The following is a 57,671-nucleotide window of genomic DNA, read 5'->3' as shown; positions in this document are numbered from 1 at the left end:
AGGTGAAGCCATATACGCTTGGCTGGTCGCAGCGTGTATTGTTTACGCCATGGGCAGACCGTGATGAGAAGCTGGCAAGGAAGCAGTTCGGTGAAGCTTCGTGGAGTAGACTCGATGTGGAGCGACAACAGGCTGTCAGCATGATGATGGCGTATCTTGGCGAAACGCAGAAGCGTTCTCTAGGTCAGTTGACGACAATTCGAGAAATAGAGCCGGATCAGTATTTGGTGCTGGATCCATTCACAAGGCGCAATCTTGAGTTGACGGAGACGGTAAGGGAGCGGGCGAAGAAGGGCTCGCTGCTATGGCTGCTTGATCGAACGGAGACCTCAATGGGCGGCCGCTGCCTGCGTCGCTGGATCGATAAGCCACTTCTAAGCCAATCTGCTATTGATGCCCGTCTGGAAGCCGTAGATACGCTGTATCATCAACTGATCTGGCGTGAAGAGCTTCGTGAGCAGTTATCCGCCATCTATGATTTAGAGCGTCTTGTGGCCCGGGTTGCTTTTGGAACGGCGAATGGCCGTGATCTTATTGCCATGAAGCAGTCGCTTCATAAGGTTCCTGCACTGAAGTCGCTATGCTTGAGTATGAGCTCCAACACGCTTCAGCAGCTTGCAGAACAAATGGACACCTGTGAGGACATTGCGTCCTGGATTGAGCAGGCCATTGTGGATGAGCCTCCCATCTCTGTCCGCGACGGCAATCTGATCAAGCAAGGCTATCATGAATATTTGGATCAGTTAAAGGAAGCAAGCACAAACGGCAAGCGCTGGATTGCGGATCTGGAGCGCCGTGAGCGTGAAGCCACCGGCATCCGTTCCCTAAAAATCGGCTATAACAAAGTGTTTGGCTATTATATCGAAGTGACGAAGTCGAACTTATCTTCGTTACCAGAAGGGCGATATGAGCGCAAGCAGACGCTAGCGAATGCAGAACGCTTCGTGACCCCTGAGCTAAAGGAAAAAGAAGCATTGATTCTTGAAGCTGAGGATAAAATGACAGGCCTTGAGTATGAGCTGTTTGCAGAGCTTAGACAAAAGATCAACGAGCATATTAAGCGGCTCCAAGCGCTGGCAGAGTGTATCGCCGAGCTGGATGTGTATCAGTCCTTGGCTGCTGTCAGTGCGAAGCAGCGCTTCGTTAAGCCAACCATTCATGCCGGCTTTAACCTGGATATTCAACATGGCCGCCACCCTGTCGTAGAGGCGGTTATGCAGAGCGGCAGCTTCATGCCGAACGATACGCTGCTTCAAGAAGAGCAGTCGGCTATGCTCTTGATTACTGGCCCTAACATGGCGGGTAAAAGCACATATATGCGCCAAGTTGCCTTGATCTGCATCATGGCACAGATCGGATGCTTTGTTCCGGCAGAACATGCTTTCATCCCGCTTATCGATCGCATTTTCACTCGAATAGGCGCTGCCGATGATCTCATTGGCGGACAGAGTACGTTCATGGTAGAGATGATGGACATTCAAGTGATGACGGAAAAAGCCACACGCCGCAGCCTTGTCATTATTGACGAGCTTGGACGGGGGACATCAACAAGCGAAGGCATGTCCATCGCTCAAGCGGTTATTGAATATGTCCATGATCATATCGGCTGTAAAGCACTCGTCTCGACGCATTTCCATGAGCTCGCGCATTTAGATCAGCATCTTCCAAGACTTCTCAATGTATGTATGGCGGTACAGGAGAGTGGAAATGATATCACATTCCTCCGCAAGCTTGTTCCAGGTGCTGCGAGCACGAGCTATGGCATCTATGTTGCCCGTCTTGCAGGTTTGCCGAATTCCATCATAGATCGTTCCTATGATCTTCTTACGCGCTACGAGCATATGGTCGCCAAGAATGATAGTCATGAGGATGATCATGATGATAGGGCAGTGGCCTATCAGAGACAGGCCTCGGCAGCGGATATGCTGAAGGAAAGCCCTGTTCAGCTGGACTTGTTCGGTATGGACAGTGGTACAAAAGAATCTGCAGCGGCCAGTGAGGACCCTGCCGCGAAGAACGATCTCACGAATGACAAAAATCAACTAGACGCCGCCTCTAACTCTCAATCCTTAGCATCTCCCGTTCAAGATGCAATGAGTGGTTCCTTCCCATCATTAGAGATGGAAAGACTGATCAAGGAACTGAGCGAGGTGGATGTCATGGGGATGACACCGCTTGATGCGATGAATCGCCTTCATGAATTGATGAGAAGCGCGCGGTCTATTAAAGGTTAAGGTTAATTGCCCTACATTAGACGAAATGAGGTGGAGAGCAGATGGCCGTCATACATGTGCTGGATGATCAGCTAGCAAACCAGATTGCGGCCGGTGAGGTTGTTGAACGACCGGCCTCTGTCGTAAAGGAGCTTGTCGAGAACGCCATTGATGCCGGAAGCAGCCGGATCGACGTTACTGTCGAGGAAGGCGGGCTTCAGCTTATACAAGTCAAGGATAATGGAGCAGGCATTGCTGAGGATGATGTAGAGACTGCCTTTCTGCGTCATTCGACCAGCAAGATTCAAACGAATCGTGACCTCTTTTCGATTCGAAGCCTTGGCTTTCGCGGCGAAGCGCTGCCGAGTATTGCGGCAGTATCGAAGCTTGAGATGCTCACTGCAACTGACAATAGCGGTCTTGGCCGCGTGATTCAAATGGAAGGCGGACAGCTTATTAAACATGATTCCGCTCCTTCCATGCAGGGAACGATGTTTACCGTGCGTGAGCTGTTCTATAATACGCCAGCACGACTTAAATATATGAAATCAATTCAGACGGAGCTCGGTCATATATCCGATCTGATCTATCGATTGGCGCTGTCCTATCCAGAGATTGGTTTCACCCTGAAGCATAATGACCATACCTTGCTTCAGACGCTTGGAAACGGTGATTTGAAGCAGGTCGTTGCGGCCATTTACGGCGTGCACACTGCGAAGCAAATGATACCTATCGAAGTGGAACAGCTAGACTACAGCATCTCAGGCTATATTGGCAAGCCAGAGCTTACGCGCTCCAATCGAAATGCGATGTCTTGGTTTGTAAACGGAAGATATGTGCGAAGCTATTCTTTGAATCAAGCAGCACTGAGAGCATACCATACCCTGCTTCCGATCAACCGCTTTCCAGTCATAGTCATGCAGGTGAAGATGCATCCAACGCTGGTTGATGTGAACGTGCATCCTTCCAAGATGGAAGTTCGATTCAGCAAGGAAGCAGAGCTCGCTGAATTTATCGAGAAGAGCTTCCGTCATGAGCTGGTGAGCGAGCCCTTGATCCCGAGTGCGGCCCCGAATCCTAAGGCGAAGGTGAAGACCTTCGTCGAGCAGGAGCAGTGGAGCTGGGCGGCAGTAACAGATGAACGAGGCGTGCCTGTCATTTCAAGAGGTGCTCTCGTTCCCAGTGAGCCTGCTCCTTCTGATCAAGAAGAGCAGAACAAGCAGAATGCCGTATCCAACCAAGGAGCGGTTGTAAGCGAGCGGCTAACGCAAGCAAGTTCAACATTTGAAGTGCCTGAAGTGCAGGATAAGGCTGCTTCTTCTGAAGTAAAGCATTCATCATCCGGCTTTAAGGCTGCGGAACAAGTTCCAGATCAATTTGTTTCTCAAGATGAACGAACAGCATCTACATCAACATCGCTCCGAGAGAGCCGAAGCGATTACCTAACGCAGAATGAGGCGCTTAAAGATCAGGCAGGATTCAACCCAGTCTCTGATTCTAAAGAATATGGAAAGGATCGAGATCGTTCTCCATCTCGCGTTTCTGAGACGTCGACACAGCAGCGTGAAGCAGAACGGAACATTTCGCATGCTGGTGCAGCCCCTCATCGCAACGACAGGCAGGGTGTGGGGGTCTCAACGAGAGCCGAAGCGGAGAAAGCGCGCGCAAATCTATCTTCATGGAATCGAGTGCTGGAGAAGCCGCCTGCTGACGTAAGCTTGCCTCCGTTTCCTTCGCTTTCCTTGATAGGCCAGCTGCATGGGACCTATCTCATATGCGGAAACGAGGAGGGGCTCTACTTAATCGACCAGCATGCGGCCCATGAACGGGTTAATTACGAATATTATGTAGAAGCCTTCGGAAAGCCTGCCGAGGCATCGCAGGAGCTGTTTATTCCGATTACGATTGAATATACGCCGAATGAGGCAGATCGGATACGTGAGCGTATGCATTTGCTGGAGCAGGTTGGAATCATTCTGGAGCCGTTTGGATCGCAGACATTTTTGATCCGTGCCCATCCATACTGGTTCCCTTCAGGAGAAGAAGAGGCACTTATCCATGAAATGATGGATTGGGTTCTAAAGGAGAAGTCTCCAGATATCCGTACGATGCGAGAAGCGTCAGCAATCATGTGCTCTTGTAAGGCTTCTATTAAGGCGAATCAGCGCATCACGGACGCAGAGGCAGAGACATTAATCGCTCGCCTTGCGGCCTGCCATCAGCCTTATACTTGTCCGCATGGCCGACCTATCGTAGTGAAGTTTACCACTTATGATCTGGAGAAGATGTTTAAGCGCGTCATGTAACATTTGATCACTAACATGTGAAGTCGATTCAAAGGACTTCTGACATTTGTAATTGTTTTTGAAACCTGGTTATAATGAGGAGGCACCTATGATCGTAACAACGGGGGATTCTACCTCAGCGGAATGGATCGATCACGCTCAGAAGTTAGCAAAGGAATTAGGTGCTCGATATGTTGTTAGGGAAGGGCAATCTGTGCCGCGCATGGTGAAAAAGTATAGGGATGAAGACTTTCTCATCATTATGAACCATAGTGTCAGATTTGTACGTGTGGGTCAGACGGATATGACCTATCATCCTAGCATGGCGTTTATTCGAGCTAAGCGACTGCTTGCTGGCCGATCGGATGGCATGATACGGGCTTCTCGCGTGGAAGCGGATGACATCGTTCTCGACTGCACGGCTGGACTTGGCAGTGACTCGCTTGTCTTCTCTATTGCGGTTGGGGATAAAGGCCATGTCATCGCATGCGAGAGTGAGCTTTCTCTCTATGCCTTGGTCAAGGCTGGACTTCGCCATTATGAGTCACAAGTGCCTGAGATCAATGAAGCGATGAGACGCATTGAGATGCGTCATGGCGAGCACTTGGATCAGCTTAAGCAAATGGAGGACAAGTCCGTCGATATTGTATACTTTGATCCGATGTTCCGTGAACCGGTGGAGGAATCAGCTTCCATTGTTCCCTTGCGTCAAGTTGCAAACCATGCCTCGCTTCGTATGGAATCCATACAAGAGGCAAGACGAGTCGCTCGTAAGACCGTCGTCCTAAAGGAGCTTCGAAATAGCGGCGAATTCGAACGGCTCGGATTTGATCGTGTGGAGCTTTCCGGATCTAAATTAGCTTATGGAGTGATAGATATTGCCGATAACAACTAATGCCAAGCGTCCACTTCTCGTGCTTGTCGGTCCTACGGCAGTCGGCAAAACGAAGCTGAGCCTGCAGCTTGCGAAGCATGTTAACGCAGAGATTATTTCAGGCGACAGCATGCAGGTGTATCGGAAAATGGACATCGGCACTGCGAAGCTGCCTGCTTCAGAGCAAGAAGGAATTGTGCACCACATGATGGATATTCATGAGCCGGATGAACCATTTTCAGTGGCGGAATTTCAAGAGCGCTGCTCGGTTCTAATTGAGGAAATATGTGATCGCGGCAGCATTCCATTTATCGTCGGTGGTACAGGCCTTTACGTAGAGTCCGTTTGCTACGGATTCGAATTCAGTGAAGAGGGGTCCGATGAGGCATTCCGCAGCGAGATGGCTGAGTATGCCTCGAAGCATGGGAACGAAGCCCTACATGCCAAGCTGAATGAAGTGGATCCTGAGTCCGCGGCTCGCCTGCATCCGAATGATGTGCGCAGAATCATCCGTGCGCTGGAAATTTACCATCTCACTGGCAGCAAGATGTCTGATCAGCTGGCTGGGCAAAAGCGCGAGCCCAAGTACGACTTATTCATGATTGGTTTGACAATGGATAGGCAATTGCTATATAAACGAATAGAGGATCGAATTGATCTTATGCTTGAGGAAGGTCTAGTTCAAGAGGTTCAACACCTGCTTGATCTGGGCTATACCCGGCAAATGACTTCCATGCAAGGACTCGGTTACAAGGAGATTGCGGCCTACCTAGAAGGCGAGATGTCATATGAAGCTGCTGTCTCATTGCTGAAGCGAGATACACGCAGATTTGCCAAGCGTCAGCTGTCCTGGTTCCGTCATATGAAGGATATTCAATGGTTGGATGTAACGGACAGTTCGAAGTACGAACAACAATTGTTAGAAATTTGCGAGCTTACAGCAGGAAAGTTTCGGTAAGAGGTTGAATATATTTCAACACAATCTGAATGATGATGGGGGTTACGGACGATGAACAAGCCTATTAATATCCAAGATACGTTTTTGAACCAATTGCGCAAGGAAAGCATTCCAGTAACCGTATATTTGACGAATGGTTTCCAAATCAGAGGCATTATTCGTGCCTTTGATAACTACACGATCGTCATCGACAGTGACGGACGTCAACAGATGGTATTTAAGCATGCCATCTCTACCTTTACGCCAATGCGCAATGTATCCTTGATGCAGGACAACTCTGCAGAATCGTAAGAAGAAACGAGATGCTATCCTGTCCGTTTCATACTGGTTGAGCCTTGAAAGCAGAAGAGTTTTTGAAACTTTATTGAAAATGAAACGTCTAATAGGATAGAACTCTGATGAGAACAACCCCAACAGGGTTGTTCTTTTCATTCATGTAACCTTTTGACGGTGATGAAGGGTTATACTTACCCTAGTCCGTCAGATAGGCATGAATCTGTCATTCATGGTTCAACGCGGAGGGACTTGTTACAAAGTCATGGTTATTGGGTATCCACGTATAGAAAGATAGAGCATTTTAAGGGAAAAGGGAGTCGGAAAGAATGTCTAGAGAAGATTATCGATCACGTTCTCATCCACAACGTCCCAGTCGATCGCAGGCTTCTAATCAGCGCAAGCAAGCGCCGAAGCCTAAGAAGCGCTGGACTTGGAAGAAGACTTGGTGGCTAATGTTTTTCACCACTACGTTTGCTGTTTTTTGTGCGGTAGGCGGTTATTTATTTATATTACTAAATGGCGAACGATTAATGAATGAATATCGGGAACAGGATATGTTCGAGCTGGCTGTCGCCTCTACGATCTATGATCGGAAGGGAGTCGAGCTAGGTAAGATTGGCGCCGCAGAGAGCAATCGTGAGATTGCTGAACCAGGAGAAATTCCGAAGAAGGTCGAAGATGCTTTCGTGGCGACAGAAGACCGTCGATTCTATGAGCACGCAGGTGTGGATTTATGGTCCATCGGCCGTGCGATGGTAAAGGACGTTATGGCTGGCGGATTGGTTGAGGGTGGTAGTACCATTACGCAGCAGCTTGCCAAAAATATGTTCTTGTCTTCGGATAAAACATTTTTCCGTAAGGCGACGGAGATGTCCATCGCATTAGCGATTGAGAATCACTATACGAAGGACGAAATACTCACCATGTACTTGAACCGCATTTATTTCGGCAGCGGGGCATATGGCATTAAGGCAGCAGCCTATACCTATTTCGGCATAAAGGATCTTAATGATCTTGAGGTGTGGCAAATGGCGACGCTGGCGGCTATTCCAAAGGCGCCTTCACACTATAGCCCACTTCGGAATCCTGAGCGTTCCAAGGAGCGCAGAAACGTCGTACTGAGCTTGATGAAGGAACAAGGATTCATTACCGAAGAGGAGTTCCAAGAAGCGAAGAAAGTGGAGTACGATCCAACGATGGCGCCTTCGAAGAAAGAGGGCAGCACATCCTCCGGTACTTCTGCATACCAATCCTTTATTGACTACATGATGGAGGAAGTGGAGGAACGTACAGGCTTGACGGAGGACCAGCTTCGCCGCGGTGGCTACCAAATCTACACGACGATGGATAGTCAAGCGCAAAAAGCGATGTTTGAGGAATACCAAAATGCGGATAACTTTGAAGAGAGCAACACGGATGTGCTTTCTCAAAGTGCAATGGTCATTACTGACCACTCTAATGGTGCGATTGTTGCGATGATGGGTGGTCGCGATTATGCCGTCAAGGGACTGAACCGGGTAACTGTTAAGAGACAGCCAGGTTCCTCCTTTAAGCCAATTGTCTCTTATGCGCCAGCGATTGAATCCGGGGAATACTTCCCTTGGTCGACACTTAGAGATGATAAGCAATGCTTCGGCAATTACTGTCCAACTGACCTTGGCAGCAATAAGTACGTTGGTGCGATTGAAATGACAGAGGCAGTGAAGCGTTCGACGAACTTGCCAGCCGTTTGGCTGTTGAATGAAATTGGGCTTAAGAATGGTTTTGATTTTGCGAAAAACATGGGCATTGATCTTGATGACGAAGACTATAACCTTTCGATTGCGCTTGGCGGTTTGACGAGAGGGGCAACCCCAATTGAAATGGCGGAGGCCTATAATGCATTTGCGAATGGAGGAATCCATTACGATTCCTACAGCATCAAGAAGATTGATGACCGCAACGGCAAGCAGGTATATGCCTACAAGGCTGAAAAAGCAAAACGAGTCATGAAGGAACAAACCGCTTATTACATGACGCAAATGATGGAGGAAGTTGTACGCAGCGGTACAGGTCGTGCTGCTCAGATGGATCGTCCAGTAGCAGGCAAGACAGGTTCCACGCAGCATTCCATCCCAGGCTACAATGGTTCTGGAAGCCGTGATTTCTGGTTTGTCGGTTACACACCGCAATGGACAGCAGCGGTGTGGATGGGATACGACAAGACCGATAAAGATCATGTTATGAAGGGAAGCAGCGGTCAGCCAGCGGCACTATTCAGCAAAATAATGAGCAAGGCGCTTGCTGGTGTAGATGGCGGAAGCTTCGGCAAGCCAAATAATGTTGAGGATAAGCCAGTTGAGAAACCGCAAGCATCTATTGGCGGATTATCCGCTTCTTATTCTGAAAATACGAAAACCGTATCGCTTACCTGGAATGCCATTGAAGGATCCAATGTGAAGTATCATGTATACCGCAAATCTGCTGAAGAGCAGCAGTTCACGAAGATCCTAGCAGATGTTGCTGTACGGAATGCAGAAGATATAGGAGTGTTCCCAGGCCAGTCGTATACGTACTATGTAACGGCGACAAGCGACGATAATCCTGATGAATATGGCAAGTCGAGCGAAGTATCGGTTTCCATCCCGGCTGACGAGAGTGTGGAGCCTCCAGTTGATCCGAATGTTCCGCCTACAGATCCAACAGATCCTAATGAGCCTGGTGGAGAAGTAACTCCACCAGATGGCGGAAATGGCAATGGCAACAATGGCGGCCAAGAGCCAGGCGGAGGTTCGCAAGAAGGCAACGGTGAACAGGGCGGCAACTCAGGAAATAATGGCAGTGGCAATAACGGAAATGGCAACGGTAATAGTGGTGGTAACGGCAATTCAGGTGGAGAAGGAGACGGATCTACAGAAACGAATGGCGATACCAACACGATTGACCCCGGAACCGATGGAGAAGTCGACGTGCAGCAAGAGCAGCCTGCAGCATAATGATGTAACTTTAACTTAATCCATGAACAGAAGAGAAAGAGGACAACAAGACGCTTGTGTCCTCTTTTTCCCCATCTAGGAGGTGAATGCAGCATGTATTCTGGCAAAGATGTTTCAAACCCTCGCTCTCTTATTCGGCAGGGAGGCGGGCGCAAGCGGCGTATTCCGAAGGTGATTATATCTCTGCTTATTATTGTGTTAATTGGGATTGGCTGGACAGGCTACACTCAGCTGCAAATCGCGAAGGCAGGTGGTGCATCCACGCATGATCCTACGGATGTTGGGATCGTTCTTGGTGCAGCCATGTGGGGAGAACGTCCTAGTCCGGGATTAACAGAACGATTGCAGCTCGCTGTTGAGCTCTATAACCAAGGTAGGTTCAAAGAGATTATTGTGACAGGTGGAAAAGGACATCAGAGTGATCCATACTCAGAAGCAGAAGGCAGCAGAAACTATTTAATAGAGCATGGCATCCCTCCTGAACATATACATTTAGAGAATGAGTCAACGAGCACTCTGGAAAATCTTAAATTTACACAGCCCCTATTGACGAAAATGAATGCAGGTGATGAAAGCACAGTTACCATCATCACGCATGATTTTCATGGGACGCGTGCACGAGAAATTGCTGAAAAGCTCGGCTATTCGTATGTGAATGTAGAAACCGTGAGCAGTCAGGTCCTATCGCCGATCAAATATTTCAGTAGGGAAACCTTAGCCTATACAAAATGGAAATGGGACGAGTTGTGGCTGTAATTCTTCTAATAACCTGAGAATCGCTAGCATATGCTGGCTTTAGTGGCTAGGACTTTTAAAATGGCTCTAAGCATTTTGATGATTGTCGAGAGGGTGAGTCTTATGCATAGTCGTTCTCAGGCGGCCCAGGCTTCTACTGATCCAGTAACGCAGAATCGTCCGTCCCGTCAAATTAATGTGGTGCTTAGGCCGTATGATCAACCCCAAACAGCGAATACAAACGCTGAGAAGAGCTCAACTGGCATAGATCTGGAGCGGCATCATACGTTTGCAGAAATAAGCAAAGAGTTTGATCGGTTAATCGGTCTCCAGCATATTAAGGATATCGCTTTTGAGCTTTATGCCATGATTCAGATGAACCAAAGACGAGCGCAAGCTGGATTAACAAGCCCGAATCAAGTGTATCATATGCTTTTTAAAGGCAACCCTGGGACGGGAAAGACAACAGTCGCACGCATAATGGCGAAGATGTTTCAACAGCTAGGAATCTTGAGCAAAGGGCATTTGATAGAAGCGGAGCGGGCGGACTTGGTTGGGGAGTATATTGGCCATACGGCTCAGAAGACGAGAGATCTGCTGAAGAAGTCGATGGGCGGAGTGCTGTTTATTGATGAAGCTTACAGCTTGGCACGCGGCGGTGAAAAGGACTTTGGCAAGGAGGCCGTGGATACGCTTGTCAAGGCCATGGAAGATCATAAAAACCAGTTCGTGCTTATCTTAGCCGGTTATTCCGATGAAATGGAATCCTTGATTCAAACGAACTCCGGACTGCCGTCTCGTTTTCCCATTCACATCGATTTTCCCGATTACCAGGTGGATCAATTGCTTCAGATTGCAGAGACAATGGCAAAGGATCAAGATTATGTGCTTGTTCCCCAAGCGCTTGCAGTACTGAAGGATATGGTTCTAGAAGAAAAGGTGATGTCGCCACATCTCTTCAGCAACGCGCGATTTGTTCGAAATTTGATGGAAAAGGCGATGCGCAATCAAGCTGTCAGGCTCTTGCAGCAATACCCAGAGCTGTCTCCCGGGAAGCTAGAGTTGATGTCGCTTCATGCAGAGGATTTAAAAGTAGAGCGAAAATAAGGTATACTAGATATAAGGGCATGTATCATACGCAAGTATGAGCGGCGGCTTGTATACGAGACAGCGTGCTCCCACGTCAGATTGACGGGGAGCTTTTATTTTTGCTGAACGCGCTGAGGAATTCATGAGGATTCTTTACATAACAAGTCAGACGATTCATGTTATGATGATGCTTATATTAGGAAATCATTCAGCAAGGGGAAACGAAGATCAAATGAACTGGACACCAGAACTACAAGCAATGGAGCAAAAGATAGAGCAAAAAATCTCGCCAATGACCCGTCAGATCGAGCATATCGCAGAACGGAATCAGTGGAAGGTCATTCAAGCGTTTCAAAAGCACAAGGTAAGTGATTATCATTTTGCCAATTCCACGGGCTATGGCTATAACGATCGCGGCCGAGAGGTGCTGGATGAAGTGTACGCGGATGTATTCGGTGCAGAAGCGGCATTAGTACGACCACATTTTGTATCAGGCACGCATACAATATCGATTGCTTTGTTTGCTGTATTGCGCCCAGGCGATGAGCTGCTGTACATTACAGGCTCGCCTTATGATACATTACATAAAGTGATTGGGAAGGAGCATGATGGTACAGGCTCGCTTGCAGATTGGGGCATTAACGTGAAAATGGTTCCGCTTCTGCCAGATGGGAATGTAGATTGGACTTCTGTTAAAAGCGAAATCACCGAGCGCACGAAAGTGATTGGCATTCAGCGCTCAAGAGGCTATGACTGGAGAGCCTCCTTTACTGTTCAGCAAATTGGGGACATGGTGAAGCGGGTGAGAGAGATCCGTAGTGATTTGATTATATTCGCAGACAACTGTTATGGAGAATTTACGGAGCTAGAGGAACCCACTGAAGTTGGTGTGGATCTGATTGCGGGCTCATTGATAAAGAATCCAGGAGGCGGTATAGCTCCAACAGGTGGCTATATTGCTGGAAGACGTGATTTGGTGGAGAAGGCTGCTCAGCGGCTAACTGCACCAGGAATCGGCAGTGAGGTAGGAGCTATGCTTGGGGCGATTCGCTCCATGTATCAAGGCTTATTCCTTGCCCCTGCTATGGTTGGACAAGCCGTGCGTGGAAGCGTATTTGCAGCTGCTTTGTTCGAAGAGCTGGGATATGAGACATCGCCTCATTGGTCCAGTCCTCGAACAGACTTGATTCAAGCCCTGCGCTTTGATACGGCAGAGCACCTTATTGCCTTTGTGCAAGGCATACAGCGTGCTTCAGCGGTTGATGCTCACGTTGTTCCTGAGCCATGGGCAATGCCAGGGTACGAACACCCTGTTATTATGGCTGCAGGTACCTTTATTCAAGGGGGCAGCTTAGAACTATCGGCTGACGCCCCGATTCGAGAGCCCTATACGGCGTATATGCAGGGTGGCCTTACTTATGCACATGCGAAGCTCGGAGCGCTGATGGCGCTTCAGACGATGATTGAGCGCAATTTGCTCGTTCTTCCAGGTTCAATTTAATAAGCTTTGAATGTTCTTGAAATAGCTGGTTTAATAGGTAGTACAGGCTCCTTTTAGCGAACTAGAATGAATGGTACAACTAGGAAAAACGATCTCCGGAATTTGGTTGTGAGTTATTCTAACATAGCTTGACACGTATGCTTCCGAGGAGTATGATGGAAAATAGGATTGGTAATCTTGATGAGGAAGGTTGATGAGCGATGGGTGATGAGATTCGCAGAAATATGGCGTTGTTTCCAATCGGCATCGTAATGAAGTTGACTGATTTGACCGCACGTCAAATTCGGTACTATGAGCAGCATGAACTCATTATGCCAGCGCGAACTTCAGGGAACCAACGCTTGTTCTCATTTAATGATGTCGAACGTTTGTTGGAGATCAAGGCATTAATTGAGAAGGGCGTAAACATTGCCGGAATCAAGCAAGTGCTGGATCCGGTGTCGAAGGGATCAGATGAGGCAACGGTCCTCAATGATGACTCTGAAACGAAACGCAAGGAATTATCCGATATGCAGCTGCATCGTATCTTGAAGCAGCAGTTAATGACCGGAAAAAGACCGGGGCAGGTGTCTTTGATTCAAGGGGAGTTGTCTCGTTTTTTTACTAAATAGTTGTAGTCGTCCAATTTCATTCTAGTTTTATATTCTAGTATTGTTAGCTAAAAGGAGTTGTATGTCGTGGGTTACACTAAAGAAGATATTATGCGCATTGCCGAGGAACAAAATGTCCGTTTTATTCGCTTGCAATTTACGGATCTGCTTGGAACGATCAAGAACGTAGAAATTCCTACGAGCCAACTTCAAAAAGCACTCGACAACAAAATGATGTTTGATGGATCCTCCATCGAAGGTTATGTCCGTATCGAAGAATCCGATATGTATCTTGTACCGGATCTTGATACTTGGGTTGTATTCCCTTGGGTACAAGAAGATCGAGTGGCACGTATGATTTGCGATGTTTACATGCCGGATGGAACGCCATTCGCAGGATGTCCTCGTGGAATTCTGAAGCGTGTGTTGAAAGAAGCAGAAGAAATGGGCTTTACGGCAATGAACGTTGGTCCTGAACCAGAATTCTTCCTTTTCAAAACGGATGAAAAGGGTAACCCTACTACTGAATTGAATGACCAAGGTGGTTATTTCGACTTGGCTCCTACTGATCTTGGTGAGAACTGCCGTCGTGAGATCGTATTGAAGCTTGAAGAAATGGGCTTTGAGATCGAAGCTTCTCACCACGAGGTTGCACCAGGCCAGCACGAGATCGACTTCAAGTATGCGGACGCGATCAAAGCGGCTGACCAAATTCAAACCTTCAAATTGGTCGTGAAGACTATTGCTCGTCAGCATGGACTTCATGCGACATTTATGGCAAAGCCATTGTTCGGCGTGAACGGCTCTGGTATGCACTGCAACATCTCCTTGTTCAAAGGTGCAGAGAATGCATTTGTGGATGAATCCGATTCCCTTGGATTAAGCACGGATGCTCGTTATTTCATGGCTGGTATTATGAAGCATGCACGCAGCTTTGCGGCAATTTCGAACCCGACGGTGAACTCTTACAAGCGTCTTGTTCCTGGTTATGAAGCGCCTTGCTATGTCGCTTGGTCTGCTAGTAACCGCAGCCCAATGATTCGTATTCCTGCTTCTCGCGGGCTTAGCACGCGTATCGAAGTACGTAACCCAGACCCTTCCGCGAACCCTTACCTGGTTCTTGCTGTTATTCTTAAAGCAGGTCTTAGTGGTATTAAGGAGCAATCCAAGCTTCCAGCACCGACAGACCGCAACATCTATGTTATGACAGAAGAAGAGCGTATTGCTGAAGGCATTCCTAGCTTGCCAGCAAGCTTGAAGGAAGCTCTGGATGAGTTGCTTCGCGATGAGACGATCTGTGATGCACTTGGCGAACATGCCCTACAGCATTTCTATGAGTTGAAAGAAATCGAGTGGGATATGTACCGCACTCAAGTTCATCAATGGGAACGCGATCAATACATGACCTTATATTAATTTTTTCAGCCCTAGAGCCGTCTGGCTTCTGGGGCTTTTTATTGTTGGACGATTATAAAATTGGATACGATGGTTATTGTAATGCCCAAAAATTCCCCAACATTTTTATTTATTCTTTGCAAAGATGAATCAATTCAGCAACATCAAAACCTTGATCTGACTAACTTTTTTGACCATAGCCGCAAAAAAATAATGGATGGACCGCTTTAATGGGATTACATCAAATCTATTACAGCATTATTTGGCTTGGTTTCGTTTTATAGACAGCAAGGAATATGAGAATACTTCATCAAAAAATATGTTAGACAACGGGCAGTTTTGTTGAACAAGTAGTAAATTTAATATTTTATTAAAAGAGCATTTCTTTGTAATAAGTAATGTTTTTAACTTTTTTATAATTATAGGAAATTATAATAACAATAATAATATAATAAAAAACAATTAATATATATTGTAAAACGATAAATTCCATGCTAGAATCATGTTATCATAAATAAGTGGGGTATTTTAAATGAGTGTTAAACGAGGTTCAACCACTTTCTTGAAGGTAATTATTTTTCTGGCTGGAATTGCAGTGCTTTCTTTGTGCATCTGGTTGCCTGTGATAGCCGTTAGAGATGCACGGTTACATCCAGACACGGCTTACTTCCTAATTCCCTTTTTAGTATGCGCATACGGATTCTGTATTGCGTTCTCTGTTGCGTTGTATCAAGCATATAAACTATTGACCTACATCGAAAAGAATAATGCTTTCTCTGAATTATCGCTTAAATCTTTGAAGATTATAAAGAAATGTGCATTTACAGTCATTTTTCTCATTTTGTTAGGAATAGTAAGCTTAAAAGTATGTGCTAAAGTTACAGGTGGTGATGCAGCTCCTATACCATTAGGTCTAATGGGTATTCTAGCAACAAGTATCATCGCAGCCATTGTGGACGCACTTCAAAAGCCATTAGAAAATGCCCCAGATATAAAGTCAAAAAACGAATGAACGAGCAACTTCTATTCTTGTGCCCAGGATGAGAAGCTTTGACTTTTTCAATGGAACATTCTTTTATAAAAACAAAATCAATGCCGTACATGATTTGACTAGTACTATTTAATGGGCTACAATTTTCTTTACTATTAAAGAAAGGCTGAAGACAATGATTCGTCGTTTGAAGAAGTTTAAAAATGTAGCTCAGGTATCAAGCTTCTAAGTATGTGGTCGAATTTGATTACTTAGAAGCGAGGTATATGATTATGAATCATCCATTATATAGACATTGGTCAGAAACAAAGTATTTAAAAGACATTGTAACAAACCCTCTTATTGAAGTTGGCGAGTATTCCTATTATTCGGGATATTATGGAAATCAAAATTTTGAAGATGGTTGTGTGCGGTATTTATGGGGTGATTCTAAATCGCAAGAACTGTTTAATCCGATTGAACAGTATGGTTGGCATCTAGATAAACTCATTATTGGGAATTATGTTTGTATTGCAAGTGGAGTAGTCATTTTAATGGGGGGCAATCACAACCACCATCCAGAATGGATTACAGTTTATCCATTTCTTGAGCAAATCGAACAATCCTATGAGCCAAAAGGAAATACGGTCATTAAAAGCGATGCATGGATAGGAATGAATGCGATCATCATGCCAGGCGTTACGATTGGCGAAGGAGCCATCATTGCATCTGGATCTGTGGTGTCAAAAGACGTCCCCCCATATACGATTGTTGGCGGTAATCCCGCTAAAGAAATCAAGAAACGGTTTACCGATTCAGAAATAAATAGATTATTGGAGATGCGCTGGTTTGATTGGGATCGGGAAATGGTTGAAAGAGCGATTCCCTTGTTATCAAGTCCATCCATTGAACCGTTATATGCGTTTTATAACAGTGAGGTAAAGGGAAAACAGTAAGGTTTGCATGTGATTTGAGCCCTAGAGCCGCAAGGCATCTGGGGCTTTTTAGTGTCTTGCCATGTTCCATTTAAGATGTGGGACCATTATCAGTATGATACACTTATTCGTCCTTCCTTATTTGAAATTCACCACTAAGGTCTGTTGTGCTCATTCAGCCATTAGCTTCATTTTTGACATAGATTCCAACTAGCAAGTTTGTTTCATGTATGATATAGTGAATTCTGCTTTGGCAAAAAAGCCATAAAGCCGCGGTTCGTAACCATCCCGCGTTATCAAAACTAGGAGGAGAGAGTTCGTTGTATAATTTAGGCTTAGGGATTTGTTTTGCCCTTGTTAACTTTGCGTTGTTTTTAATCTGCTATCGCATGTTTGGCAAAATAGGGCTGTATGCTTGGATTGGTGTGGCTACCGTTATTGCCAATATTCAAGTGACTAAAAATATTGAGATGTTTGGCTTTGTAATGACGCTCGGAAATACGATATACGGCACGATTTATCTAACGAGCGACCTACTAAATGAGAAGTATGGCGAAGCAGAAGCGAAGAAAGCGGTATGGTTTGGCTTCTTTACGCTCATTATGACAACGATCATGATGCAGATGGCGCTCTTGTTCAAGCCGCATGAATCGGGCTTAGAAGCGCAATCCGCGCTTGAGATGATCTTTGGGCTGATGCCTAGACTTGCATTAGGCAGTTTGTCCGCATACTTTGTCAGCCAATTCTTAGATGTCCGTCTTTATACGATCATAAAGAAGATCTTCAACAAGCCTCATCAGCTTTGGATTCGCAGCAATGGCAGCACGGGAATTAGTCAGCTTGTGGACTCAGCTGTTTTTTGCACCATTGCGTTTGCGGGCTTATATTCATGGGGCGTATGGTTGGATATCTTCATCACGACTTACGTGCTGAAATTTGTTGTTTCGGTAGCCTCAACACCTGCCTTATATTTAGCGCGAAGCTTTAAAGAAAGAGGATAATTCAACATACCACATGTTCTGTTTATAACAGACGCATGTGGTTTTTTATATGCTTCGTAAGAATGGGTGTAGTTTTATTTAGGCTATTAATTATTAATAACATCAATTAATATAATTAACGTATGATTGCCTTTATTTACACAATCTACAAATTCCATTTCACTAAACTGGAGAAGAGAGGAAAAGAGAGGAGAAGGAAATGTCGATTGTGTTAAGGGTAATAGCTGTATTTTCCCTGGTGGGGAGTGTGGTAATGGGGTCAAAGTTGGACAAGAAGTGAATGAACTGTATGAGTTGGTGAATATAACACCTGTATTTCAATGGAAGCTTGCTTTGTCATGGTGGTGCAGTGGTGTGGTTGCATGTCTTGTATTTATGTCTCTGGCAAGCCTGATGGATGATGTAAAAAGAAATAAAAGAAAAGCTCAATGCATCTATTCATATCAGTAGATCTAGATCGAAACTGCAAGGAGAAGGACTGTTCGTGTATCTAAACGCATACGTAAGGGGATACGCTGATACTATAACGATATATAGAATTGCTGTCTGTGGGAAATCTTTGCTGGTAGGTCATTTAGTCAATACTTTATTATCTTATCCTGACGTTCCATTTGAGTTTCGTGGGATCTATCATCCGGATACGGGTAAAGAAGCTGGTTCTCCTAAATATCGCTTAAGTGATCGGCTGCTGTATCCAAAAGAGCTGCAGATGATTAAATATGTTCGATCCCAGTTAAAGCAAAAGAGGAATGTTGTGATCTATGCAACATTTACAGGTAAATTAAACACGTTAGAGAGAATCGAAATGCTGTTAAGGGAAAGAGGAATAAAAACAGCTATTCTCTCTTCTAATATTCCTGGACCTAAGCGTGAAGAATGGATTGAAGAGCGAGTCCAAGAAGGGGTGTAAGTCCTTTTATGCAATCCAATTTTGGTATCGACAGGACTTGATTTTCTTCAGTTTCCATAACTTCTTTTTTACCAAACAGGATATCGTTTAAACATTGTACGACAAGCATCTAGACGTGCTTGGAGGATTGGCCAAGAGGCGAAATGTTTAACGACCTACATGACTTATAGACTTACCATGCAAGAGCTCGCTATTAATTTGATGGCCAAGAAAATGGCAGCTGCGTTAGCCATTGAGGGTCAATTCAGTAATGAGGGCCTTGCCGCGCTTACGGAAGGTGCCGGTGGAAGTTTGGCAAGTGAACTAGCAAAAAGGTTTATTGAAAAGGACGTTGCGGGAGTAGAAAATGCTGAATCAATTTGGGGTAAGATGACAATGGATTCGTTTATTGTAGATTCGCCTTCCGATGAGCAGCCACTAAGGAAAGAATTGAACTATCAATATGACGGTGCTTCAAAAGAATCAAAGCCCAACTGGACTATGCTTTGCTGAATATTGATAAGCAACACGAATTTGTATTAACTGCTGACCTTGTTGGTGTTAGTCTTACGTTTATTCCGGAGTGTACGTTTCAGGAAGAAGTGAAGTTCAGACGATGGATTTTGCAACTACTTGATAAGCCGGTACAAGATCAGGAATGTCATGAAGTGAGAATTATAGTAGACAATAGAATGAAAAAGAAAAAGAAGAAAGTAGATCGAAGTGAGCAGCAGCTTGCTTTTGCATTTTGAGTATTGAGTCATATTACTTCAACTATATTTGAAAGCGCTGAGAATAGCTCAGCGCTTTTTTTATTTGGCTCTGTTAAAGTTAACGGTGTTGTACTAAGTATCTTAACAATTACCTTGCTTGGTTTCAGGTTAGAAAGCATTCAACATCTAAGAAATGAAGTAACTATGAACAACTTGATTATTAGAGGGAATTTGGTAAGAAACCTATGATACAATTAGATTAACCTAAATTTGTGATTTAACATTATATCTTATCCAACTAACGGGGCAGGATAATTGAATAAAGAAAATTGAAAGGAAAGTAATTTATAAAAGAAGGTAGGTATATAAGGTGGACTTATTACTCTGGATAACTATTGGCTTCCTAATAATCGGATTTGTTGTTCTCACTTCTATGAAAAAAGGTATGGAAAGTAATCTCGCTTTTATAACAGCAAATATGGAAGACGAGGAAAGTTCAACAAAAGCTAAATTCATAATTTGGTGGATAGTGAGTGCCACAGCTTGGGGAATAGTGAGTATGATTCTTGTTGTTTGGTGGTTTCATAATCACTTTGGATAACTGTTGGTTTCAAATGTACTCCAACAAAACGGGTGCGTTAGTTAAAGAAGACTGCACTAAGAATTAGAACTTCCAGATAATCGGAAGTTCTAATTTTTTAATACTTATTAAACGTCTTTTTTGCAAAAACTGTAGTCATGAATTATTAGCTGTGAGTCCTTCTGAACGAGAACTAATAATTTTAGGTATTGAATTGACCGAGAAGTAAGTGCCTGACATAATAAACGCTTATAAATTCATACGATAAGGATACACCATCAAAAATTGAATTCGGCATCTTGTATTTCTTTTTCCAGGACAACTCGAACAAATAGGCATCTTGCTTCCTTTTCATTGAATCTGCGTCTATGGCCAACAATTCTATGAAGGGCTGGGGGGTGGACAATGTGGTCCTTACTTCCCTTTCCTTTGTTAATCCGGATCTGGCAGTAAAGATAGTATATTGATTAGCTCACTAGCCCGGACGAGAGTATAAGGATTTTTACGATTATCATGTCTTGAAAATTCTTGGCTGATTTTTAGAACGGTTTTTATGAAGATAGCGAATACTCAGTATGTTTTGATTGAATCATTGAATTGAAGGAGTGGATGCAGATGCATGCTGAAATCAAGTTCATTCATCACGTCGGCCATGTAGTCTCCGATATGGAAGCTGCACTTGAACTGTACAGAAAACTGGGATTTGTGTGTTCGCCGCCGTCCTATCCGGCGATGTCCGAAAATGAAGGAGAACCGCCGAAGCCGTTCGGAGCAGCCAATACGCATGCCGAGTTTCAAGGAAGCTTCATCGAAATCGTAACGGTTGTCAAACAAGGCGCGAGAATTCCTGACAGTGCTAAACTCGTTCCGCTGCAGGCATCACCGGACGTGCTAAAAGCAATAATTGGAAAAATCAAACAGACTGTCGATACAGTCTCTAGGTATCTGTCCCGTTATGAAGGAGCGCATATTCTTTGTTTCGGTACCGAGGACGCCGACAAGACAGCGGATCGTTTCCAAAAGAAAGGAATCAGTCATAGCGGCGTTAACACCGTGCAGCGACCTCTTGAGAGGTCCGAGGGGATACAATTCGTCCCCGTACGTTATTTGGAAATCGATGGGGACAACGTGCATGAAGGCCGTCTGGCCGTAGCAGAAAATCCACCCTCAGCCATCGTGATAGAGCAAGTACACCCAAACCATCCGAATGGGGCAACGGACCTAGTCGAATCAATCCTATGCGTAGACGATTCCGAACTGGACGAATTCATTCGGCGATATGGCCAATACTTGGAATGTGAGGTCCAGACGGATGGAGTGGCTCACATCTTTAACTTGGCAGGATCTCGTATCACCATCGTTCCCAGAACGAGATTATCAGAACTACTACCAGGAGAGATGCCCCCCCCAGTTCCGGGATTTGCCGGGTACGTGGTAGCAGTGCGCGACATCTCCCACACCAGAAGCTATCTTGAAAAGAACGATTTACCGGTAGCTGAGACGGCCTCAGGCGACCTTTTCGTACCGGCGGCCTCGGCGCTCGGTACTGCTATCGTGTTCAAGGAAGGGTAGCCGCGGAAATCAAACAATCCTTGTCAAATCGTGATAGGTTTCTCATTTATAGTCAGGCAGATTAACTCCCACGTGATTTTACTAAAGGGGAAAGAGAGTTGAGGAGCTAGCTTGGAGGCAGTTCCTTTTTTTGTTGAAGTAACGGGCAGGATAGTTGAATTGCCTTAAAGCATGGTGAATTTACGAAGATCGTAAATAAGACGGTTAGGCGAAACTTTCAAAATCTTATTTTAAAGACAAGCCACATTAAATCATGGAGGAAGCGAACATGATTCAATATTTTTCATCCGTTTTATTTGTAGAAGATATTACTGCTTCTTGGATATTTTACGAGGAATTATTAAATCAACAAGTAGAGATAGACTATGGAGTAAACATTGGATATGTGGGGGAACTTTCAGTATAGAGGAAGGATGTAGCACATTAAAACATATTTAGAAGATTAGAACATATAAATCCAATCAAGAATTAGTAGAGAATGAGGAGCATCAAATTGAATTATACTTCGAACCAGATAACATAGATGATGTTTATAAAGGCTAACAGAGAATCAAATGGATTTGGTTCGTGACATACTTGAGCAATCCTGGAGGCAAAGAGTATTTAGAGTATATGACCCGGTTAAGTACATTATTGAAATAGGTGAACCAATGAACGTGGTTATCAGGAGGTTTTATGAAAGCGGTATGACTTTGGAAAAAGTTGCAGAGAGGTCTTCAACACCGCTTAATATTGTTACTAATGTGGTTGAGAGTAAGTAACATCATACCGGTTGATTGCAATACATTTACATGATAATAACGGAAGTTATGCCCAACATGGTTTACCCTTTGACGGTACGATTGATTGGTCTACAATTATGAAAAAATTTAGGAAACAGATTATCAGGCGCGACTGCAATAGAGGCGTTTGAACGAGCAAAAAAGCTGGAAGCATTACGCTAACGGGGAACGATAGTTGAATAACACACAAAATAAGCAGGCTAAAGAAGCCTGCTTATTTTTTAAGCTAAAAGGCTTGATCGAGGAATCAATGGATAGCTGGTGACGGCTATAAAACAGCGGGTGGCAAAGGCCATCCGCTATTCTGCTTAATGTACTTGCACCTGTGTATTCATCCGTAACTGCTGCAGCTGTGAATCCCTGTGATCGAAAGATCGCGTTCCTTCTCGAAGAGTTGATAAGGAGCAGCGACAGCAGCTGTTAAAGAAGATACAGATTCAGGGAGCTCGATAGCTTGGTCATCCACTATAATAATACTGTCCCCACCGCGAATCGTGAAGGATCGGCCTTCATATACAATCGTATAGGAAAGTGTGCCCGATGGATCTTGATTGGTCGCAAACTGAGCTCCGAGTGCTCGGGTAATCGTAGTTATCAGGATATAAACTGTATTTGCACTCATTCGCGGAGCAAATATCGAGTTGATCACTTGTCCATCAATCATGATGTCTACAGCAATATTGGTCTTAATCGGGTGATAGATCATGTCATCGGGTGAATCTGCCGTTGCACCAACTGAATTTAAATGCTAGCCGCCCCAACCACACACTTCGCAGAAGCGGATACAGGAATCGCTGTCCCGACAAGCACAATGATCATGGCGATGATCAGCGGCTTAAACATTTTGGGGTGAATGAACTTTGATCCAAGTAGCGGCAGCAATCATTGAGAACGATGAAAGTCAGGTCCTCATCGCTCGACGTCGACAGGTTAGTCGTACGCGAGATGTGGGAGTTTTCAGGCGGTAAGTTGGAGCACGGGGAATCCGTTGAAGTGTGCTTGAAGCGAGTTTATTCAATACGATTCTGCTTGATTCTTGTACGGCAATGCCGGCATCGATCGGCAGCCGTGTTATGCTAACAGGCAGGATAGTTCAAAAGTTTCGCGAATGCCCTATATATGGAATTATTTACGAAGTTCGTGGATTGGGATAACCTTTCATCGCACTAAAAATGAATAATTGAACAATGAATCAAAAATAAAATGTAAAGTTATATAAATATGCTAGTGTTTACATACAGCTTTTGTTATAGTTGTATGGTATAAAATGCCTAGATAGGGGAGTGCTGTATGACTAATTCAAAAATTATGAAATGGATTACAGGTGCATTTGAGCTGTTTCTTGGAATACCTGTCCTTGGCGGTTTAATTATAGTGGCCACAGGATACACACCACTCGGCGTTATGTTCATTTTGCACATTGTGACACTGATTCTTTCTGCCAGAAACAATGAATCGAAGTATGGTTCGGTAGTCGGTATTGTTACTTCATTGGTTGCTTGGATACCGTTTGTAGGGATGATCATGCACATTATTTCTGGAATACTGCTTATGGTAAGTGCGGCTCAGAAGGAGAATGTAAATCGCCCTACACACTTTATGTAAACTTTTTGCTGCAATTCATGGTTACAGATCGTGTCATGTTGGTCCATGACTAGATAGCTAGAAATGAGAACAGATAATGGATAAAAGCCGCTGTGAATACTCGCAGCGGCTTTTATCATTATTGATTGTTATACGAAGTATACGATTGTGTAGGCACTTGAGCAGACAGGCTTGGATGATAACCTACATTTGTATAGCCGTATGATCTTCCGGCAGATTCCAAGTGGTTGCACTCTTGCAAAATGGACTGGAATTGGGAAATGACTGTTTGGTGGCCCTGTAGTGCAGTTTGAATGGCTTGAGCTGCTTGACGTTCGCGTTGTGCTAGCATTTCTAATTGCTGCGCATTTTGAAGCTCTTGTTGCAGCAGTTGCTGATACTTCACGCTTGCTTGGTTTGTTTGTTGGATCAGTTGTTCAATCGTTTGACGAATTTGCTGTGTATGAGAATGCATTTGAGTGTCCTCCTAAATGGTAAAATTACGGTTTCGTAGTAAAACCTGAATATAGATTGTGCTGTTATCAGACGGACTATTCATAATTGTGGGCGCATATCATAATAGATGAGGTCATGATAAACAAAAAGACATGTTAACCAATTGGCTACATGTCTTTCAGAATGATGAAGGATTTAACAAAATGATCCCATCGTACATATAAAATTAGTGGAAATCACGGAACAATCCGATAACTTTACCCAAGATCGTCACGTGCTGGAGACGAATAGGCTCCATCGTCGTATTCTCCGGCTGGAGACGGATATGATCTTTCTCCTTATAAAATGTCTTAACCGTAGCTTCGTTCTCCTCGGTCATAGCGACAACAATATCACCGTTATTCGCTGTTTGCTGCTGGCGAACGATAACATAGTCACCATTATGTATGCCGGCTTCAATCATACTTTCGCCTTGTACAGACAGCATGAATACCGTATCCTCATCGCCGACCATGTGGAATGGAAGGGAGAAGTAATCTTCAATGTTCTCCGTAGCTGTAATAGGTTCCCCTGCTGTTACCTTACCTACGATAGGAACACGTATAAAGGAATGATTGTATTCACTAATGCGTTCGGACTGCTCATGGCTTAGAAGCTCAATCGCTCTAGGCTTAGTAGGGTCACGGCGAATGTAGCCTTTTTTCTCAAGACGATCCAAGTGACCGTGAACTGTAGAGCTGGAAGCAAGCCCGACAGCTTCGCCGATCTCACGTACAGAAGGCGGATAGCCCTTGAGACGAACTTCGTTGCGTATAAATTCAAGAATCGCTTGTTGACGACTTGATAGTTTCGACAATGATATCAACTCCAATGAGTACACTTTTAAGAAAGTATATCACAGAACCTCCGTTCGCACAAACGTAAGTTCTAAAACGTGAAAAAATACGAACGACTGTTCTAAAAACATATTGACTCAAACAAGTGTTCGTGTTAAATTATCGCTATGAAACAGAACAAACGTTTGGAGGCGTCGGAAGATGTATACAAGTTACCAATCTATTTATTCACAGGCCAATAAGCAGAGAACTCATCATACATATCAAGTGGACGTTCGCAAAGTGCGTCGATTTATCGTTACAGCTCTAATCGTTTTATCTTTATTCATTGCTTGCGGTTCAATCGTACAAGCATGGACACAAGATAAGGATGATACTCGTTCCTTATATAAAGAAGTGATTGTTATGAATGGTGACACCTTATGGGGAATTGCGAAGGAGTATTTGCCTGCTGGCATGGATATTCGTGATTTCGTTAATGAGATTGCAAACCATAATGGCATTCAGGGTAGATACTTGATGTCAGGAGAAATTATTGAAGTGCCTATTTATGATAAAGACTCCAAATAACCTGGATGTATTTTTCTGTAAAAGGATGAATGGTTTCCTATAGCATGTAGATATGATGTTAGATTTGGAAGGTTGATTTCACTGTCAGGGCAGAGACTTGACAACGTCTCTTCACCATGTCAAAGTAAAGGTTAATGCAAGGGTAGACATGGAGGATTGAGAATGAATAACGAGAAGCTAATCGCACGTATTAATGAATTAGCCCGGAAGCAAAAGACGGTTGGTTTGACAGACGCTGAAGTTCAAGAAAGAGCCAAACTGCGCGAACAATACTTGGTTCTATTCCGAGCTCAAGTTCGTCATCATCTGGATAATATTCGCTATGTAGAAGATGAAGACGGGGAACAAGAAGCAAACTCTGATCCTCGCAACTTTCATTAATACGTAGTCTATATAGAATCATGAGCCTGCTGAGCTATTCAGTCAGGTTCATCTGTATGATCAGCCATAGCTGTATTGTACAAGCATCTAGATCGATATGAGCATAGGAATAGGAGGACAAGTACATATGTCGCGTTCGTGGGAACGTCAGGTACGCAAAAATAGTGAAAACCTTTACAAGAACCGCCAAAAAAGTGGTGGTGGGACTGTTCAGAAGCCGGGACAGCCAGATGAATTCAAAGGGCGCAATATCATATTGCCGAGCGTGCTGCTTATTTTGACTGTCGTCTATGGGTTCATGTTCCAGTTTTCGCAAGAGCAATCCACAACCCTATATTGGATCACCATTGTGCTGTATATTTTACTTGCATTAATGATCTTTTTCAAAAGGCCCTATCTTAAGGTCGCAAAAGATCATTTGGTTACGACAAAATGGAACCGAGTTAAGGTGCTGTATGCAAAGGACATCAAAAAGATTCATTTAACAAAGGGCTCTGTTCAGATCGAGCCAGCTAAGAAGGGATCGAATTGGGTGTTCGTTCGCTTGACTAACCGCTTTGACACCGATGCAATGGCGGAACGACTCATTCAATTTGCTCAACAAAACAAAGTTGAGTATGAACAATCGAACTGAGTGGGAGTGGGGGAACCATGACAATTAAAGCGGTATGTTTTGATTTGGATGATACGCTATTGTGGGACGAACGAAGTGTTCGTGAAGCGTTTGAAGCGACTTGTCAGTATGCAGAGCAGCAGTCAGGAATAGATGCAGAGCAGCTTGAGCTAAAAGTTAGAGAGGCTGCAAGAAGTTTATATGCTTCGTATGAAACCTATTCGTTTACTCAGAACATCGGAATCAACCCTTTTGAGGCGCTTTGGGCGCATTTTACTGGCGGAGAACATACCGCTTTTCGTACATTGGAAAAGATTGCGCCAGAGTATCGGGCTGCAGCATGGACAAATGGACTGTTTTCACTTGGAGTTGACGATCCTAAGCTAGGGGAGACATGCGCAGAGCTGTTCATGACAGAACGCCGCAACCGTCCCTATGTCTATGACGAGACATTTGAAGTGCTTGATCGACTGCGTGAGCGTTATCCGCTATTGCTGCTGACCAATGGTTCACCTTCTCTCCAGCAGGAGAAACTGGATGGTGTTCCGGGCATCGCGAGCTACTTCGATCATATTGTGATCTCGGGTAATCATGACCATGGCAAGCCTAATCGCAGCCTTTTTGAGCATGCGTTGGATTTATTGGGTTTAAAGCCTGAGGAGACAATCATGGTTGGAGATAAGCTGACAACGGATATTATTGGTGCAATTCAAATGGGAATGCACAATGCATGGATTAATCGCCATGAGATGAAGCCAAGTGAGGATATTACGCCAGAATATACAATTACGTGCTTGTTGGAATTGTTTGACGTTATAGAAACAATAAATCAACAGCAGCCAGTATAACAGGTTACAAACGAATAAGCTATTTACAGTTGCATCACTTAGAAGAGCTATTCTACTTTTGATGAACGCTTACAATGACAAAGAGAGCTTACGTATAACGTAGGCTCTTTTTTATATTCTCGATGATAGGATAAGTAGCACATTAACAATTGTCCCTTTAGAACTGAAATGATCGAGATATGCCATTCACTGTGATGCTTGTCACAAAATATTCAAGAGTTAGGTGGGGATATAGCTCCATCGAGTCATTTGTAATGAGCTATAGTATATATATGGAAATGGAAAAATGATGAAGTGATAGTTGGGGGGAGTGATTGAATATGTGGAAGCGTGTCGGTGTGGTCATGATATTGGTTGCTAGCCTATTAACGGGGTGCGGCAGCAAGGATGCACAGCAAGATGGAGGCAATCATGGCGAACATAATATGCAAGAGGGGACCGTGGAATTGATTAATGTTGAGTTAAAGGTTCCAACCGATATTCGAGTCCAGGAAGAGGCCACCTTTGAAGCGGTGGTAACATTGAAGGACCAGCCTGTCAAAGAGGCGGAAAAAGTAGAGTTTGAATACTGGATGGAAGGTGACGAGACCCATCAAAAAGAAGAGGCCGTAACAGGAGGAGATGGAGTGTATGTATTAAAGCATACATTTGATAAGCCAGGGAAATACACGATTATCTCCCACGTATCGGCAGAAGGCATGCATTCCATGCCAAAAAAAGAATTTGAAGTAAAAGAATAAGGACCAGACATAAGCTGAAAATGTTCGTTCTTATAGCTTTCAAGTTATGAATGTTGAAAAAGACCGTTGGCGGATTTGCGCTAATGGTCTTTCTTTTTACACAATGATCCATGCTGTTACAAATCTATACAATACCTTTACATGGCGTTAATTTGAAATTTACGTTAAGTGTCTATTCTTAGAGATGTCACACACACAACAATTGATCCAGTAGAGGAGCGATACCTAACATGAAAAGGTGGATAACGCTAGTATTAACGATCATGATGAGTTTAAGTTTTCTAGCTGCTTGCAGCACAGGGGGACAAAAAGAGATTACGGTATATACCGCATTAGAAGATGACATCATTGAAACCTACACCGCTTCCTTCAAAGAAAAGCACCCAGATATTAAATTGAACATGGTGCGAGACTCAACAGGTGTGATTACAGCAAAATTGTTGGCGGAAAAGGACAACCCGGTAGCAGACGTCGTATGGGGCGTGGCAGCAACAAGCTTGTTGGTATTGGATCAAAATCAAATGTTAGAGGGCTATGATCCTAAGGGGATTGAGAGAATTCAGGATCAATTTAAAGATACGAACAGCCCAGCAAAATGGGTAGGTATTGATGCATGGGAAACGGCTTTTATTGTGAATAAGCCAGAGCTTGAGAAACGCAACCTACCGATTCCTACCTCGTACGAGGATTTGATTAAGCCAGAGTATAAAGGTCTTATCGTTATGCCGAACCCAGCCTCATCGGGAACAGGATTCTTGACAGTCAGTGCGCTTATTCAGCTGTATGGACAAGACGAAGCTTGGACGTATATGGATAAGCTTCATGAGAACATGGCGCAATATACGCATTCTGGCTCTAAGCCAGCGAAAATGGCCGGTGCCGGTGAGTTCCCGATTGGCATTTCCTTCGGCTATCGCGGAATTCAAGAAAAGAATGGCGGATCTCCAGTAGAAGTTGTGTTTCCTAAAGAAGGATCCGGCTGGGATGTTGAGGCTAATGGCTTGATGAAAAAAACTGAAATCAAAGAAGAAGCGAAGCTGTTCTTGGATTGGGCCATTTCGGATGAAGCCATGAAGGAATACAACAAAAATTACGCCATTATCTCATTGAAATCAGAAGGTACGATTCCAGAAGGCTATGAGAAGGACCCGATGTCTCAGCTTATTCCAAATGATCTGCAGCAAATGGCGGCTCAACGCGACGCGGTATTGAAGCAGTGGCAGGAGAAATACGACGGCAAGAGTGAACCGAAATCTTAATGATTAAGTCAATCTAATGGAGATTGAGCGCATCAGAGATTGCGACGCTTCAGCAAAGTTTAGGAGAATGGAGTGCACGTCATGAATCAACCTTACTTGGAATTACAAGCGATAAGCAAATCCTACGGCTCTTTTCTAGCCTTGGACAGGATCAGCCTGAATGTGCATCAAAATGAATTTGTATGCTTATTAGGCCCGAGTGGATGCGGGAAATCCACCTTGCTCAGACTGATTGCAGGACTTGACAGCATGAACCAAGGATCCATTCAACTGATGGGAAATGACATTACCCATGTAGCGGCTGGGAAAAGAGATTTTGCGATGATGTTTCAATCCTATGCGCTCTTTCCCAATATGACAGCAGCACAAAATATTGCTTACGGGCTAGAAAATAAAAAGTGGAATAAGCATGACATCAAGGAGAAGGTGAAGGAAGTCCTTGAGCTCGTCAATCTGAGTCATGTTGCAGACAAGTATCCAGCACAGTGCTCTGGGGGACAGCAGCAGCGCATCGCACTCGCGCGTGCACTAGCCATGTCTCCAAAGATTCTGCTTCTGGATGAGCCACTATCCGCTTTAGATGCAAATGTGCGAGAGAAGCTTCGTTATGAGATTCGGCTGCTTCATGACAAGCTTGGCATGACAACAATCATGGTTACGCATGATCAGGATGAAGCCTTAACGATGGCAGATCGGATTGTGGTGATGAATGAAGGTCATATCCTGCAAGCCGGTTCTCCGCAGGACATATATGAACAGCCGCAGAGTCCATTTGTAGCACATTTCATCGGCACCATGAACTTCATTCCAAAGTGGAGTCCAGAATCAAGTGCTGAGAACAATGTGTATGCCATTCGTCCTGAACACGTTCAATTAAGCCGAGAACGGAAGGGTGGTCTTGGTGAAACTGGAAAAATTGAAAATATCGAATTCCGAGGGTCGTTCTATCGTCTTACGGTCCGTGCGATGAATCAAGAATATGAAACAATTCTTATCGATGTATCGCCACAGATTCTTCATCAATTAGAGCTAAAACGAAGCGATCCTATCATGTATACCTTGCCTTCAGAACGCATCATTACTTTTGGCCAGCAGCTGCGCTCCGCAGTAAACAGCTAAGGAGGTCATGACATTGAAGCATGAGCTGAACATACAGCGTGGAATGATAATCGTCATGACATTGTTTCTAGCTACTGCAGTCCTATTCCCGCTATTCTCATTGTTCACACAAGTCTTTATCAATGAAGAGCATCAATTTGTAGGCTTTGGCTTGATTGTACAGTACTTGTCATCACCAAGTCTGGTACAATCCATTATTCAAACTTTGAATATTTCTGTAATCAGCTCGATGATCGCGGTTGTGCTTGCCTTTATTTATGCATACGGGGTAACGCGCGTTTCGCTAAAAGGAAAAGCCTGGCTGAAATATACAGCGCTGCTCCCTTTATTTGCTCCATCCATGATGCATGGTATAGCGCTAACCTATTTGTTTGGAAATCAAGGTGTCGTCACGACCGGGGCTTTCGGTACGTTACCTGGGGTTTCTATTCCGTTATACGGCCCTGTTGGCATTATTATTTCGGAAGTGATGTATACCTTTCCTCAGGCTTACTTGATTCTGCTCGTTTCTTTTGCTATGGCAGATTACCGACTTTATGAAGCAGCTAAGACGATGGGGGCAAGTGGTTATCGACAGTTTCGTACGATTACATTGCCATCAGTTAAGTATGGCTTGCTAAGCGCCTTTTTTGTTGCATTCACGCTTGCCTTCACTGATTTCGGAGCACCTAAGATTGTAGGAGGCAATTACAATGTCCTAGCGACAGATCTATACAAATATGTGATCGGGCAGCAAAACATGTCCATGGGTGCAGTAGTGGGGCTGGTGCTGTTAGTGCCTGCGCTTGCAGCATGGTGGGTTGACCGTTATGTATCGTCAAAACAAAAAATATCCTATTCTTCTAAAGCAGTTCCTTATGTCATCACTCCAAATCCTCTCAGGGACCGGGTGATCGGCAGTATATGTTACATCATTTCAAGCTTAATTATCTTATTGATAGGCACAGTGGCATGGGCGTCACTTGTAAAGGTGTGGCCTTATGATCTTTCCCTTTCATTCAAGCACTATGATTTTTCTAAAGCAGCAGGTGCTGGAATGAATCCGTATTGGAACAGCATATGGGTCTCGCTGTGGACGGCGATAGCAGGAACGGTACTCACCTTCGTTACGGCGTATGTGGTTGAGAAGATGAAGGTGCTGCCCATCATGCGCAACGCAACGCGATTGTTAGCGATAATCCCACTTGCACTGCCTGGATTGGTCATCGGGATCGCCTATATTTTTTTCTTCAATATGAAGGGCAATCCGCTGCATGTCATGTATGGAACCATCAGCATTCTAGTACTGGCGAACATGGTTCACTTTTTCTCCGTTTCTTATGTAACAGCTTCATCGGCACTTAAAAAGCTGGATTCTGAGTTCGAGAATGTGTCTTCTTCTTTAGGCGTTCCATTCTATCGAACGATGTACAAGGTCACCGTACCGATGACACTAAGTGCCATTTTAGAAATTGGCATGTATTACTTTATCAATTCCATGGTTACGATCTCAGCAGTCGTATTCTTGTATGCGGCAGACCTGAAGCTGGCTTCGGTTGCGATTGTCAATATGGATGATGCTGGAGATGTGGCACCAGCAGCTGCATTATCGATGCTAATTGTGATTACGAGCATTGTCGTTCGCGCCATCTATGAAGGAATCACGGCGCGTCTTCGAAAACGAAACGATCGTTGGAAGCAGCGGACGACTGATTAAGGATAAATAGTGACCTAGAGGAGGAATGAACATGATTGAGGCTATTATTTTTGACTGGGCGGGGACAACTGTCGATTATGGCTGTTTTGCACCGCTGCAGGTGTTTAAGCAGGTATTTCAAGAGCGAGGCATCGAGATTACGGATCGGGAAGCAAGAGAGCCGATGGGCATGCAGAAAAGAGATCATATCGCAGCGATCTGTCAGCAGGAGCGTGTTCGTCAGATATGGGAGGAGAAATACGGGCAATTTCCAACTGAGCAGGACATTGACGAACTGTATGCGCGTTTTGAGCCTGCTTTATTTGACATCCTTCATCAATTTGGCGCACCGCTTGAAGGCGTGTCGGAAATGGTGGCTTCTTTGAAGAAGCAGGGGTTAAAGATTGGCAGTACGACAGGCTATACCCGAGAAATGATGAATATTATCGTGCCTGAAGCAGCAAAACTCGGCTATTCGCCTGATTGTCTGGTAACGCCTAACGAGGTACCTGCAGGTCGTCCATATCCATGGATGATTTACGAGAATATGAAGCAGCTGTCTGTCTATCCGCCTGATCGAGTCATGAAAGTAGGAGATACCGTAAGTGATATGCATGAGGGTCGGAATGCTGGAGTTTGGACGGTTGGCATTCTTGAAGGAAGCAGTGAGCTTGGGCTCAGCCGGCAGGAAGTCGAAGCGTTCGATCCAGAAGAGCTGGAGGCGCTCAAAGCAGAGGTTGAAACCCGTCTTAAAGAAAGTGGCGCCCATCTTGTCATTAACTCCATTAATGATGTTCCACAGGCAATTCGCCAGATTGAAATGCTGCTAGCGACAGGAGGCCGTCCATGATGAATATTGCCGATACTGCGAATCCTAATCAAGAGTTTGATTTAAATGGAAATAAAGAATCCCACTACTTGCTCCTAACTCCTGGACCTTTAACGACTTCGAAACCCGTTAGAGAAGCGATGATGCTGGATTGGTGTACTTGGGATGAGGAGTATAAATCCATAACCGAAGCGATACGCGATCAGATCGTTCAACTTGCTCAAGCTCGTCCCGAAACGTATACAGCAGTGCTCATGCAGGGCAGTGGCACTTTTGCCGTAGAATCGGTTATCGGCAGTGCAATACCTCAGAATGGCAAACTGTTAATCGGTGCAAATGGTGCTTATGGAGATCGCATGGCTCAGATTGCATCTACATTAGGCATTGAGCATGTGGTCATGACGGAATCACATGTTGACCCGTTGTCTCCAGCGAAGCTGAAGCGCTGCTTGGAGGAACATGAAGAGATTACCCACGTTGCCTTCGTGCATGGGGAGACCACGTCTGGTATGTTGAATCCGCTGAAAGAGCTGTGTGAAGTAGCTAAGCTGCACGATTGCACGCTGATTGTGGATGCGATGAGCACATTTGGTGGCATTCCTATTGAGGTAGAGGCACTTGATATTGACTATATCGTCAGCAGCTCGAATAAGTGTCTGCAAGGCGTACCCGGCTTTGGTTATGTTGTAGCAAAGCGGAGCAGTATGGAGCGAATTGCGGGCTATGCTCGTTCGTTATCCCTAGACCTTTACGACCAGTGGCATACCATGGAGACGTCAGGCGGAAAATGGCGTTATACCTCGCCAACACATACGGTGCATGCCTTGTCGGTAGCGCTTAAGGAGCTGCAGCAAGAAGGCGGAATTGAAGCACGTTATGAACGGTACACAAGCAATCATCAAGTGCTGGTGGAAGGAATGAAGGAATTGGGCTTCATGCCTGTGCTTCCTCCTGAACAGCAGGGCCCTATCATTACAAGCTTCCATTATCCAAAGGTAGAGGGACGTGAATTTGTATTCAGCACGTTCTATGAGGGGATGAAGAAAGAAGGCTTTGTTATTTATCCTGGGAAACTAACAGAAGCGGATACATTCCGTGTCGGCACGATTGGACATGTATTTCCTGAGGATATGAAACGATTTATCCAAGCCGTTAGTCGCGTAATGGAAAGTTAATATCAATTAGGGGCTCATGTTGATAGAGATGGGACAGGAGGATGGATGATGAAGGTATGCTGCTTAGGCGATGCGGGGAAGATTGCTAGAGAAGCGGTGCTTGATCTTGTTCAATCCTATTCTGTTGAAAAGATCACAATCGCAGACTTTAGTGTCACAGAAGGTCAGAAGGTTGTAGCATGGTTAAATGACCCGAGAGAGGACTTTGTGCAGGTTGATGTAAGACAAACAGAGGAGACCGCATACACGAGGAAATCACGTTTCTTGATGAAGAGGAAATCGCAGTTTATTAAGAGCTCCGCCATATAAAATAATGGAACGATAATAACCCCGCTAGGCAATAAGGCCTAACGGGGTATTGTTCCTAAATTGAATGCATAATTTTCTAAATTTATAATGCCAGTGCTCAATCGGATGATAGATCCCCAACATCAATCACATTCGCTCCGCTTTCAAACGTCCACGATATGGTGTTCTCATCATTGTCTAAAGAAGGCTTATGCCTTGATAAATGAAGGATCCTCATAAGGATGTGCTACCCAGCCCTCTGTTTCGATAAAGAGACGCACGGCAACAATCTTTTTGGACTCTGTCAGCGTAAAGAAATGAGGAATGTTTTCAGGAACGGAAATGACGTCTCCTTCTTGCACAAGCACATCCATGTATCCTACATCATCCGATCCTTTAATGATAAAGATTCCTTCACCCGCTGTAATGGCACGAACCTCATCCTCGGTGTGCGTATGCACCTGCTCGAACTTTTTGAGCAGCTCTTCGATATTCGGAGTAGCATCGGACAAGGAAATAATGTCCCATGTCAAATAGCCGCGGCGAGAAGCAAGATCACGAATGTCTGCATCAAATGCATCAAGAATGTGCTGCTTCTCTGCATCTGACAGGTTGAACTTGTCTCGCAGCGCTTCTGGAAGCTTTGCAGCATCCCAATGCTCGTATAATACGCCTTGCTCATTCAGGAATGAACGCACATTCTCTTCTCCAGTAATAACCTGATCGGTGTTGCGAATACGTATTTGTGCCATGTTAATTCCTCACTTCTCCAATAAGATTAATTAACTGGTATTATAATACATAGGAAATGATTGGGCAAGAAAACATTTCGGGAATGAATTCCTTTCTTTCCTAATGGGGTGAGTTCTGATACACTTATTTCTAATGTTTTGACATGAGTATAGATAGAGGGTGGCAACAGGATGAGTAAACGTACGTTAGAAGCGAGTCTTCAAGAGCGCATTCTTATATTGGATGGTGCCATGGGCACCATGATTCAGCAAGCCAATCTAACGGAAGATGACTTTGGGGGGGAAAGTCTTGACGGATGTAACGAGATCTTGGTCGCTACACGTCCTGATCTCATCTCTAGCATACACGAACAATATCTTGCCGCTGGCGCGGATATTATTGAGACGAATACGTTTGGTGCAACAAGCGTCGTACTAGCCGAATATGATTTGCAGGATCGGTCGAGGGAGCTGAATCTGGCTGCAGGCCGATTGGCTGTAGAAGCAGCGAATAAATATTCAACACCGGAACACCCACGCTATGTGGCGGGGGCAATGGGGCCAACGACAAAGACTTTATCCGTAACCGGCGGTGTTACTTTTGACGAGCTTGTTGACAGCTATTATGAACAGGCTATCGCACTAATAGATACAGGTGTGGACTGTCTCTTGCTTGAGACCTCTCAAGATACACTTAACGTAAAAGCAGGCTCAATCGGGATTATGCGTGCAATGAAGGATTCCGGCAAGGAGCTTCCCATCATGATATCGGGTACGATTGAACCGATGGGTACAACGCTTGCGGGACAAAATATTGAATCATTCTATATCTCTTTAGAACATTTAAAGCCGATTTCGATCGGTCTTAACTGTGCGACAGGTCCCGAATTCATGCGTGACCATCTTCGCACACTTGCTTCCATTGCGAAGAGTGCCATCAGCTGTTATCCGAATGCAGGACTTCCAGATGAAAATGGACAGTACCATGAATCGCCGGAATCGCTGGCGCGAAAGCTTGGCACGTTCGCAGAGCAGGGCTGGCTGAATATTGCAGGAGGCTGCTGTGGAACGACGCCAGCACATATTGCAGAGATGGCCAAAGTTATGGCAACCTATGCACCTCGTCGTCAGTCTGGAGAGCATCCAGCTGCGGTATCAGGAATTGAAACGGTCTATATCGAAGATGAGGGCCGCCCTTACATGGTAGGCGAGCGTACAAACGTGCTTGGTTCCCGCAAGTTCAAACGTCTTATCGCAGAAGGCAAGATTGAGGAAGCATCAGAGATTGCGCGCGCACAGGTGAAGAACGGTGCTCATGTCATCGATGTCTGCTTGCAGGACCCTGACCGTGACGAATCAGAAGATATGACGGTCTTTTTGCAAGAGGTTGTTAAAAAAGTCAAAGTACCGCTCGTGATCGATTCCACGGATCGAAACGTAATCGAGCTATCCTTGAAATATACACAGGGAAAAGCAATAATTAACTCCGTTAACTTAGAGGACGGATTAGAGAAGTTCGAGCAGGTTGTGCCGCTCGTACATCAATATGGGGGAGCGCTCGTTGTAGGTACGATTGATGAGCGCGGCCAAGCGATTACGAAGGAAGACAAGCTCGCTGTAGCGAAACGCTCGCATGATATACTCGTAAATGACTTTGGCATCTCTCCAGAGGACATTATTTTTGACCCGCTGGTGTTCCCTGTTGGAACAGGGGATGAACAGTACATTGGCTCTGCAAAGGAGACTGTCGAAGGGATTCGTTTGATCAAAGAGGCACTGCCTGGAGTTAAGACGATCCTTGGGATTAGTAATATTTCCTTCGGCTTGCCAGAAGCAGGCCGCGAGGTTCTAAACTCCGTGTTCTTGTACGAATGTACGAAGGCAGGATTGGATTACGCGATCGTTAATACGGAGAAGCTGGAGCGTTATGCATCTATACCGGAAAACGAGCGAAAGCTGTCTGAGGAGCTTTTATATAACACTAACGATGAAACACTGGCAGCCTTCGTAGCACTTTTCCGAAACCGCAAGGTAGAGAAGAAGGAGAAGGCTATCAATCTAACGCTTGAAGAGCGCCTCGCTTCATATGTAGTAGAAGGCACAAAAGAAGGACTTCATGCCGATCTAACGGAAGCTTTAACGAAATATTCACCGCTCGATATTATCAACGGTCCGTTGATGAAAGGGATGGAGGAGGTTGGCCGCCTCTTTAACGCAAACGAGTTGATCGTAGCGGAGGTGCTTCAAAGCGCAGAAGTGATGAAGGCTTCCGTTGCTTTCCTGGAGCCGCACATGGAAAAGGCGGAATCCGCAGTGAAGGGCAAGATTCTGCTTGCAACCGTTAAAGGGGACGTTCACGATATCGGCAAAAACCTTGTTGAGATTATTCTAGCCAACAATGGATACAACATTGTCAACTTGGGAATCAAGGTTCCGCCTGAGCAGCTGATCGAGGCCTACCATCGCGAGAAGCCAGATGCCATTGGCTTGTCCGGATTGCTGGTTAAGTCCGCTCAGCAGATGGTCATTACGGCACAGGATCTTCGTACTGCGGGCATCGATGTTCCGATCTTAGTCGGCGGTGCAGCATTGACACGGAAATTCACGAAGAATCGCATTAGCCCAGAATATGATGGGCTCGTTCTATATGCGAAGGATGCGATGGATGGTCTCGATATCGCAAATAAGATCATGAACGACGGAGAGCGACGTATCTTGATTGAAGAGCTGCGCGCTCATAAGGAGAGACTTGCAAGAGAGATGGAGGAAGAAAAGACGCTTCCGACTTTAACTCGTGCGGTGCGTTCCAATATTAAGGATGCACAGGTCTATATTCCGCCAGATTGCAGCCGCCATGTGCTGCGTGATATTCCAACACAGCAGATCGTGCCATACTTGAACATGCAGATGCTGTTAGGACATCATCTTGGTCTAAAAGGCAATGTGGAACAATTGGTAGCCGCTAAGGATCCAAAAGTGCTGGAGCTGAAAGAAACTGTTGAGACGCTGCTCCGCGAGGGTTCTGCGAATGGACTATTACAGGCCAATGCCATGTATCGTTTCTTCCCAGCCCAATCGGAAGGGGATTCGATCCATATCTATAACCCGGATAATCACAACGAGCTTCTCCATACCTTTACGTTCCCAAGGCAGCAGGTTGATCCGTTCCTTTGTCTGTCTGATTTCCTTCGTTCAAAGGAAAGCGGGATTATGGACTATGTTGGCTTCCTTGTTGTAACAGCAGGGCGCGGCATTCGGGACCAAGCTGAAGAGTGGAAGCATGATGGTCAATATCTGCGTTCGCATGCTTTGCAATCATTAGCACTTGAGCTTGCGGAAGGACTTGCTGAACGCGTTCACCATATGATGCGCGAAGTATGGGGCTACCCGGATCGTGAGGACATGACGATGAAGGAGCGCTTTGGTGCTCGTTACCAAGGGATTCGCGTATCGTTTGGTTACCCCGCTTGTCCGAATCTTGAGGATCAAGAGCCATTGTTTAAGCTCATGCAGCCAGAGGATATTGGGGTCGAACTCACGGAAGGATACATGATGGAGCCGGAGGCTTCAGTCAGCGCTATGGTGTTTGCTCATCCGCAGGCCCAATATTTTAATGTAGATAAGGCATAATTCATATTCAGTTAAGCTTCTTTCAACGAAATAAATCATGATTCTGCTTAATGAAAGTTGTTTTCGGTCATGATAAGATAAGAATAAACAAAAGGCCTCTGTATCGGTTGATGGTGCAGAGGCCTTTGCGGCATCATTCTCGTAAGATAAGAAATGAAGGTGTATAGGATGGATGTGTACTTCCTCGGTACAGGAGCTGGGATGCCAACGACCAAGCGCAATGTAACCAGCATGGCCCTGCGCTTATATGAAGAGCGGGGGACATTCTGGATGTTTGATTGCGGTGAAGGAACCCAGCATCAAGTACTTCGCTCGCCGTTAAAGCTGAGCAAATGCGAGTTTATTTTTATTACCCATCTGCACGGTGATCATTTATTTGGACTTCCCGGTCTGTTATCCAGCCGAGGCCATCAAGGCGGCACAAGGCCATTAACGGTATTTGGACCACCAGGATTAGGGGATTACATGAAAATTGTATTTCAGGTGAGTCATTCGGAGGTTCCTTATCCGCTTTTGATCAAGGAAGTGGATGGGGGCGTCATCTGGTCAGATGATGCTTTCTCCGTGACGGCTCTTCCGCTTGATCACCGTGTTCCATGCCTTGGATACCGGGTTCAGGAGAAGGATCGTCCCGGGAAGCTCAAGTTTGAGCTGTTAAAGGAGAAAGGAATTCCGCCAGGTCCCGTATATGGCCAATTAAAGCAAGGGCTTGATGTGCAGCTACCAGACGGAGAATTTCTATTTGCGGCCTCCGTACTTGGAGAACCGATTCCCGGAAGAACAGTCACGATACTAGGAGATACAAGACCTTGTGAGAATGCGGTTCGCCTAGCGAGAAATGCCAATCTGCTCGTCCATGAAGCCACATTCATGGAGGATCGTGTCCAGCACGCTCATGAATTTGGGCATTCTACCGCTAAGCAGGCGGCATTGGCTGCAGAACGAGCTGGGGCGAAGAAGCTTGCCCTGACACACTTTAGTTCTCGCTATAAGGATGAAGAACAGTTGAATGAATTATTGACGGAAGCGAAGGAAGTATTCCCTGAGTCATACTTGGCTGAAGAATTCGAAGCCATTGAGCCTGCTTAAGAACCTATTAGATGGTTGGCAATAACCTCTACACGTGCTCCTTTTCAAGTTAAAGAGGTCACGCTAGAGGTTTTCTCATTTCCCAACTCAAAATTATTTCTCGGGAAAGCGCAGGGAATGACAAAAAATGCTTTAGAGAGCGCTTATGCCCTTCATTCATCCTTGTTCGACCTTAAGCTTTCACTAATGCTGTCGAATTGATGCACTTTGCTTGCCTGTTCGCTTCTCGTTCATTACAATGAATGAAGCTGATGCTACAGATTAGAATACATAGTGGAAAGGCGGAAGGAACATGAACACACTTGGATTTACCATTGTCGGATTCGGAACGATTGCGAAAACGCACATGGTTGCGCTTCGTACGCTTCCTATTATAAAAAAATTGCCGCTAACCCCAGTACTTGATACATTAGTGACAAGAAGAACCGATGAGCTTTCGGATCAAGCGAAGCAGATTGGCTTTTCTTTCGTTACAGCAGATCTCGAAGAAGCTTTGCTTCGTGACCATACACAAGCCGTAAGCATCTGTACGCCTAATGCGCTTCATGCCGAACAGGTAAGAGCAGCGGTCAAGCATAATAAAGCGATATATTGTGAGAAGCCTGTTACTGAAAGTGGTGAACGTACGAAAGCTTTGCTTCAAGATGTGCCTAGCACCTATCCAGCGCAGCTTGCTTTCGTGTTCCGTTATCATCCAGCCGTTATGCATATTCGCGAATGGCTTAAGGAAGGGCTAATTGGTGAGGTCTTGCAGTGCAAAGTTACCTATTTGCGCTCAGGCTATTTGAATGCAGCCCGACCTGTTAGCTGGAGGCTAAGTGATTCCATGTCCGGCGGAGGAGCCATCACGGACATTGGCGTTCACGCTCTTGATCTGGTTCGTCACTTATTCGGAGATATTGCATCGATCGATGGAAAAACACATACCTTCGTGCCAGAGCGTCCATCCGCAGCAGGCGCATCTGACCATGTCAGCATTAAGGTTGACGACTGGGCTACGATGACTTTTGAGACAGCGAAAGGTGTTCTCGGTCAGGTTGAAGTATCGCGTATCGCATTTGGCTCGGATGCATTCCGAATTGAGGTTGTGGGATCGAAAGGAAGCATGACGGCAGATTTGGAAAAAGATAAGCTTCCGCAGCTGCATTTATTAGCTGGTGGTATCCCGGTTCTCCCGGTACCGAAAGAAATCGAATTGCTTCCAGATGAAAAGGCGACCTTGGGCGTATTTCAAGATAGCCATACGGCTGCTCTGCACCATTTTGTTCTGCGCCAAGCAGGAGACACACGTTGGAATGATCTTACTCCAACCTTACAGGATGGTTGTGCCGTTGAGCTGCTTGTAGATCAGATTATCGCCCGTTCTAATTCTTAAGCGTGCGATGAATCAAGTTGAATCGCTTCCAATAACAGGTTTGAAGTGCTCGGATGAAAGGAAATGATGATAGATGATGACCGCTATGACGAGTCGTATTCATGCCTTAATCGACCTTGACGGAACGATGTTTCATGGATCAGAACGGATTGAAGGAGCTGAGCTTCTTATTCAAGCTCTTCAAGATTGGAACATTCCTTATTTGTTTGTAACGAACAATTCATCGAGAACCGCTCAGGATGTAGCAGACTTGCTTAATGGAATGGATATTCCAGCACGTCCTCAGGATGTATTGACAACAGCACAAGCGGCTGCACAGTATATTAAGCGTAAGTATGGAAATAAGCGGGTATATATGATAGGAGAGAAGGGCTTGGAGCAAGCTCTTAACGATGAAGAGATTGAGTGGACCAATAACTTGGAAGAAGCATACGGTGAGGACATTGGCGTCGTTGTTCAGGGGATAGATCGCAGCTTTAGCTATGCGAAGCTAGAGGCGGCATCCTCAGCCGTTAGAAGAGGAGCTGTCTTTATTGCAACGAATCCAGACCTCATGCTTCCTTCTGATCGAGGCTTATCTCCAGGCTCGGGAAGTCTCAGCCGGGCAATCGAGGCTGTATCAGGCATACAGGCATTGTACATCGGGAAGCCTGAGCCTATAATTATGGAAATTGCTTTAGAACGTCTTCAATGCTCTCCTCAGGATGCGGTTGTAATTGGAGATAATATGATGACAGATATGCGTGCAGGCGCACGAGCAGGCTGTCAAACCGCACTTGTATTAACGGGTGTGACCACTTCGGTTAATCTTGCATCCTATAAAGCATCCTCAGGCGTGGAGCCGACTGTCGTGTGCAACAATTTGGCAGAAATGAAGGATTGGATTTATAAAGAATTAACGACGTCTTAGTACGTGATCGATAAAGAAAGGAAGATGAATGATGTGGGAACTTCCAGAAATCGAGCGTGAACGAAAAAAGCTCGATCAACAATTTGTTGGGCGGCGATTTAGAAAAGTAGTTGTAGCAAAGGAATCATGGCTGAACCTGCCGCTAAAAGAGCTTGAGGATCAATTGATTGGCCGTCAGCTTCTGTACGTGGAGAGACGAAGCAAATCGATCATTTTTCACTTGGACGATGGACATCGCTTAGTTTTAAATATCGGCAGTATGGGCCAATTATTAACGACATTAAATACCGAAAACACGGGTTATGATCAAGAAGGGCCAAAACTTCAATTATCGTTTGGTTTTGAAAATGGAAGTTGGAATGTTGCAGGAGCACGCTCTATGACCTTGCAGTGGATCAGTGCGAGAGAACTGGATGAACAGCTTAAGGCAATCGGTCCTGAGCCTGGATCTAGAAGTATGTCGCCAGCCTTGTTAAAACAACGGTTTGAGAAACGCAGATCTTCGCTTAAGACAGCGCTATCGAATCCAGCTATTATTGCAGGTATTTCTTCGCCGCTAGCAGACGAGATTGCCTTTCGAGCAGGCTTGCTGCCTACGGTTCGCATTGAGTCATTGAATGATGAAGACTATCAGGCTTTATTTGCTGCACTTTCAAACTGGCTGCAGGAAGCATTTGATGTGGAAGAGAACGGGACGGAGAATATTTACGCTGTAACGAATCGTACGGGAGAGCCGTGCGTGCAATGCGGCAATGCCCTTGAGGAAACACAGATCAATAGCCGTACTGCTGTATTCTGCAAACATTGCCAGCATGAGCATGTACAAGTTCCGGCAGGAAGCACAAAATAAAAATGGCCCCTTTCTATCAGTATGGCTGCCATCTCAAAAAGCATGGGAGCTATGTCCATGCAGCTAAAGAAGCATTGAGACTGCGTGAAGCAGAAGGTCTTTCCTGCATTCAGCTGTTCGGCAAAAATCCGCGGAGTCTTGAACAAAAGTCATGGTCGCAAAAGGATGCTGCAGCATGTAAATCGCTGCTTGATGCTGCAGGAATAAAGCGTTTTACGCATTCGGCGTATCCACTCAACTTGGCCGTTCACATACAGGACCAGCCTGAGTTATTCCAGAAGACGGCGACCAGCTTGCTGCAAGAGCTTATGATTGCGGATGCTCTTGGCGCTCGTGGCGTCGTCGTTCATTTTGGCGTGATTAAACACGGTAATAAGCTGCAGGGCTATCAAGACATTATTGCGATGCTGAATACCGTAACTCAGGTATGGACTGGCCATGTACTCATTTTGCTTGAGAATCAAGCAGGCATGCATGGCGGACTTGGAACAACGATGGAGGAAATGGTCCAGATCAGAAATCTTTGCGAACACGCTGGCAAGATCGGATTTTGCTTGGATACATGCCACGCCTTCGTTAGCGGATTATGGCAAGCGAACGATAAAGCAGGCACGTCTGAATTACTGTCTGCTGGAGAGAAGCTCGGCTATTGGGAGCATCTTATGTTGGTTCATTTGAATGATACGCTTGAGGCTTTCGGTTCCAAGCGTGACCGCCATGCAAGATTGGGAACAGGCGTCATACCACAAGGTGCGTTTCAACAATTTTTATCGAGTCCGGTGCTGCGAGACAAGCCCTTTATACTCGAAACGGAACCTATAGGAATGAATCTGCATACTGAAGAATGGGCGATTATTCGCGAAATGGGAACTTAAACTCTTATACAGTGAATGAGGTGAACGGATGATTCATATTTATTTGGATGATTGGCGCAGGCCTCCGGATGGCTTTGTGCTTGCTCGCAATATGGATGAATGTCTTGCTTTGCTAGAAAGCGATGAGGTGGATATTTTGTCGCTGGACCATGATCTAGGACCAGGTGAGCCGACGGGAACAGAACTGGTTCAGGAGATGATTCGCCGAGGCTTATATGCGAAGCGCATATATCTACATACATCTAGCAATCTTGGCCGGCAGCGGATGTATCAGTTGCTGTATCAGAGCAAGCCTGAAGGCGTAGCCCTTTTCAACGGTCCAATGCCGATCGAAGTGTTGGAGGAAGTCAAAAGAGGCCTGCAATGAACGACATTGCAGGAGATCAACTGTTACAATGGATCAGCAATGAGACAAGAGATCAGGAGATCGATGCTTTATACGTGTATAGTCCATTATGCGGCACATGCAAACTAGCGGAACGAATGCTTCAAATCGCCTTGGAGCCACTTTCTGCGTATCGAATCGGGAAGCTGAATCTTAATGATTCCCCAGAGGTTGCTCATGCCTTCAAAATTCACAGTATTCCTTGTCTTATCATTTGGAATCCCAAACAACCAAGAGAAGAGCCAAAGCTCATCTATGCGATGCATTCTGTTACGCATTTGTATGAACAGTTAAAGGGAGGGTTCGCAAATGATTGACATTAAAAATGTGTCCTTTCAGCGTAAAGGGCGCATGATTCTGCAAGAGCTTGAATGGGAGACAAAGAACGGTCAGCAATGGATCGTACTAGGACGGAACGGATCAGGAAAGACTACGTTGCTAGAGCTCTTGATGGGCTATCAATTTCCTACAACAGGACAAGTCCATGTTCTAGGCCATCGGTATGGACGTGCAGATGTTCGTGAGGTTCGTAAAGAGATCGGATACATTGGGCAATCGCTAATGGAAAAAATGGCGCTGCGCGATCCGGTATGGGAGATTGTAGCGACAGGAGCCAATGCTTACTTGCGTTTATATGAACAAGTCGATGAACAAATCCGCGAACGTGTACAGGAGAATCTTCAGTTTGTAGGACTCGAGCATCTTGCAGATCAGCCGCTTGGCGTATGCTCACAAGGGGAAAGAAAGAAGATCCTGCTTGCACGCGCGCTGATGGGTGAACCGAAGCTGCTGATTATGGACGAGCCTTGCTCAGGGCTGGATTTGTATGAGCGAGAAAAATGGCTGATGGATCTATCAAATCTAGGTAAACGTGATGTCAGCATCGTTTATGTTACCCATCATCTCGAGGAAATTATCCCGATCTTTACTCATGTAGCGCTGCTTGAAGGTGGAAGGTTTATTGCCGCTGGACCTAAGCATGAGGTATTAACGGAAAGCAACTTATCTCAAACCTATGGAATGCCTGTTTCGATCGATTGGATGGATGAGCGTCCATGGGTTAGAGTGAAAATGAAACATTAGTCGAAGGAGATATACCTATTGGGACATCAAGGCATTAATATTAGTGAAGTTCAGCTTCCTGCACATTTTGAGACATCCTCTCATTGGATTATTACGGCAAATCATGGGTTTATCCCTTATGCGCAGGAGGAGCTTCGTAGAACCTATGGCAAACTAAAAAGCCAGATTCTTGTCACAGGCGAGGTCGCTCTTATGGAGCTTCCAAACCTTCATGATGCGATTTGGGAACAGCAACGTGTTGCTCCATCCATGTTTGTACGGGACATGTTTCCTGTGCTGCTCACCGTCCAGAACACAAATCCATTGACACTTGATACACTTACAGGTTTATGGGAAGCAATCAAAACAAGATCAAATCTATATGTTAACGAATCGACCACGATAGCGATTCATACGCGAAAGAGCCAAAAGCAGAGCGAAATCGATCTAAATGCACTTCGTCTAGAGATGCAGCAGGTCATAGAGCAGGATGGACATCACGTTGTTGTCCAGTCTCCGCATCTCATCTGCTCTGTTTACGAGCATGAAGATAGACTTTATTTTGGTCTGTCGACAATGGTGGATCAAGGAGTGGATTGGCCAGGCGGAGCCATTCGTTTCCAACGAGAAGATGGTCAAATCTCTCGTGCAAAGTTCAAGCTTCTTGAGGCTGAACAAGTATTTGGCATTGATTTTAGCCAGTTCCGTCATGGGCTGGATATCGGAGCCGCTCCTGGTGGGTGGAGCAGCCTTCTGTTAGAGCGTGGACTTGAAGTTACAGCTGTTGATCCTGCGAAAATGCATGAAAGCCTGATTGATCATCCTCAGCTTACCGTTATCAATCAAAACGCAGGGGATGTTGCTTTTGAACCAAATGAGTTCGACCTGCTTGTGTGCGATATGAGCTGGAACCCAAAGCATACAGCCCAATTAGTGATTCAACTGCTTGAAGCTGTTCAACCAGGAGGCACCGTAATTGTAACGGTCAAGCTTATGCACAAGAAGCCTCTGCAAACGATTAAGGATTGCATGGAGATGTTTGAGCAGCATCTTCATATTTTACGAGCTAAACAATTGTTCCATAACCGCGATGAAATTACGTTATATATGATTAAATATTAATGTCATAAATAAAAAAATATCCTGATTTTAGGTAAAATGGACTAGACAGCAAGAACAAGCCCTATTATAATAACAGCATCAACCACATATGATTACCCATTTGGGAAAGCATCCCGAATATGGCCTACTTTTAGGCTGTATTCGGGTTTTTTGTGTTTAATTACCGTTTTGACAGGGAGGAGAGCGCGTGAGGCCAGCTTCACGATTAGAGGAAGGAGTGCTATTTCAGCAGCGCTACCGTATTGAGAAGCTCATTGGAGTAGGCGGAATGGGCTACGTCTATTTAGCTAGTGACAGTAGGCTAATGGGAAAATTTTGGGCCATTAAGGAAAGCATTCCGATTCATTATAACCGCGAGCATTTGCTGCTTGAGGCCAAGTGGCTAACGGAGCTTAGGCACCCCAATTTGCCTTTAATTGTTGATTTTTATCCGCCATATCATGATGAGCATGCCTATATGGTTATGGAGTATATCGAAGGGGAGACGGTTCAAGAGCGCATTAGCCGCGAGCCGATTTCTTTTAAAGAATCTATCGAGATATGCCTGCAATTATGTGATGCGCTGATCTATTTGCATAGCCATCAACCGTCTATTATTTACCGTGATATGAAGCCGTCGAACGTCATGCTGACTAGAACTCAGCAAGTAAAGCTGATTGATTTCGGCATTGCAAGAGAGCACAAGGCAGATGTGAGTTCGGATACGGTAAAGCTCGGTACGTTGGGCTTTGCCGCACCGGAGCAATATGAAGATGTTCAAAGCGATGCGAGAACGGATTTATACGGCGTCGGTGCTTTGATGGCCTATATCCTTACTGACGGAGAGTGGCAGGGCATTGCGACCTTTCGATCCAGCATGCTGCGATCAGATATTCCAAACGGTGTGGCCCAGATCCTGTCGAAGCTTCTTGCAAAGAAGCCTGAAGATCGATATCAAGACGCAAGCCAATTAAAAGCAGATCTAATGGCTTATGTTGATCCGATGTCGAATTTATTGGGACAAGGGTACGATGCAAGAGGTCAGAGCGTGCCTACTGGAGGATTGAACAAAGGGATAATCATCGCTTGCATGAGTTGTTCAGAAGGGATGGGATGCACGCATGCTGCGATCATGATCGCAAATGCGCTTAGTCGAATCTACCGAGGTAGGGTTGCTTTTGTCGATTACAGTCCCATTGTGAATTCGGTTGTTGAACAAATGTCATTGGAGATTGACGGTGAGGATAATGACTACCAAGTTGAGCAGCTGCTGCGTTATCAGGGGGTGGAATATCGGCATGCCAGTAATTTGAATAGGCAATATAACGGTCATTTTATGCCTTATCTAATGCAAACATTCGATTATATTGTTTTAGATCTTGGGGCGATTCAAGGTAATGGCTTGCTGGATGAGTTTATGAGAGCCAACTATAGCTTGCTGATAGGAAGCGCCGCGATGTGGCGGCAACAGGAATGGACAAATGCTATTGAACGGTTAGACAGCCGCAGTTTCAAGCAATGGATCGGCGGCGTACCGCATGCAGATGATAGAGAGCTGCGCTCTTGCCCAGCAAGATTACACAGTCGATTAGTCGTCTCGATTCCGACATGCCCGAATCCGTTCCAGCATCATGACAGGGTTGAGGTATGGATGGACCATTGGTTTAATCATTCTGCTAAGCGAAAGCGAAGATTCAAGCTGAATAAGTGGCTGGGCTAGTCATAACAAGTTCGATATCTCTTTATGTAAGAGTAGTGTGCGCTCATCGTATCAAAGGCTCAGGTTATTATCCTGCTGCAGGATGGAGGTCGTCATTTTATTATGCTAACAAAACGCTGGACTCGGCGTACGAAGCAGTTAACTCTCACTGCGCTTGTATCGGTTCTTGTGACGGGCACGGCTGCTGGAGCCGTTCATTTTTACATTGGCCATCAATGGAAAAAAGAAAAAAAGCTGCTTGTACATGAGCTGCAAATTGCAAAGGACATTATGGGGAAGTACCGGATTGAGGGTGGTTCAGTTGAAATGTCCGAAGCCTGGGTATTCCGAACAAGCTTGAAGCCTGGATCCATTGTGCAGGAGGAGGATATTGAATCCTTGCAATTGCCTGCCTCGCTTCTTCCGAGCATCCTTTATGCGGACAAAAACGACATTATTGGCAAAGCGGTAAAGATAGAGGTTGTGCCAAATATCCCTGTAACCACAAATTTATTAGCCAATAAGGAAGAACTGTCTAACGATGCTCGGTGGATCGAAACTTCTGTTGTGCAGCTCCCTATAGATCTGCAACCGAAAGAGGCTGTTGATATTCGCATACGTTTTCCAGATGGACAAGATTTCGTCGTATTGGATCAAAAATGGATCAAAAAGCTCCAGCAGCCAACGATTTGGCTGCAGCTTACAGAGCAAGAACTCCTTACATTATCATCTGCATATGTAGATGCGTATTTGAATAGCGGTCAGATCTATGCGGTTCGATATATTGAACCGATGCTCCAGCAGAAGGCAATTGTAAATTATCCTGTGAATGAGTCGGTATTAAAGCTGATGGAGAAGAATCCAAACATTATTGAAAAAGCAAATCGACAGTTGTCTCTTCAATCCAGGAAGGTGTTGGAGCAGCGAATTCAATCATCGCAAAATCAAAATAAGAACGTCGAAAATCTCCAATTCACAGACAGTATTCCATCCTTCAATTATGAATCTAACATCAGTGGTGACCAGTCTCCTTTTGTAGGAAGTCATCATTCACCTGATCGTACCTCGCCGTTTGTAGGGAGCGCCTCACAAGATGGCGACCCTTTAACAAATAACATAAGGATAACGGAGCAAACAGAGGAGAATGTTAAGCAACAATCAAGTACACAAGGTCATCCAGTGCCTCCCGCTAATCAAGGCTCTGATCCATCGATACAGCAAAATACGGATGCGCCCATAGACGCGTACGGCAGCCAAGCGAAAGATGCGATTCAAGAGGGTATGGATGATCAAAGGAAAATGAAAACGTCGAAATAAGAAGAATAAAACGATGCCGTTTAAGTCAGTAGATGAAAGGACGTGAGGAATATTGAATCTGACTTATTATGTGGGCACATGCGACAAAAGTGATATGTTGCTGGCTGTATCATTGCTGCTTCAGCGCTCAGAGCGCAAGGTTCTTTTGATAGATGGGATGTCCATGCCATGGCTTCGGTATAGAAACGGATCATGGATATCCAAGGAACGATGGACGTCATGGAATGGCCTCGATACCATTTCAGGTGTTCGGACATGGCAGGAAGTGGATCGATTAGCCAAAGACGCAGAGGTTAAGCTCGATGATTACGATGACATTATAGTCGATACTGATTTGCTAGCACTCTGTTCTCCACAAGATTTGTGCAAGGCAGATACCCGTTTTTTTGTATTGACCACAGAAAGCAGCATGATAAACCGACACTTAGAATGGATGGTGACGTACCAAAATGTACATCATCAATCCTTTTCAGATGAGTTCCAGCTTATTCTTATGCATGCAACGGACCCAGAAGAGGATGTTCATTATGTGGAGCAGGTTATGTCTTCCTCGGGTGTTCATCCTTCGAGAGAAACGCTTGTTATCCCCTATGATGAGTCCGATTGGATTGCAAAGTTAAGAACCGATTCCAATCAAGAAGTTTTAATTAAACAGTATGCTCGTGCAACAAGAGAGGTTTGGAGGCAGCTTGTAGAATCATCAACAGGTCCACTAACGGAGAGGGAGTGGCGCAAAGTGCTGAAGGGCCCGCGGAAAGGAAGTTGGTACCATGAAGCCATGTAAACATTGGTTGCTTCAAACCTCGCACCGATATGCGATTGGAAGAACGACCATGGCACTGTTGATTGGAATGCAGCTCTCTATTCAATATAACTCAAGAGTCTTGCTTGTCCATGATGAACATTCCTCCCAGCGTTTTCAAACCGTTTTTACACGATCGAACAAAAAAGGAACGGAACCGATAGAGGATCAACTTATGGGCAGTTATCACCATGCTGTGCTGGAGGGTTGGGTGGCCATAGAACGTTTGGCAAGATCTCAGCAGCTTACTCCCGAATTATTTGTATCTGCAACGACTCCTATGATTCCACAGCTGGACCGCTTGGAGATTCCAGATCAAGGGATGCATGGAATCATGGATATCAATCAAGATATGCCAATGGAATATTGGGAAAAGATCACAAATAGTGCTGCATCCGCTTACGACATCATCTTGTGGGATGTAGATTTACAACATGAAGTATTAATGGGGATAAATCATTTAGGAAGACTTCATCTCATGCCTCAGGAGATGAACGTATTGGATTACATTCAGTCGCGATTGATAGATGGTGAACGAACGATGAATCAAATTGGCATATTCAATATGCATGATGAACGGCTATCAATGAATATTCAGCACATCAAACGGAAATGCAAAGGAGCAAAGCTGTATGCTCTTGCTTATGATTCCGGCATTCGTCAAAGCATGGCAGAGGGTACGCTGATTCCATACTATCTGAAGGAACATCATCGCAAGGAACGAAAGGAGCAGGTTCCTCTCGTTGAGGGAATTGCTGTGCTCGCAAAGGGCATCATGGACATGTCTCACGCAATTGGCCGGTCTGGATGGGAAGGTGATAAACGGTGGGGGTAATCGTGCCCTGGATGAATGTCTTGCTTGTCGTCTTAATATTGCTAGGCCTTCTATTTTTCTTAATGTATCGTTTCTATAAGAAAGAGATTCACTTGAAAAAGGCAAGTTCGAAGGTGTGGTCATGGTATCAGCTTGAGTCAATGGTAAAGGAAACATTGCAGCAGCTTACTTCTGACCCCTTATTAGATCATTACGGTGATGAAGAAAGTTTCCGCCGTGAATATACAAGGCGCGTTCAATTGCGCAATGCACTTCGAACATGTTCAAGCGGAGATCCTGCCCAGAAGCAATACATTAAATCTATTATTATCGATCTGCTCAATAAGCATGTAGCATGGACAGATGAGCAATGGAGTGCTTTGCTTCCTTTTGATAAGCCTGTACAACTGCAAGCACAAGATCAGTTTGATATATTGCTGTATCATTTTACGAAGCTTCATGGAACTGATGGCATGCATATGCTCATTCAAAAGTATGGGTGGGATCAACAAAGAGAGCGTTTGGATGATGGAGGAGACTCCTATCATTACTACGAGATTGATGAGCAGGACGTTCAGTATGCCTATCGCATGGAGAGCATTCATTGTTTGCAGGAGGACCGAATAGCGATCGTTGCGCAGCGAATTTATCAAAGTTATAAGGGCTTGTCGATTATTGATGAGCTGCGTGATATGCGCATAGATGGGATATCTGGAGGTGTAAGTGGAACTGGTGGGTTCGGTAGTATCTCAACAATGAACAGTGTAATAGATGACGAATATCAAAAGGGTTTTCAGCAGCATGTTGAACAGCTTAAAGCTTGTAATAGCGTATGGTTGTTCTATCAAGGAAAGTCGATTCGTATGAGTTTCCTTGGATTTGGCAGCGAGTCTGAGCTAAAGCGTGTATGTCACAACATTTATAAGCATGGGGCACCTGGCCCGCTTACTGAGGCAGATGGATACCGTGTAAACGATATGAAGGATGGTTCTCGTGTCGTCGTGCTCCGCCCACCCTTTGCAGAGTCATGGTCTTTCTTTGTAAGAAAATTCAATCGTGAAAAACCATCTCTCGAACAATTGCTGCCTGATCAGGAAGCTGAGGTCATCATTGTGTTCTTAAGATTTTTAATGAAGGGTGCCAGAATTACCGCAATAACCGGTGCCCAGGGTTCGGGCAAAACGACATTGTTAATGGCGCTCATTCAATCCATCTATGGATTCTATCCGATTAGAGTTCAAGAGCAGGCATTTGAATTGCACTTGAGAGATCTGTATCCGGAACGAAATATTCTTACTCTTCGAGAAACAGATATGATAGAAGGTCAGGATGGCTTGGATGTACAGAAGAAGACGGACGGTGCTGTTCATATTTTGGGTGAGGTTGCTTCTGATCCTGTTGCTGCATGGATGATTCAGATGTCTCAGGTGGCAAGCTTATTTACGGTATTTACCCACCATGCGAAGACCTTCCCAGATCTTATCTTGTCACTAAGGAATTCACTCCTCAAGACGGGAATGTTTCATCATGAAAAGATTGCAGAGCAGCAAGTATCCAGCGTCATCCACTTTAATGTACATCTAAAGCGCGATGCATCAGGAAAACGATATATTGAAAGAATTACCGAGTGCATACCCCGCCTCGAGCGTTCAAAAGATTTAATAGAGGTACGAACTGATAGGGATAGCACTGCGGACTCCTCGCATCTTCAAGAGCAAGCAGGAGTATGGGAGCCTTTTATCCAGGCTGCATCCGATTACTATATGGATCAACAGCTGCCTCACACGTTTGAATATCGAAATATAATCGAGTATCGGGATGGCAGGTATGTATGGGTGAACGACCTATCTAACCGCCAAGTAGCGAGTATGAAGGAAGAAATGACTTCACAGGATGCACATGTATTCGAACAGTGGCTGCAGGCAAGGAGGGAGGAGCTTGTCGCTTAATATGCTGCTTCTCTTGCTGTCCGTCAGCTCTATTGCAATTGCTTTGATATTATGGCTCCTTTATGCACGTTTGGACAAACGCTTGTTTCCTTCAGGCAGCTATTGGCGTCAAATGACATTACCCAGGCACAAGCAGTGGCTAAGAGAAAGCTACATTCAATTTCAGAAATTGCCTTTGTTTAAAGCAAAGCTCCGATCCATTCGGCAGCAGATCTCCAGTCTATACGGATATGATGAATGGCTCCTAAGGGAAAAGACTGCGCAAATCATGTGGGGAATCATCGTTACCTTAAGCATCGTAATCGTCTTCTTTTTCTTATTTGAACAAGACTGGGTATCCATTCTCATGCTCATATTGGTGTTAAGCGTTGCAGAGAGCTTATATACCGACTTTGTCATTCAACGGGGAGATCTCCTTCTTCTCACACAGAGCATTCATATGTTCAAGCAAATTCGCCATGCCTATCAACGGCATCGTATGGTTGAGCTTGCAATGGAAGAAGCATTGGATCAAGCCGGTCCAGCTGTCAGACCTCACATTCAACGGCTCTACAACGCCCAGATAGAGCCAGATGGGGATAAGGCACTTCTCGAGTATGACGAGAATGCTCCTAGCCGCCATTACCGATTGTTTGCTCGGCTGTCACGGTTAGTTTCGGAATATGGCGACCCTGTTGAACAAGAGCGTTCAACTTATTTACAAGGTGTATCGATGATCATTTCCGATATGCAAACGGAACATTTGATGAGAAAGAAGCTAGATGCCCTTCTCAAAGGCTTAAAAATGATAGCGGTGATTCCCATTCTGTTTGCCAATCCCATTGAACAATGGGCTCGGACTTTTTTTCCTAATATGAATGAATTTTATGATAATCAAATGGGTTGGATTGCCCACCTTATTGTTTTTTTAGCGGTTCTCATTTGCCATCGTTTACTGGGTGAACTGCAATGGAGGCAGCCAAGGCTTCATCAACAGGTGAGAAAAAATCGAAGAGAGGCATGGCTGGAGCGACTGCAGGGTATGAATAAGATCGCTTCTCTGTGGATGAACAGCATTCGAAGACCCGCTTTGCATCAGCAGCTGCATTTGCTTCGAGAAGCAAATGAACCGAAATCACTGCATTATTGGTATCGGCATCGATTGCTATATGGATTCGGCGCATTTGTCGCTACTCTTGCTGTGAGTATATTGCTACATTCTGTCACTTATCAACAGCTTCGCGTGCCTGATCGATGGTTATATATCGATGCGAGCATGTCTGAAACTCAGGTCAGATGGACTACAAGCAGTGAGCCGTATTCCAAAGAGGAAGAGACGACACAGCTGCAAGAGCGTAAGAAGAGTGCTGAACATTATCGTCAACTAACGCTTGGAGTGATGAGCAATTCGAAGATTCATGCTGAACAGCAGAGGATGCTTCAGGAACAAATTCGCTCTGAACATCCAGAATGGAGCGGCGCGTCTGTAAGAGCTTATTCCAATCAATTGCTTCAACTCGGACTAGCGTGGAACAGCCCATTCTTCTGGTGGTGGGAAATGATAATCCTTCTCCTTGTGAGCATAGCAGGATACTATTTTCCGAATATGCTCCTTAGGTTCAAAAAAAAGTGGCGTCTTATGGAGATGCGGCTTGAGATCAGCCAATTTTACTCCCTCATCATGCTTCTTCGCTCTTTTCAAAAGATGACTGCGGAGCAGCTGCTGGATTGGATGGCAAGAAGCTCTGTATGCATACGAACGCCGCTGCTCCAATGTTTGCTGGATTGGGATAGCGGTGCAGAGGCCGCGCTTCAACGCCTGCGCAAGGAGATCCCATTCCCTGACTTTACTCGACTTATTGATCAACTAGAGTTGGCTCACGACAAAATCCCAATGAAGCAGGCCTTTGATGATGCTGAGCAAAACTGGGTGTATGAGCAGGAAATGCGGAGGCAGCAGGAGGAAGAAACCGTTCAAGCTAAAGCCGTATGGGGACAATGGATTGGCTTTGCACCTATGTATACGATTATTTTTCTGTACTTAGTTATGCCATTAATGTGGCTGAGCATGAAGCAGATGACGGATTCTTTCTCGCAAATCCAACAGCTGTAGTATCTTATGCTGCATCTAATCGTAAATGAATGAGTCTATTTATTCATAATTATTTGTTCGTAGACGAGTCCTCTATGTTCCAAAAGGAACTTCGCGATGAGTCTCTCTTATAAGCTGCACAATAGGTTTTTGCCAATAAGTTTTAACTCAATAAGTTTCATATTCATAAGATTCAATCCTATTATTCTAATAAGTTTTACAAGTGTTAGTGTTATCCAAATAAGCTATATCATTAGCACATCCAAAAGGGGAATAAAAGATGAACAATGCTCAATCCGCGTTAAAGGTAGCGGCAGGGATTTTTCTAACCATTGCACTAATCACGATCGTTGTCCTATTATTTGTCTCCGCACAGGAAGCGACAAAGACAGCGCAGAATGAATTTTCTTCCATTCAAACAGAGCTAAGCAAGGCCTCTTTTACCGTTTATGACAACACGACGGTGAGCGGCTCCCAGGTTGTCAACGCCATTCGTAAGTTTTATCAGAAAGAACAATTCGGCATTCGTGTCATTACAGGTAAAAACAAAGCCACAAATGCAAATCATCCAGGTATTTTTTACGGCTTCGATGTCAATCCTGATGGCTCTATCAAAACAGGGGAGCCCAATCTATCAACAGTCTTGGCCACAACGGAATCTCTCGATACCTATGTCAATCCAAGCGGCAAGTTCAAAGCAAGACTGATTGTGGATTCCTCAAACGTAACGAGAGGGATTATTTTTGAGCAGCAATAGGTACCACACAATAGGTGATGTGAAATGAATAATCATGCTGCTGATATGATTGTATTCTGGGTAAGTACCGTATTATTGGTATTTGCCCTTACTGCTTCATTTAGTTTAATTGAAGGAGCTTCCAATAATCTTGCTTTGCTTGATGCGAACAATACGGCAAAAGATCGAAATGTACATCCAATACTCACTGCACCTACTATCCATGAGATAAGAGGAGAACATCTTGTGGCCAGAATCTTGAATATGCAGGATGAAACTGTAGATTTCGTGGTGAGCGGTCGGCGAATAAAGGCACATACTGACACCACACATATGGACTTTTCTTTTATTCAATCAAAACAAGTCTATAGAGCAAATGAATACCGAGATGATCAAGGCAGTCTTATCGAAGTTCATTTTGATTAACGAGGAGGATAGGCATGTTAAATGGAGTCGTTAAATTGTTGGCAGTGCTGCTAAGCCTCCTATTGCTCTTTGTATATCCTCTGCTTGAATCCTATCAACGGCAAGATGATATTGCGATGATGACGGCTTATCGCTCGGCGCTTCACTTTGTAGATACCGTTAGAGATAAAGGCGTTCTTACTCCCGATATGTACAGTGACTTTACAGCAGAGCTTGGATTAGCAGGGTATGAATATGTCATTGAAATGGAGCATTATGCAAAACGTTATGAGCCGGATTATGATGATCCGCTAAATGAATCCACCTTTCATGAACGTTTTCTGATTCGCTATGAATTAACGGCACATCAAGACATTGTATCAGTGCTGTTTCCGGAGCAGCCATACAGCAAGGATGACCCTAGGCGCAAGTATCATATGTCGATAGGAGATTATATTCAGCTAAAGATCAAACCTGCTCAGCCGTTGAGGTCAGAGATGCTTATCAGATGGCTGTCTAATTCAGATGAATCTCCTCAATGGTCATGGTCCGTTGGAGGGATGATACGCAATGAAGCTGCTTAAATTCAGTATACTTTTTGTGACCATCGTCATGCCTTTTTTCTGGGTTAACCAGCTTCAGGCCCGTGAGCAGCATCATAAATTAAGAATAGAGAATCAATATGACGAGATGTTGAATCGTGCAGTGGACGACGCCGTTCATTCTTTAAGCCTTGCGCTCATACCGGATACAGAAGCTGGGTACGAAGCTATGAAGCAGTTGCGTCTTGATAAAGAAGCCGCATTGCAATCCTTTTGGGACACCCTGCTTATTCATCTGGATCAGGTCGATGATGGTTGGACGAAGCAGTCGCTGGAATATTATTTGCCAGCCTTTATCGTGATAGGATACAACGGCGTTGAACCTTATTCCATTCAAGAGTATAAGAGTCCTTTAGGTGTAGAAAGAATGAAGCATGTTTGGCAGATCAAGCAACCATACGTTTATAAAGACGAGGCTGGTCGCATCTATTCGTTCACTCTAGATGATTATATTCAAATTTATGATCCGAACGTGAATGAGACGACGAGAGGATATGCCCGAGAGCTTACTTTGACGAGCAGCATTCCATTGGTAAAAGATTTGGAGCGGCTTGATACAATT

The 57,671-nt window shown here is 44.9% G+C and carries 54 protein-coding genes and 3 pseudogenes (1 of these 57 running past the window's edge); 53 read left to right on the top strand and 4 right to left on the bottom strand.

The genetic code is table 11. The annotated features are described in order from the left end of the window. The 21 genes and pseudogenes from mutS to I2H74_RS25230 form a co-directional block, all read left to right on the top strand. Nucleotides 1–2,234 carry the 3' portion of a DNA mismatch repair protein MutS gene (mutS, locus tag I2H74_RS00730; RefSeq protein WP_195570780.1) on the top strand. Its footprint begins 544 nt before the window's first position, so only the last 2,234 of its 2,778 coding nucleotides appear in the window; its start codon lies off the left edge, out of view; the stop codon is at nucleotides 2,232–2,234. 41 nt (nucleotides 2,235–2,275) lie between these two features. Then, nucleotides 2,276–4,519, top strand: a complete 2,244-nt coding sequence (gene mutL, locus I2H74_RS00725; protein ID WP_195570778.1) for a DNA mismatch repair endonuclease MutL — start codon at nucleotides 2,276–2,278, stop codon at nucleotides 4,517–4,519. 88 nt (nucleotides 4,520–4,607) lie between these two features. Further along, nucleotides 4,608–5,393, top strand: coding sequence for a class I SAM-dependent methyltransferase (locus tag I2H74_RS00720; RefSeq protein ID WP_195570776.1), 786 nt, complete (start codon nucleotides 4,608–4,610; stop codon nucleotides 5,391–5,393). Next, a complete protein-coding gene (miaA, locus tag I2H74_RS00715) occupies nucleotides 5,383–6,330 on the top strand; it encodes a tRNA (adenosine(37)-N6)-dimethylallyltransferase MiaA (RefSeq protein WP_195572073.1) in 948 nt (315 codons plus the stop codon). The genes I2H74_RS00720 and miaA overlap by 11 nt, the downstream gene beginning before the upstream one ends. A 51-nt stretch (nucleotides 6,331–6,381) precedes the next feature. Next, nucleotides 6,382–6,621, top strand: a complete 240-nt coding sequence (gene hfq, locus I2H74_RS00710; RefSeq protein WP_195570775.1) for an RNA chaperone Hfq — start codon at nucleotides 6,382–6,384, stop codon at nucleotides 6,619–6,621. 311 nt (nucleotides 6,622–6,932) lie between these two features. Continuing rightward, the gene (locus I2H74_RS00705) at nucleotides 6,933–9,581 is read left to right on the top strand and encodes a PBP1A family penicillin-binding protein (protein ID WP_195570773.1); all 2,649 of its coding nucleotides are present in this window, start codon (nucleotides 6,933–6,935) and stop codon (nucleotides 9,579–9,581) included. A 93-nt stretch (nucleotides 9,582–9,674) separates the two neighbouring features. Then, nucleotides 9,675–10,337, top strand: a complete 663-nt coding sequence (locus tag I2H74_RS00700) for a YdcF family protein (RefSeq protein WP_195570772.1) — start codon at nucleotides 9,675–9,677, stop codon at nucleotides 10,335–10,337. A 102-nt stretch (nucleotides 10,338–10,439) separates the two neighbouring features. After that, on the top strand, nucleotides 10,440–11,423 hold the full coding sequence (locus tag I2H74_RS00695; RefSeq protein ID WP_229106265.1) for an AAA family ATPase: 984 nt from the start codon (nucleotides 10,440–10,442) through the stop codon (nucleotides 11,421–11,423). 241 nt (nucleotides 11,424–11,664) lie between these two features. Continuing rightward, nucleotides 11,665–12,906 carry an aminotransferase class I/II-fold pyridoxal phosphate-dependent enzyme gene (locus I2H74_RS00690; RefSeq protein ID WP_420707412.1) on the top strand — a complete coding sequence of 414 codons (1,242 nt, stop codon included), beginning with the start codon at nucleotides 11,665–11,667 and terminating at the stop codon, nucleotides 12,904–12,906. 200 nt (nucleotides 12,907–13,106) lie between these two features. Beyond that, nucleotides 13,107–13,517, top strand: a complete 411-nt coding sequence (locus tag I2H74_RS00685; protein ID WP_195570768.1) for a MerR family transcriptional regulator — start codon at nucleotides 13,107–13,109, stop codon at nucleotides 13,515–13,517. A 66-nt stretch (nucleotides 13,518–13,583) separates the two neighbouring features. After that, complete coding sequence (gene glnA / locus I2H74_RS00680; RefSeq protein WP_195570766.1) at nucleotides 13,584–14,912, top strand: type I glutamate--ammonia ligase; 1,329 nt, start codon at nucleotides 13,584–13,586, stop codon at nucleotides 14,910–14,912. Between the two features lie 511 nt (nucleotides 14,913–15,423). Further along, the gene (locus I2H74_RS00675) at nucleotides 15,424–15,903 is read left to right on the top strand and encodes a DUF2975 domain-containing protein (RefSeq protein ID WP_195570764.1); all 480 of its coding nucleotides are present in this window, start codon (nucleotides 15,424–15,426) and stop codon (nucleotides 15,901–15,903) included. Between the two features lie 251 nt (nucleotides 15,904–16,154). Then, nucleotides 16,155–16,817 (top strand): CatB-related O-acetyltransferase, encoded by a 663-nt coding sequence (locus tag I2H74_RS00670; RefSeq protein WP_195570762.1) that lies wholly within the window; start codon nucleotides 16,155–16,157, stop codon nucleotides 16,815–16,817. Between the two features lie 299 nt (nucleotides 16,818–17,116). Beyond that, nucleotides 17,117–17,797 (top strand): queuosine precursor transporter, encoded by a 681-nt coding sequence (locus I2H74_RS00665; protein WP_195570761.1) that lies wholly within the window; start codon nucleotides 17,117–17,119, stop codon nucleotides 17,795–17,797. A gap of 484 nt (nucleotides 17,798–18,281) precedes the next feature. Continuing rightward, nucleotides 18,282–18,707 carry a hypothetical protein gene (locus tag I2H74_RS00660; RefSeq protein ID WP_195570759.1) on the top strand — a complete coding sequence of 142 codons (426 nt, stop codon included), beginning with the start codon at nucleotides 18,282–18,284 and terminating at the stop codon, nucleotides 18,705–18,707. Nucleotides 18,708–18,908: 201 nt separating this feature from the next. After that, nucleotides 18,909–19,199, top strand: coding sequence for a hypothetical protein (locus I2H74_RS00655; RefSeq protein ID WP_229106264.1), 291 nt, complete (start codon nucleotides 18,909–18,911; stop codon nucleotides 19,197–19,199). Between the two features lie 331 nt (nucleotides 19,200–19,530). After that, nucleotides 19,531–19,667 (top strand): annotated as a pseudogene (locus tag I2H74_RS00645) (IS1595 family transposase); the annotation flags it as partial. 102 nt (nucleotides 19,668–19,769) lie between these two features. Next, on the top strand, nucleotides 19,770–20,000 hold the full coding sequence (locus I2H74_RS24405) for a hypothetical protein (protein ID WP_324253968.1): 231 nt from the start codon (nucleotides 19,770–19,772) through the stop codon (nucleotides 19,998–20,000). 594 nt (nucleotides 20,001–20,594) lie between these two features. Further along, entirely contained in the window at nucleotides 20,595–21,551 is a 957-nt protein-coding gene (locus tag I2H74_RS00640) for a VOC family protein (RefSeq protein WP_195570753.1), read from the top strand. A 268-nt stretch (nucleotides 21,552–21,819) separates the two neighbouring features. After that, complete coding sequence (locus I2H74_RS00635) at nucleotides 21,820–21,957, top strand: hypothetical protein (protein WP_195570752.1); 138 nt, start codon at nucleotides 21,820–21,822, stop codon at nucleotides 21,955–21,957. A gap of 148 nt (nucleotides 21,958–22,105) precedes the next feature. Continuing rightward, the gene (locus I2H74_RS25230) at nucleotides 22,106–22,312 is read left to right on the top strand and encodes a hypothetical protein (RefSeq protein ID WP_195570750.1); all 207 of its coding nucleotides are present in this window, start codon (nucleotides 22,106–22,108) and stop codon (nucleotides 22,310–22,312) included. A gap of 352 nt (nucleotides 22,313–22,664) precedes the next feature. Here the strand turns inward: I2H74_RS25230 and I2H74_RS00625 are convergent, their stop codons facing one another. Then, complete coding sequence (locus tag I2H74_RS00625; RefSeq protein WP_195570748.1) at nucleotides 22,665–23,039, bottom strand: hypothetical protein; 375 nt, start codon at nucleotides 23,037–23,039, stop codon at nucleotides 22,665–22,667. A gap of 584 nt (nucleotides 23,040–23,623) precedes the next feature. Here I2H74_RS00625 and I2H74_RS00615 point away from each other — a divergent pair. Next, nucleotides 23,624–23,938 carry a hypothetical protein gene (locus I2H74_RS00615; protein ID WP_195570745.1) on the top strand — a complete coding sequence of 105 codons (315 nt, stop codon included), beginning with the start codon at nucleotides 23,624–23,626 and terminating at the stop codon, nucleotides 23,936–23,938. A 118-nt stretch (nucleotides 23,939–24,056) separates the two neighbouring features. On the opposite strand, the gene I2H74_RS00610 is transcribed toward I2H74_RS00615, so the two are convergent. Then, a complete protein-coding gene (locus I2H74_RS00610) occupies nucleotides 24,057–24,392 on the bottom strand; it encodes a hypothetical protein (protein ID WP_195570743.1) in 336 nt (111 codons plus the stop codon). A gap of 207 nt (nucleotides 24,393–24,599) precedes the next feature. After that, entirely contained in the window at nucleotides 24,600–25,229 is a 630-nt protein-coding gene (gene lexA / locus I2H74_RS00605) for a transcriptional repressor LexA (protein WP_195570741.1), read from the bottom strand. A gap of 181 nt (nucleotides 25,230–25,410) precedes the next feature. Here lexA and I2H74_RS00600 point away from each other — a divergent pair, with 181 nt between their 5' ends. The 11 genes and pseudogenes from I2H74_RS00600 to I2H74_RS00550 form a co-directional block, all read left to right on the top strand. After that, nucleotides 25,411–25,779: a LysM peptidoglycan-binding domain-containing protein gene (locus I2H74_RS00600; RefSeq protein ID WP_195570739.1), complete on the top strand. Its 369-nt coding sequence runs from the start codon at nucleotides 25,411–25,413 to the stop codon at nucleotides 25,777–25,779. A gap of 162 nt (nucleotides 25,780–25,941) precedes the next feature. Next, a complete protein-coding gene (locus I2H74_RS00595) occupies nucleotides 25,942–26,160 on the top strand; it encodes a DUF896 domain-containing protein (protein ID WP_195570737.1) in 219 nt (72 codons plus the stop codon). A 127-nt stretch (nucleotides 26,161–26,287) separates the two neighbouring features. Beyond that, entirely contained in the window at nucleotides 26,288–26,794 is a 507-nt protein-coding gene (locus I2H74_RS00590; protein WP_195570735.1) for a methyltransferase, read from the top strand. 17 nt (nucleotides 26,795–26,811) lie between these two features. Then, entirely contained in the window at nucleotides 26,812–27,621 is an 810-nt protein-coding gene (locus I2H74_RS00585; RefSeq protein ID WP_195570733.1) for an HAD family hydrolase, read from the top strand. Between the two features lie 320 nt (nucleotides 27,622–27,941). Beyond that, complete coding sequence (locus I2H74_RS00580; RefSeq protein WP_195572071.1) at nucleotides 27,942–28,361, top strand: FixH family protein; 420 nt, start codon at nucleotides 27,942–27,944, stop codon at nucleotides 28,359–28,361. Between the two features lie 230 nt (nucleotides 28,362–28,591). Next, nucleotides 28,592–29,620 carry a putative 2-aminoethylphosphonate ABC transporter substrate-binding protein gene (locus I2H74_RS00575; protein ID WP_195570731.1) on the top strand — a complete coding sequence of 343 codons (1,029 nt, stop codon included), beginning with the start codon at nucleotides 28,592–28,594 and terminating at the stop codon, nucleotides 29,618–29,620. Nucleotides 29,621–29,701: 81 nt separating this feature from the next. Continuing rightward, entirely contained in the window at nucleotides 29,702–30,739 is a 1,038-nt protein-coding gene (locus I2H74_RS00570; protein ID WP_195570729.1) for an ABC transporter ATP-binding protein, read from the top strand. Between the two features lie 7 nt (nucleotides 30,740–30,746). Next, nucleotides 30,747–32,435 (top strand): putative 2-aminoethylphosphonate ABC transporter permease subunit, encoded by a 1,689-nt coding sequence (locus I2H74_RS00565; RefSeq protein ID WP_195570727.1) that lies wholly within the window; start codon nucleotides 30,747–30,749, stop codon nucleotides 32,433–32,435. Nucleotides 32,436–32,466: 31 nt separating this feature from the next. Next, nucleotides 32,467–33,264, top strand: a complete 798-nt coding sequence (phnX, locus tag I2H74_RS00560; protein WP_420707402.1) for a phosphonoacetaldehyde hydrolase — start codon at nucleotides 32,467–32,469, stop codon at nucleotides 33,262–33,264. Continuing rightward, nucleotides 33,264–34,418 carry a 2-aminoethylphosphonate--pyruvate transaminase gene (phnW, locus tag I2H74_RS00555; RefSeq protein WP_195572070.1) on the top strand — a complete coding sequence of 385 codons (1,155 nt, stop codon included), beginning with the start codon at nucleotides 33,264–33,266 and terminating at the stop codon, nucleotides 34,416–34,418. Before phnX ends, phnW begins: the two co-directional genes overlap by 1 nt. Before the next feature lie 48 nt (nucleotides 34,419–34,466). Then, a pseudogene (locus I2H74_RS00550) lies at nucleotides 34,467–34,673 on the top strand (saccharopine dehydrogenase NADP-binding domain-containing protein); the annotation flags it as partial. 242 nt (nucleotides 34,674–34,915) lie between these two features. Here the strand turns inward: I2H74_RS00550 and I2H74_RS00545 are convergent. Continuing rightward, the gene (locus tag I2H74_RS00545) at nucleotides 34,916–35,458 is read right to left on the bottom strand and encodes a 1,2-dihydroxy-3-keto-5-methylthiopentene dioxygenase (protein ID WP_195570723.1); all 543 of its coding nucleotides are present in this window, start codon (nucleotides 35,456–35,458) and stop codon (nucleotides 34,916–34,918) included. A gap of 171 nt (nucleotides 35,459–35,629) precedes the next feature. Here I2H74_RS00545 and metH point away from each other — a divergent pair, with 171 nt between their 5' ends. The 20 genes and pseudogenes from metH to I2H74_RS00445 form a co-directional block, all read left to right on the top strand. Next, complete coding sequence (metH, locus tag I2H74_RS00540; RefSeq protein WP_195570721.1) at nucleotides 35,630–39,067, top strand: methionine synthase; 3,438 nt, start codon at nucleotides 35,630–35,632, stop codon at nucleotides 39,065–39,067. A 168-nt stretch (nucleotides 39,068–39,235) separates the two neighbouring features. Beyond that, entirely contained in the window at nucleotides 39,236–40,156 is a 921-nt protein-coding gene (gene rnz / locus I2H74_RS00535; protein WP_195572068.1) for a ribonuclease Z, read from the top strand. Nucleotides 40,157–40,448: 292 nt separating this feature from the next. Continuing rightward, complete coding sequence (locus I2H74_RS00530) at nucleotides 40,449–41,531, top strand: Gfo/Idh/MocA family protein (protein ID WP_195570719.1); 1,083 nt, start codon at nucleotides 40,449–40,451, stop codon at nucleotides 41,529–41,531. Nucleotides 41,532–41,604: 73 nt separating this feature from the next. Beyond that, nucleotides 41,605–42,441 (top strand): TIGR01457 family HAD-type hydrolase, encoded by an 837-nt coding sequence (locus I2H74_RS00525; RefSeq protein WP_229106262.1) that lies wholly within the window; start codon nucleotides 41,605–41,607, stop codon nucleotides 42,439–42,441. A gap of 28 nt (nucleotides 42,442–42,469) precedes the next feature. Then, nucleotides 42,470–43,291 (top strand): DNA-formamidopyrimidine glycosylase family protein, encoded by an 822-nt coding sequence (locus I2H74_RS00520; protein WP_195570717.1) that lies wholly within the window; start codon nucleotides 42,470–42,472, stop codon nucleotides 43,289–43,291. Between the two features lie 2 nt (nucleotides 43,292–43,293). Next, entirely contained in the window at nucleotides 43,294–44,166 is an 873-nt protein-coding gene (locus I2H74_RS00515; protein WP_195570716.1) for a deoxyribonuclease IV, read from the top strand. A 28-nt stretch (nucleotides 44,167–44,194) separates the two neighbouring features. Continuing rightward, nucleotides 44,195–44,533: a cyclic-phosphate processing receiver domain-containing protein gene (locus I2H74_RS00510; protein WP_195570714.1), complete on the top strand. Its 339-nt coding sequence runs from the start codon at nucleotides 44,195–44,197 to the stop codon at nucleotides 44,531–44,533. Then, nucleotides 44,530–44,868 (top strand): thioredoxin family protein, encoded by a 339-nt coding sequence (locus I2H74_RS00505; protein WP_195570713.1) that lies wholly within the window; start codon nucleotides 44,530–44,532, stop codon nucleotides 44,866–44,868. The genes I2H74_RS00510 and I2H74_RS00505 overlap by 4 nt, the downstream gene beginning before the upstream one ends. After that, a complete protein-coding gene (locus I2H74_RS00500) occupies nucleotides 44,861–45,634 on the top strand; it encodes an ABC transporter ATP-binding protein (protein ID WP_195570711.1) in 774 nt (257 codons plus the stop codon). Before I2H74_RS00505 ends, I2H74_RS00500 begins: the two co-directional genes overlap by 8 nt. Nucleotides 45,635–45,652: 18 nt before the next feature. Continuing rightward, entirely contained in the window at nucleotides 45,653–46,735 is a 1,083-nt protein-coding gene (locus tag I2H74_RS00495; protein ID WP_229106261.1) for an SAM-dependent methyltransferase, read from the top strand. Nucleotides 46,736–46,922: 187 nt separating this feature from the next. After that, nucleotides 46,923–48,434, top strand: coding sequence for a serine/threonine protein kinase (locus tag I2H74_RS00490; RefSeq protein ID WP_195570709.1), 1,512 nt, complete (start codon nucleotides 46,923–46,925; stop codon nucleotides 48,432–48,434). 102 nt (nucleotides 48,435–48,536) lie between these two features. Further along, nucleotides 48,537–49,730, top strand: coding sequence for an SAF domain-containing protein (locus I2H74_RS00485; protein ID WP_195570707.1), 1,194 nt, complete (start codon nucleotides 48,537–48,539; stop codon nucleotides 49,728–49,730). A gap of 52 nt (nucleotides 49,731–49,782) precedes the next feature. Beyond that, a complete protein-coding gene (locus tag I2H74_RS00480; RefSeq protein ID WP_195570705.1) occupies nucleotides 49,783–50,514 on the top strand; it encodes a hypothetical protein in 732 nt (243 codons plus the stop codon). Continuing rightward, nucleotides 50,501–51,367: a hypothetical protein gene (locus I2H74_RS00475; protein WP_195570703.1), complete on the top strand. Its 867-nt coding sequence runs from the start codon at nucleotides 50,501–50,503 to the stop codon at nucleotides 51,365–51,367. The genes I2H74_RS00480 and I2H74_RS00475 overlap by 14 nt, the downstream gene beginning before the upstream one ends. Then, a complete protein-coding gene (locus I2H74_RS00470) occupies nucleotides 51,358–53,295 on the top strand; it encodes an ATPase, T2SS/T4P/T4SS family (RefSeq protein WP_324253967.1) in 1,938 nt (645 codons plus the stop codon). Before I2H74_RS00475 ends, I2H74_RS00470 begins: the two co-directional genes overlap by 10 nt. Next, complete coding sequence (locus I2H74_RS00465) at nucleotides 53,285–55,387, top strand: GTPase SAR1 (protein ID WP_195570701.1); 2,103 nt, start codon at nucleotides 53,285–53,287, stop codon at nucleotides 55,385–55,387. Before I2H74_RS00470 ends, I2H74_RS00465 begins: the two co-directional genes overlap by 11 nt. A 259-nt stretch (nucleotides 55,388–55,646) precedes the next feature. Beyond that, nucleotides 55,647–56,123, top strand: coding sequence for an ABC transporter permease (locus I2H74_RS00460; RefSeq protein ID WP_195570699.1), 477 nt, complete (start codon nucleotides 55,647–55,649; stop codon nucleotides 56,121–56,123). A gap of 24 nt (nucleotides 56,124–56,147) precedes the next feature. Then, nucleotides 56,148–56,528: a hypothetical protein gene (locus tag I2H74_RS00455; RefSeq protein ID WP_195570697.1), complete on the top strand. Its 381-nt coding sequence runs from the start codon at nucleotides 56,148–56,150 to the stop codon at nucleotides 56,526–56,528. 14 nt (nucleotides 56,529–56,542) lie between these two features. Beyond that, nucleotides 56,543–57,091, top strand: a complete 549-nt coding sequence (locus tag I2H74_RS00450; protein ID WP_195570695.1) for a hypothetical protein — start codon at nucleotides 56,543–56,545, stop codon at nucleotides 57,089–57,091. Continuing rightward, nucleotides 57,078–57,671, top strand: a pseudogene (locus tag I2H74_RS00445) (hypothetical protein); the annotation flags it as partial. The gene I2H74_RS00450 and the pseudogene I2H74_RS00445, both read left to right, overlap by 14 nt.

Source organism: Paenibacillus sp. 1001270B_150601_E10 (genome assembly GCF_015558675.1).
In the GTDB taxonomy this organism is placed as follows: Bacteria; Bacillota; Bacilli; order Paenibacillales; family Paenibacillaceae; genus Paenibacillus_B.
The sequence above is the reverse complement of the archived record's forward strand: the minus strand, read 5'-3'. Positions and strand labels throughout refer to the sequence as shown.

What these genes read in the sequence shown, in the direction of transcription:
- mutL (WP_195570778.1), top strand. Translation starts at nt 2,276, where the DNA reads ATGGCCGTCATACATGTGCTGGATGATCAGCTAGCAAACCAGATTGCG.
- I2H74_RS00720 (WP_195570776.1), top strand. Translation starts at nt 4,608, where the DNA reads ATGATCGTAACAACGGGGGATTCTACCTCAGCGGAATGGATCGATCAC.
- hfq (WP_195570775.1), top strand. Translation starts at nt 6,382, where the DNA reads ATGAACAAGCCTATTAATATCCAAGATACGTTTTTGAACCAATTGCGC.
- I2H74_RS00705 (WP_195570773.1), top strand. Translation starts at nt 6,933, where the DNA reads ATGTCTAGAGAAGATTATCGATCACGTTCTCATCCACAACGTCCCAGT.
- I2H74_RS00700 (WP_195570772.1), top strand. Translation starts at nt 9,675, where the DNA reads ATGTATTCTGGCAAAGATGTTTCAAACCCTCGCTCTCTTATTCGGCAG.
- I2H74_RS00695 (WP_229106265.1), top strand. Translation starts at nt 10,440, where the DNA reads ATGCATAGTCGTTCTCAGGCGGCCCAGGCTTCTACTGATCCAGTAACG.
- I2H74_RS00690 (WP_420707412.1), top strand. Translation starts at nt 11,665, where the DNA reads ATGGAGCAAAAGATAGAGCAAAAAATCTCGCCAATGACCCGTCAGATC.
- I2H74_RS00685 (WP_195570768.1), top strand. Translation starts at nt 13,107, where the DNA reads ATGGGTGATGAGATTCGCAGAAATATGGCGTTGTTTCCAATCGGCATC.
- I2H74_RS00675 (WP_195570764.1), top strand. Translation starts at nt 15,424, where the DNA reads ATGAGTGTTAAACGAGGTTCAACCACTTTCTTGAAGGTAATTATTTTT.
- I2H74_RS00670 (WP_195570762.1), top strand. Translation starts at nt 16,155, where the DNA reads ATGAATCATCCATTATATAGACATTGGTCAGAAACAAAGTATTTAAAA.
- I2H74_RS00655 (WP_229106264.1), top strand. Translation starts at nt 18,909, where the DNA reads ATGGCCAAGAAAATGGCAGCTGCGTTAGCCATTGAGGGTCAATTCAGT.
- I2H74_RS00640 (WP_195570753.1), top strand. Translation starts at nt 20,595, where the DNA reads ATGCATGCTGAAATCAAGTTCATTCATCACGTCGGCCATGTAGTCTCC.
- I2H74_RS00635 (WP_195570752.1), top strand. Translation starts at nt 21,820, where the DNA reads ATGATTCAATATTTTTCATCCGTTTTATTTGTAGAAGATATTACTGCT.
- I2H74_RS25230 (WP_195570750.1), top strand. Translation starts at nt 22,106, where the DNA reads ATGGATTTGGTTCGTGACATACTTGAGCAATCCTGGAGGCAAAGAGTA.
- I2H74_RS00625 (WP_195570748.1), bottom strand. Translation starts at nt 23,039, where the DNA reads ATGATCTATCACCCGATTAAGACCAATATTGCTGTAGACATCATGATT.
- I2H74_RS00615 (WP_195570745.1), top strand. Translation starts at nt 23,624, where the DNA reads ATGACTAATTCAAAAATTATGAAATGGATTACAGGTGCATTTGAGCTG.
- I2H74_RS00610 (WP_195570743.1), bottom strand. Translation starts at nt 24,392, where the DNA reads ATGCATTCTCATACACAGCAAATTCGTCAAACGATTGAACAACTGATC.
- I2H74_RS00600 (WP_195570739.1), top strand. Translation starts at nt 25,411, where the DNA reads ATGTATACAAGTTACCAATCTATTTATTCACAGGCCAATAAGCAGAGA.
- I2H74_RS00595 (WP_195570737.1), top strand. Translation starts at nt 25,942, where the DNA reads ATGAATAACGAGAAGCTAATCGCACGTATTAATGAATTAGCCCGGAAG.
- I2H74_RS00590 (WP_195570735.1), top strand. Translation starts at nt 26,288, where the DNA reads ATGTCGCGTTCGTGGGAACGTCAGGTACGCAAAAATAGTGAAAACCTT.
- I2H74_RS00585 (WP_195570733.1), top strand. Translation starts at nt 26,812, where the DNA reads ATGACAATTAAAGCGGTATGTTTTGATTTGGATGATACGCTATTGTGG.
- I2H74_RS00580 (WP_195572071.1), top strand. Translation starts at nt 27,942, where the DNA reads ATGTGGAAGCGTGTCGGTGTGGTCATGATATTGGTTGCTAGCCTATTA.
- I2H74_RS00575 (WP_195570731.1), top strand. Translation starts at nt 28,592, where the DNA reads ATGAAAAGGTGGATAACGCTAGTATTAACGATCATGATGAGTTTAAGT.
- I2H74_RS00570 (WP_195570729.1), top strand. Translation starts at nt 29,702, where the DNA reads ATGAATCAACCTTACTTGGAATTACAAGCGATAAGCAAATCCTACGGC.
- I2H74_RS00565 (WP_195570727.1), top strand. Translation starts at nt 30,747, where the DNA reads ATGACATTGAAGCATGAGCTGAACATACAGCGTGGAATGATAATCGTC.
- phnX (WP_420707402.1), top strand. Translation starts at nt 32,467, where the DNA reads ATGATTGAGGCTATTATTTTTGACTGGGCGGGGACAACTGTCGATTAT.
- phnW (WP_195572070.1), top strand. Translation starts at nt 33,264, where the DNA reads ATGAATATTGCCGATACTGCGAATCCTAATCAAGAGTTTGATTTAAAT.
- I2H74_RS00545 (WP_195570723.1), bottom strand. Translation starts at nt 35,458, where the DNA reads ATGGCACAAATACGTATTCGCAACACCGATCAGGTTATTACTGGAGAA.
- metH (WP_195570721.1), top strand. Translation starts at nt 35,630, where the DNA reads ATGAGTAAACGTACGTTAGAAGCGAGTCTTCAAGAGCGCATTCTTATA.
- rnz (WP_195572068.1), top strand. Translation starts at nt 39,236, where the DNA reads ATGGATGTGTACTTCCTCGGTACAGGAGCTGGGATGCCAACGACCAAG.
- I2H74_RS00530 (WP_195570719.1), top strand. Translation starts at nt 40,449, where the DNA reads ATGAACACACTTGGATTTACCATTGTCGGATTCGGAACGATTGCGAAA.
- I2H74_RS00525 (WP_229106262.1), top strand. Translation starts at nt 41,605, where the DNA reads ATGATGACCGCTATGACGAGTCGTATTCATGCCTTAATCGACCTTGAC.
- I2H74_RS00520 (WP_195570717.1), top strand. Translation starts at nt 42,470, where the DNA reads ATGATGTGGGAACTTCCAGAAATCGAGCGTGAACGAAAAAAGCTCGAT.
- I2H74_RS00515 (WP_195570716.1), top strand. Translation starts at nt 43,294, where the DNA reads ATGGCCCCTTTCTATCAGTATGGCTGCCATCTCAAAAAGCATGGGAGC.
- I2H74_RS00510 (WP_195570714.1), top strand. Translation starts at nt 44,195, where the DNA reads ATGATTCATATTTATTTGGATGATTGGCGCAGGCCTCCGGATGGCTTT.
- I2H74_RS00505 (WP_195570713.1), top strand. Translation starts at nt 44,530, where the DNA reads ATGAACGACATTGCAGGAGATCAACTGTTACAATGGATCAGCAATGAG.
- I2H74_RS00500 (WP_195570711.1), top strand. Translation starts at nt 44,861, where the DNA reads ATGATTGACATTAAAAATGTGTCCTTTCAGCGTAAAGGGCGCATGATT.
- I2H74_RS00485 (WP_195570707.1), top strand. Translation starts at nt 48,537, where the DNA reads ATGCTAACAAAACGCTGGACTCGGCGTACGAAGCAGTTAACTCTCACT.
- I2H74_RS00475 (WP_195570703.1), top strand. Translation starts at nt 50,501, where the DNA reads ATGAAGCCATGTAAACATTGGTTGCTTCAAACCTCGCACCGATATGCG.
- I2H74_RS00460 (WP_195570699.1), top strand. Translation starts at nt 55,647, where the DNA reads ATGAACAATGCTCAATCCGCGTTAAAGGTAGCGGCAGGGATTTTTCTA.
- I2H74_RS00455 (WP_195570697.1), top strand. Translation starts at nt 56,148, where the DNA reads ATGAATAATCATGCTGCTGATATGATTGTATTCTGGGTAAGTACCGTA.
- I2H74_RS00450 (WP_195570695.1), top strand. Translation starts at nt 56,543, where the DNA reads ATGTTAAATGGAGTCGTTAAATTGTTGGCAGTGCTGCTAAGCCTCCTA.